This is a genomic window from Actinopolymorpha sp. NPDC004070 (genome assembly GCF_040610475.1).
GTDB lineage: Bacteria > Actinomycetota > Actinomycetes > Propionibacteriales > Actinopolymorphaceae > Actinopolymorpha.
Window position 1 is genome coordinate 113,958 of the sequence record NZ_JBEXMJ010000009.1, and the last position, 57,671, is coordinate 171,628.

The following is a 57,671-nucleotide window of genomic DNA, read 5'->3' on the forward strand; positions in this document are numbered from 1 at the left end:
TGGGCCCAAGTGGTGATGTGCGTGCTCAGCTCCGACGGCTGTATGTGCTCGCCGCGGGGCAGGTGGCGGTCGCGGGAGTCGCGGTCACGTTGCAGCTGATCGACCCGGAGTGGTGGTGGCTGGCGGTGACCACGGTGTCGCTGCTCATAGCCGCATGGACGGTCCATTCGGTGCTGGTGTTGCGTCGGATGGTGCGTCCTGACGAGGGTGACGACACGAGCCGTTAGCGGCGCCGGTCGAAAAGTCACGCCGGGGACGGTCTTGTGAACGTCACGGCGTAACCGTCGATGGTGAGGGCGGCACTGAGCACGACTCACGACACTAGCCGGATGTGCCGGAGCGGTGCGCGACGGCGAGCCGGAGCCCGCCGACGCCCGGAACACGCTCGACCAGATCTTCGCCGAGTACCAGCAGCCGAGCTGACGCTTGCGCCGGGTGCCCCATCCCAAGGAGGCGCGGAGCGTTCCGTGACTCCCTTGGCCCTGCGGCCCCTGGGGCCCCTGCGTCAGCGCGGCCTCGTGGTGAAGAACTGCTCGGGATTGGACGGCGCCGGGTTCGGATAGATGTAGGAGTTCGGCATCGACGCAGGAACGTTGTGGAAGTCGTTCCGTACGATGCCGTAGCCGTCGACGGGAACGCTCACGCCCAGGACGTAGAACTGCTCGGCGGCGATCTGCAGGATCTCGTCCATGAGTTGCTTGCGACGATCGGGTGCGACCGTGAGGGTCAGTTGGTCGTACAACTTCATCTGTCGCCGAACCTGCTCCGGCGGTGTCTCCAGCGGTCCGCTCGGCTCCTCCCCGGGCAGCCGGCGATACCAGGCCGCCCAGGCCGAGGCATACACGGAGTTTCCGTCGAACGGGAAGTAGTAGCGCGGATCCAGGATCACGGCCTCGCTGACGCCGCCGCCGAACCGGTGGATCGTGGCGTCGAAGTCGGCGTTGGTACGTACGCGCTCCTCCCACAGCGACCGGTCCATGGCGGTGACGTGGACCTCGACACCGACGGCCTTCCAGTGCGCCTGGATGAGCTGAGCCATGTCGACGAAGATGGGGCGCCCGTTGTCCAGGTCGATCCCGATCGTGACCCGCTTGCCGTCCGGACCGAGCCGGAAGCCTGCTCGGTCCCGTCGGGTGAGGCCCGCCCGGTCGAGGTGGTCGTTGGCCTTCGCGACGTCGTGGTCGAGGTACTGCGTCGCCAGCTTTTCGTTGTAGTACTCCGAGCCCGGCAGCGGGGCCACCTGATACGGCTTGCCCTGCCGCAGCAGCACGATGTCGATGATCTCCTGACGATTCAGGGCGTACGACAGGCCGATGCGGAAGTCCTTGTTGCCGAAGACCTTCCGCTTGGCCGGGTCCTTGTGGGTCAGGTTGAGCTGGATGGCTCCGACGTTCGGCTCAACCGGGGTCGTGGTGTAGAAGCGGTAGTTGCCCTTCTCCCGTCCTCTGGCGAGGACGGGCTTGTTCTCCGGAACGGCGAAGAACTGGTCCTCCATGTCGATCTCGCCGTTGACCGCGATGAGGGTCAACGTGTCGGTGCTGTCCCCCTCGAGGAAGCGGTACTCCAGCCGGTCGAGGTAGGGAAGTTGCCGGCCGTCGGGGTCGACCTTCCAGTAGTAGGGGTTGCGCTCGGCGATCGCGCGGCCCGAGGCGCCACCTGGAACCTTGGTGAAGATCCACGGGTGCAACAACGGCTGGTTGGCGACGGCGTAGCGCACGCTGTCGTCGTCGATCCCGCCCATGCTCTGGAAGAGATGCACCCAGTCCGGAGCGCCATGTTTCCTGGCGAGCTCGTTGACGTTGTCGTTGTACTTCTTGTGGAACCTGCTCAGGTAGTGCCTGGCGTACCTCACCGGGGCGTCCGCACCGGGCTGGGCGAGCTTCTGCAGGAACAGCCCGTGTGGCTTGGGAAACCGGAACGTCACCGTGTGCTGGTCGACCTTCACCACCTTGCCGATCTGGTTCTCGATCAGCATCCACGACGGTGGGACAGGAGTCAGTTCCTTGTCGAGGATCACGTCCTCGTACCAGAACATCACGTCGTCGGCGGTGAACGGCTTCCCGTCGGACCAGCGCATCCCGGAACGAAGTTTGAAGGTGTACGAGCGGCCACCGTCGCCGACCTCGAAGGACTCGGCCACGTTGGGGACCGGTGTCGCCTTCCAGTCGTGGGTCCAGCGAACCAGACCCTCGTACCCCTGGAAGCGGGTCAGCTGGGAGAAGGAGCCGGAGCCGCCGGTCACGCCCATCCGCCAGGATCCACCGTAGGTGCCGGCCTTCTCGACCGGCTTCACCACCATCGGCGTGCTCGGCAGGCGTTCCGCGACGGGCGGCAGGTCGCCGCTCTTCACCCTGGCGGCAAGCATGGGAGCTTCCTTGCCGCCTCGCGCACCCGGGCCATCGTTGCCACCGCCCTTCTGGTTGGGCTTGGTGGACAGCGCCTCGCAGGCCGTGGTGGACGTCCAGGTGAGCAGGCCCAACGCTCCGGCGCCGACGAAACGGCGCCGACTGACGAGGGAGAGGGGACTGCCACTGTTCGGTTTGTCGCTCACGTCGTGGCTCCTGACTCTCCGACAGCGCGAAAACCCAAGATCGATTCGGAACGTACTGCGCGTACGTTTGTCAGTCAATTTGTCATGTCTGGCAATCTGCGGACATCGTCGACCCGTAGCGGCGATCCTTCTGCGACCATGGATCGGCGCGCACAAGCGGGAGGAACGTATGCGAGAGACGCTGCGAACCGTGTCGATGGTCGACGCTGTGTGCGACGCCCTACGCGAACGCATCCTCGGCGGACAGCTGGATCCTGAGGAAGTCATCTACGAGCAGGCGACCGCCGACCTCTACGGCGTCTCGCGACCGACTGCGAAGGCGGCCATCGACCGACTGGTGAGCAGCGGTCTGCTCCGCCGGTCCGCCAACAAGTCGGCGCGGGTACCCAGGCTCACCGAGGACGACGTCCACGACCTCTACCTGAGCCGCCTGATGATCGAGGGCCAGGCGGTCGCCCACCTGGCCGAACGCCGGCTGGACCCGGCACCGGCGAAGAAGGCGCTGGCGGAGTTCGACCTGGCCGTGAAGGAAGGGTCGGTTCAGGGGATAGTGCGCTCCGACATCGCCTTCCACTACGCCTTCGTCGAACGGCTCGGCAGCCCACGGGTGCTCAGGATGTACGACTCGATCATCGGCGAGGCGCACCTGTGCATGGTGGTGAAGCAGACCCGCCACCTGATCAATCCCAAGGGCATAGCAAAGGAGCACCGCGAGATCTACCGCGCGGTCGTGGAAGGTGAAGCCGGGACAGCGCAGACGAAGCTGGCGCAACACCTGAACCGTTCGGAGAACGTGATCCGCTCCTACTTCCGGGAGACCGACTCCTCGAGGTGATCCATTCGTCAGCGCCGTGGAGGGTCCGGGGGCCGTGTGGAGTCACGGCCCCAGAACTCAGCGGTGCGGAGAGAGGTGAGCGCGTTGCCATCCAGGACACTTCCGCCCTTTCCCTACGGGGCCGTCTACTTCCGCAAGACCAACCCTCCCCGTGAGGACTGGGACCGCGACTACAAGACCGCGGCCGATGACGGGCACAACGCCTTCCGGCACTGGTTCTTGTGGTCCGCGGTCGAGGTGGCGCCGGGGGAGTTCGACTGGTCCGACTACGACCGTCAACTCGATCTTGCCGCCGACAACGGCATTCGGACGATCATCGCCGAGATGATGACGTCCGCGCCGGAGTGGGCGTTCCGGACCCTGGCCCACGCGAGGTACGAGCGCCGCGACGGGACTCCCGTGCGGTCCTCGATCAGCCCGAGCTGTGCCGTCGGTGGGTTCCCCGGACTCTGTCTGGACAACGCCGACGCGCGCGAGCGGGCCGGTGCGTTCCTCACCGCCCTGGTGGCGCGCTACCGCGAACATCCCGGCCTCGGCGGCTACGACATCTGGAACGAGTGCGGGTACGCGGAGGACACCTGCTACTGCCCGGCGACCGCGGCGGCGTTCCGTTCGTGGCTACGGGAGCGCTACAGCGACCTTCGAACGATCGGCCAGGCGTGGGGGCGCTACAGCTACGCCGAGTGGGACGAAATCGAACCGCCGCGGACGGTCGAGCCGTACGCGGACGTGCTGGACTGGCTGACATTCCGGCAGGACAACGCCTACCGGCTGATGCGGTGGCGCGCCGACCTGATCCGCGAACTCGACCGGGACCATCCGATCACTGCCCACGGCATCGCCGGCAGCCTCACCCTCGCCGCGCCGCGCGGAACCGACGACTGGAGAGCCGCCGCGGAGGTCGACTCCTACGGACTCACGTGGGGATCGAGCCGGCACGGAGACGAGCCGTGGAAGCAGTTGCATGCCATGGATCTCGTACGTTCGGCCGGCCGGGGCAAGCCGTTCTGGCACGCGGAGGCGTACGCGGGTCCGCTCTGGATGCAGCCGCAGGTGGTGGGCAAGCCTCGTGACGAGGGCCGGATCGCGTCGGTGGAGGACATCCGCTACTGGAACCTCGCCAGCTTCGCCGCCGGCGCCTCGGGGCTCTTCTACCTGCGCTGGCGGCCCCTGCTCGACGGCCCGTTGTTCGGCGCGTTCGGGGCGTACGGCATGGACGGCTCGCGCACGCCGCGCTCCGACACGGTGTCCGAGCTGGCCCGCTGGGCCACGGCGCCCGAGCAGGAGGAGCTCTGGCGTTCGCGGCCGGTGCCTGCCGACGTGGGCATCGTCTACAGTCCGGAGACGCAGATCTTCACCTACGCCCAGCAGCGCAGTACCGACTTCTACGCTCGCGCCGTCCAGGGTGCCTACCAGGGCTTCTTCGCCAACAACATCCAGGCTTCCTTCGTCCACATCGACGACGTTGCTCCGGCTGCCGGCGACGGCGGCGACCCTGCGGGCGGGCCGCGACTGCTCTACCTGCCCTACCCCGTCCAGCTGAGCCGGCAGGCGAGCGAACGCATGATCGCCTGGGTGGAGGCAGGTGGTGTTCTCGTGGCCGAAGGCTGCCCGGGCTACTTCGCCGACCACGGGCGGGTGGGGACGTCGCAGCCGGGCAACGGGCTGGACAAGCTGTTCGGAGCTCAGGAGAGCTACGTCGAGTTCACTCCCGATCTGCTGGACGACCTGAGCTTCTCCGTCGACGGCTCGACGGTGCACGGCGGAATCTTCCAGCAGGCGTACGAACCCACCACCGGGACGCCCGTCGGATGGTACGCCGACGGTCGTGTCGCGGCGGTGGACCACCGGCTCGGCGCCGGGCGTACTCGCCTGATCGGCACGTTCCCCGGTGTGGGCTACGGGCTTCACCATGACCAGGGAACGCGGAGCTACTTCGCCCGCCTGTTGGAATGGGCAGGCATCCGCCAGACCGTACGGGTCAGTGATCCGCGGGTGATCGCACGGATGCACGACGGCGACGGTGGCCGTCACCTCTGGCTGCTCAATCCCAGCCGCGAGCCGGTCCGGGTCTCCGCGACCCTGGCACCGCAGTCACCCGCGGCGAGCGGGCTCCGGGTGCGCTGGGGTGACCCGGCCCAGGTCCTGCTCGTGGACGGACGATCGGTCGACGCCACGATCGGTGCCCGCGACGCCGTCCTCTGTGAGCTGTAGCCAGCGCGCGACCAGGCCCGCCTCGCGCTGCTCGTGGCGGGCCCGGCAACCGCCACCGGCCCCTGGACCTCTTCCATGCCCTCGCTGCTACCGTCCGGGCATGGCTGATTCGCCGATCAGGGTTGGTTTCGTCGGTGCCGGTGCCAACACCCGCCTCCGTCACATCCCAGGATTTCAGGCGCTGCCGGGAGTCGAACTTGTCGCGGTGGCCAACCGGACCCGCGAGTCCGGTGCCAGGATCGCCGACGACTACGGCATCCAGCGCGTGGAGGACAACTGGCGTCACCTCGTCGAGGCGCCCGACATCGATGCGGTCTGCGTCGGCACCTGGCCGAACATGCACCGTGACGTCACGGTCGCGGCGCTCGAGGCCGGCAAGCACGTGCTGTGCGAGGCACGGATGGCGAGGAACGCCGACGAGGGTCGCGAGATGCTGGCCGCCTCGCGGAAGGCGCCGCACCTCGTCGCCCAGGTGGTGCCGTCGCCGTTCACCTTGGAGTACGACTCCACGCTGGCAGCGATGGTGCGTGGCGGCCGGCTGGGCGACATCCTGGCCGTCGAGGTCCACGTGGGACAGTCCTTCGTCGACAAGACGGCGCCCCTGCACTGGCGCCAGGATGCCGATGTCAGTGGCAACAACATCCTGACCATGGGCATCTGGTACGAGGCGATGATGCGGTGGCTCGGCACCGCCAGGCGCGTCACGGCGATGGCCACGACCGTCGTTCCCCGACGCAGGGACGACGACGGGAACTGGCACGAGGTCAAGGTCCCTGACCACGTCGACATCCTCGCGACGCTGGGCGGCGGCGGGATCGCTCATCTGCGTTTCAGCAGCGTGACCGGACTCGCCCCGCAGACCGAACTGTGGATCTTCGGATCCGAGGGCACCCTGCGCTTCGAGCCGGACGCCGGACGGCTTACGGCGGGCGGGCGGGGCGACCAGGAGTTGAGCGAGGTCGCGGTGCCGGCCGAGGAGCGTGTCGGGTGGCGGGTGGAGGAGGAGTTCGTCAACGCCATCCGCGGCCGCGAGGAGGTCACGCGTACGACCTTCGAGGACGGTGTTCGCTACATGGAGTTCACCGACGCGGTCAGCCGAAGCGCGGTGACGGGCCAGACCGTCGACGTCGCCGAACTCTGACAGCGGCAGACGACCGTGGCAGCCGCCAGGCGGTCGCGACCGTCGAACCGGCCGGTCCTACGGGCCCGATCACGAGGGGCGGGCTCCGTCGAGGGTGACGACGTGCGGCGCGCCGACCACCCTCACCGAGACCCGCGACCCGACCGGCGGCGCCTCGTCACCCAGTACGCGTGCCCACACCTCGGCGGAGTCCCCGCGAGGGTCGTCCAGGCACAGCTCGACGAGGGCGTCGTGGCCGTAGAACACCGTACGAGTCACCACAGCCACGCACGCATCGGTCGCCGTCGGGCCGGCAGGGTCGCCGAGGCGTAGCTGTTCTGGGCGGACGAGCACCTCGCACGCGCCAGAGCCCTGCACGCCGGGCACCGGCAACTCTCCAAGGGCACAGGTCACGATGCCGTTGTCCACATCGCCGGCCAGGAAGCAGGCTTCGCCGAGCGACACCGCCGAGCGGCGGTCGGACGGCGACCGGTAGACGTCGGCGGGCGGACCGACCTGTGTCAGCCGACCGTCGTGCATGATCGCCACCTGGTCGGCGAACGACAGCGCCTCTGCCCGGTCGTGCGTCACGAGCACGACGGTGGCCCGCTCGTGTGCGAGCGCCGAGGCGACCGCCTCACGGGTTGCCACCCGGAGTTCGGGGTCGAGGGCCGAGAACGGCTCGTCGAGTAGGACGATCCGCGGCCGACGCGCGAGGGCCCGGGCGAGTGCGACGCGCTGCTGTTGGCCCCCGGACAGCTGGTCCGGGCGCCGGTGCGCGAGGTCGCCCGACAGGCCGACGAGCTCGAGCAGATCACCCACACCTGCTCTGGTACGGCGCTCCCGGCGCGGCAGGCCGTAGGAGATGTTGGCGGCGACGTCGAGGTGCGGAAAGAGGTTGCCCTCCTGTGCGACGTAGCCGAAGCCGCGCTTCTCCGGCGCCACCCACGCACCGGGGCCGGCCACGACTTCGTTCCCGACCCGCACCTCGCCGGCGTCTGGACGCATGAAGCCGGCTACGACGCGCAGCAGGGTCGTCTTGCCGCACCCGGAGGGCCCGAGCACCGCCGTCGTGGTGCCGGCTTGGACCTCGAGGTCGATGCCGTGGAGTACGGGGGTCCCGGAGTGCGACGCGGTGATTCCGGAGAGCTGGAGAGTCCTCACGTGCGGGATTCCTCGTTCCTACCGTGGAGCAGCAAGTAGGTCAGCGGTGCGGAGAGCACGACGAGCGCTGCGGCGTACGGCGCGGCGGCAGCGTAGTCGAGCGAGGCGCTCGCGTGCCAGAAGGCCGTCGCCAGGGTGCGGGTGCCGGTGGGGGCGAGCAGAAGTGTCGCCGTCAGCTCGGTGGTGACGGCGATGAACACCAGCGCGAACCCCGCCATGGTGCCACGGAACATGAGCGGCAACTGCACGCGCCAGAACGCGCGGACGGGGCTGTCGCCGAGCGTGCGGGCGGCGTCGGCGAGCTCGGGCGGCACCGCCGCGATGGCGGCGCGCGTGGCGACCATGGCGCGGGGGAGGAAGAGAATCGCGTACGCGATCACGAGGACCGTGGTGGTCTGGTAGAGCGGGCGTACGAAACCGATCGTCAGCGTGATGAGCGCGAGCGCCACGACGACACCCGGAAGCGACGCCGCGACGTAGGTGACGCGCTCGACGGCCACCGCGAACCACGACCGGCTCCGGGCGATGAGCCACGCGGCCGGGACCGTCGCCACCGTCGTGACGGCCGCGGCGACGAGGCCCAGGCTCAGGGTCGACCACAGCGTGGGGCCGAGGTTGGCCGGCTCGGTCGCCTGGTCGGCCCGGGAGAGCCACGTGCCGAGGCTCCAGGCCGGGACCCCGAGGGCGAGAGCGGTGAGGACGGTCAGCCCGAGGAGGGCGAACGGCGTGGCCCGGCCGAGCCGTCCCCGCGTGGCCCGGCGGACCGTCCCCGAGCCGACGCGCGCGTGTCGCACCCGGCCCCGGGCGAGCAGTTCCAGCGTGAGGACCGTTCCCGCGATGCCCATCAGGACGACGGCGAGGACGCTGCCCGATCGGCTGTCGAAGGCCACCTCGAACTGGTCGAGGATCGCTGTCGTGAACGTGGGGAACCGAAGCATCTCGAGGGCGCCGTACTCCGCGAGGAGGTGGAGGGCGACGAGCAGCACACCACCGAGCAGGGCAGGGCGGACCTGTGCGAGCCCGACGCGCGCGAAGGTACGCCACGGACCGTGCCCGAGGGCCCGCGCGGCGTCCTCGAGGCCCTGGTCGAGGGTACGCAGGAGCGCTGCGACAGGTAGGAACACGAACGGGAAGTACGACAGGGAGGTCACGATGACTGCACCGGCGAGGCCCTCGAACCCCGGCACGAGCGCGGACCAGGCGAAGCTGTTGACGAAGGAGGGCACGGCGAGTGGCGCCACGAGTGCGATGCGCCAGAAACTCGTGCCCGGCAGCGACGTGCGCTCGATGAGCCACGCGGAACCGACCCCGAGCACGATCGAGATGACACAGGTCAGCACGAGCAGCGACACCGTGTTGACGAGGAGTTCGGCGATCCTTGGGCGCCAGACGAGCGCGAACGCGTCCCCCGGCCCGGACTCGAACGCCTTGAGTACGACGACGACGAGCGGCAGCGCGCACACGAGCGCGACGACGAGCGCGGCCGCGCGGAGCGGCAGCGAGTCGCCGGCGGCCCGACGCCCGGTCCGGGCCGGGGGCGGTCCGCCGGACGGCGGTGCGGAGCGCGTCTGCGTGGTCGTCACCTAGAGGATCCCGGCCTTCGTCATGAGGTCGATGACCCTGGGCCCGTTGAGCTTGAACGGGTCGACCTTCGGCGCCTGGAGCGAGTCGAGCGGCGGGAGCTTCGGGTCGGACGGGGCGCCCTTGCCGACGGCGTACTCCTTGGAGTCCGTCGTTCCGAGCGCCTTCTGGCCTTCCTTGCTGGTGATGAACGCGAGGAACTTCTGCGCGTCGGCCGCGTGCTTGCTGCTCTTGAGGACGGCACCACCGGAGAGGCTGACGAAAGCGCCCGGGTCCTCGTTCCTGAAATAGTGCAGCCTGGTGTTGCCGCTGCTCGCCTTGTCAAGGGCCTGGTCTCGGTACCAGTAGTAGTGGTAGATGACGCCCATCGCTGACTGGCCGGCGTTGACAGCCTTCATCGTCGCGATGTTGTTCTGGTAGATCTTCGCGCCCGACTTCAGACCGCGGAGCCACTCGGAGGTCCTGGCCTCTCCCTCGGTGGCGAGCATGGCGGAGACGATCGCCTGGAAGTCGGCGCCGCCCGCGGCCGCTCCCCACTTACCGGCGTACTCCGGCTTGGCGAGGTCCATCAGGGACTTCGGCAGCTGCGCCTGCGAGATCTTGCTCGGGTTGTAGACGAGAACAGTGGAGCGGGCCGCGATGCCGACCCAGTTCTTCGAGGACGGGTGGTACCGGTCGCCGACCTGGGCCAGGGTGGCGGCGTCGACGGGTGCGAGCAGGCCGGCGTTCTGGAGCGTCGTAATCGCGGGGGAGTTCTCGGTGAGGAAGACGTCGGCCGGCGAGCCGGATCCCTCCTGGACGATCTGTGCGCCCATCGAAGAGTCGTCGCCGTAGCGGATCTGGACCTGGATCCCGGTCTTGTCCTGGAACTCCCGCCCCCACTCCTCGGTGAGGTTCTCGTGCTGGGCGCTGTAGATCGTCAACTTCGACTTGTCGAGCTCTCCGGTGGCTTCGAGGCTCCTGCTGCATGCCGACAGGCCGAGGGTGGTCGCGGCCGCCACGACAGCGGCGAGGATCATGGTGCGTCGGCGCGTCACGAGGAAACTCCTGGTGGCTCGAACGTTGGGCGGCGCGGCCCGGGGCGTGCAGCCGGTCGTGGGTGGGTGGTCACGGGTGGGTGGTCTCGACTGCGATGGCAAGCCCAGGAAAGGCTAACCTGGCTGAAGCGAGGTTAACCGAGACGACCCGAGGTGGCCGCACTCGGCCCCGGGATTTGATTTAGGGTTGCCTACCCTATTTACTACCTCGCGTGACAGCGAGCGCCGTACCTCTGGCCCCGTCACCGACCCTGCCCTGGGTGTCTCGGCTCGGGACCCACGGCTCCCGCCCGGCGCTGCGCACCTCCGTGGGCACGGCGGAGGGCCCCGTCACGTACGCCGACCTCGCCCGCCGGGTCGACGACTTCGCCGCGCGTCTCGCCGGACCGCGCCGCCTCGTCCAGGTCGAGGGACGCTCCACGGTGGACACCGTCGTCGGCTACCTCGCGGCTCAGACCGCGGGCCACGTGGTGCTGCTGGTCGCGCCCGGCGAGCCCGCCGCCCGGCTGCGGGAGACTTACCGCCCCGACATCGTGCTGGATCCTGCCGGAGGGGTCGAGGTCGTCCGCGAGACGTCCGATCACCAGCTGCACCCCGACCTCGCTCTCCTGCTCAGTACGAGTGGCTCGACGGGTTCGGCCAAGCTCGTACGCCTGTCCGCGGCCAACCTGGCCGCCAACGCCGAGCAGATCACCGCTGCCCTCGGAGTCCGCCCCGACGACTGTGCGGCGCTCACTCTGCCGATCACGTACTGTTACGGCCTGTCGGTGCTGCACACCCACCTCGCCGCGGGGGCGAGCCTGCTGCTCACCGACCTCTCCGTCGTCGACGACTGCTTCTGGCGGCTCTTCCACGCGGCCGGGGCCACGACCTTCCCCGGCGTTCCGCACACCTTCGAACTCCTCGAGCGCAGCGGCTTCGCCGAGCGGGACCTGCCGAGTCTGAGGTACGTGACCCAGGCCGGCGGCCGGATGGAGCCCGAGCGCGTCCGGCGGTTCGCCGAACTCGGCCGCACGCGCGGCTGGGATCTCGTCGTCATGTACGGCCAGGCCGAGGCGACGGCCCGAATGACCTGCCTGCCGCCCGATCTTGCCGCCGAGCACCCCGACACCGTCGGTGTCCCCGTACCCGGCGCGACGATCGACGTGGTGGACGGCGAGATCGTGTTCCGCGGGCCCAACGTCATGCTCGGGTACGCGGAGGAGCCGGCCGACCTCGCGCTCGGCCGCACCGTCTTCGAGCTGCGCACCGGCGACCTCGGTGAGCTGACTGACGACGGGCTCGTACGCGTCGTCGGCCGGCGCGCGCGCTTCGTCAAGGTGCTCGGGCACCGCATCGACCTCGACGCCCTCGAAGGCCGCCTCCGCTCGCAGGGACACGACGTACGGACCACCGGACGTGACGGGCTGGTCGTCGTCGCGTGCGATGTCGCGTCCGCGCCCGCTCGGGAGTCGCTGCGGCGCGCGGCCATGCGCGCATGCGGCGTACCACGCGAGGCGCTGCGGGTCGTCTTCGTCCGGGACCAGCCGCTGCTCGTGTCGGGCAAACCCGACTACTCGGCACTCCTCGCGCTGGCCTGCCCGTCCCCGGCGGGGGAGGGGCCCGCACTCACCGGGGAGACGGACGGGCGGGCAGTAGCCACTCTCTACGGCCGGCTGCTCCAGCGTGACGTCGAGGACGAGGCGACCTTCGTCTCCATTGGCGGCGACTCGCTCTCCTACGTCGAGGTGTCGATCCGGCTGGAGGAACTGCTCGGCCGGCTCCCGCCGAACTGGCACGTGACGCAGGTGCGCGATCTGGAGCTGCTGCGGCCGGACGGAAAGGGCCGCCGGCAGCGCGGGCCGGCCACCCTCCTCACGCGTACGACCTGGCGGACGATGGAAACGAGTGTCTGGCTGCGCGCCCTCGCGATCCTCCTCATCGTCGGCACCCACGCCGGTCTCTTCGCGCTCCAGGGCACGGCCAACGCCCTGCTGGTCGTCGCCGGCTACCAGGTCGCGCGCTTCCAGCTGGCCGACCCCGAGCGCCGGCGCCGGGCTCGCAGACTCATCGGTGCGGCGGTGCGGATCGCCGTACCCAGCCTCGTCGTCATCATCGGTGCGCATCTGCTCGGTGGCTACTACGAGACCCGCAACCTCTTCCTGGCGAACTGGGTGTTCGGCGAGCAGCAACTCGGTCCGCCGTGGCGGTTCTGGTTCATCGAGGCGATGGTCGTCGCGCTTGTCGTCGTCGCCGCCGTCAACGTCTCCCGCCGGGTCGTCGACCTGGACCGGCGTCACCCGTTCGGCCTGCCACTCGCACTCACCGTCGCGGCGTTCGTGCTCTTCCGGCTTCCGGTCCTGCCACTGCCGGTGCCCCGCATGCAGGGTTCGGCACTGGTCGTGCTGTACCTCTTCCTCCTCGGCTGGGCTCTGGAACGAGTGTCGACGCCGGCACAGAAGCACCTCATGACCGTGTTCGTGATCGTGACGATCGGCACCTTCTCGTTCAATCCGGCGCGGGACGGCCTCACGATCGCGTTCGTTCTGCTCATGCTGTGGCGGCCGGTGACACGGGTGCCGGGTGTTCTCGTACCGGTCGTCCAGGTGCTCGCGGCAGCGTCGCTGTACATCTACGTCATTCACTGGCAGGCACTCGAACTGCTGTGGGGACATCCGGTCCCGGCGTTCGCCGGATCCCTCGCGTCGGGGCTCGCCTACTGGTGGATCTGGACGCGCCCGGTCGCGACGGCCTGGGGCGGGCTTTCGCAGCGGATCTGGCAGCGGGTCCCCGGGAGCTCGTCGCGGGGACACAGAGCAACCACCTGAGGGTGGCCGGTCACGACTGCCACTCTCGGGTGTACGGAATGTCGACCCTGGCGCCTTCGGCCACGTCGTAGCGGAAGCCCTTTCCGAAGTCGTTCGGGTCGGCGTACCCGCGGACAGTGGTGATGTCGCCGATGTCGAGCACCACCGTGGTGTCGTCGGTGAAGCGGGCACCGTGGATGCGGTAGACGGCGTTGCGCGCGTTGGTGTCGGCGGTGGCCCGTGGGTTGACGGCGAAGTTCGGCGAGTTCGACTCGGGCCGCCAGGCGGGGGAGGAGACGTCCTCGAAGTCGGCGTTGGCGATGGTGGTTCCGGAGATGGCCAGGTCGTCGAACATCGCCGCGACGCCGAAGTTGCTGACCGCCTTCTTGCTGAGCAGGCGCAACGTGAGCAGGGCGCTGGACTTGCCGGCCAGCTGTCCGGTGACGTCGGCGGTGATCTCCCGCCACTGGCCGCCACCGGCAACGTCCTGTTCGGCTACGACAACGCCGTCGATCAGTACCTGCGCGAAGAAGTAGCCGGCGGTGGCTCCGGTGAAGTCGTCGTTCACCTTGACCGACAGCTGGTGTGTGGCGGCCTCGGAGACGACGATCTGCTGGCTCAGCGCGCCGAAGTCTCCCGCCTTGGAGGGAGTCCGGGACGGATACGCGATCCTCGCGTACGCCGACTGCGGCACCGTGACGTAGGCGTAGCTGCCGTCGAGCCTCATCTTGGCCGGGACTCCGGCGTCGAGCTTGACCGTGAGCTGGTTGCTGAACGAGAGGTCGCGGGTGAAGTCCCGTAGCTTGCCCGTCGCGGCGGTCGGCCCCTGCATCTGTGGTAACGGTCCCAGGAAGCTGGCTCCGTGGGTCCACGCGTATTCCGGCGTGCGGCCGCGAGTGGAGTAGATCCCGAACGAGCCGCGGAACCGGAGCTCCTGACGGTTGTCGAGATCGATCTTCAGCATCACGTCGGTCCGCAGCGAGTTGACGATGTGGTCGACGCGTCCGTTGGTCAGCTCCACGCGTACCGCCGTCGCCTCGTGCGGGGCGATCGCGCCGTCGACGGCCTGTACGGGCAGCGAGGAGATGGATCGCACCACCCGGCGGTCGACATAGGGTTCGACGAGCGAGACGAACTGGCTGGAGAGCTGTTGCCCTGCGGGAGCCTGCCGGTGGGCGATGAGATAGCGCAGCTTCGCCGGATTGCCCGGCTTGTTGCGCGGTGGCGTCCCGTCGCAGATCGCCACATCGTTCACGTCGGACAGCATGGTGAGCCGTAGATGGAGATCGGGGTCCGGGTCGTGTACGCCCCAGGTGTCCTTGACCTTCCAGTCGACGCTGAAAGGCCCGGCGGGGTTGGTGTCCCGGGACACGTTGTCCAGCCAGTCGAACCCGCTGGCGTTGGCGCGGGAAGGAGCGTTGTCGGGTGGCATGGCGACGTCCGGACCGGCATAGGTGCCCGTGGCCTGGTCGACGAGCGTGAGTCCTTCGGTCGTCGTGAGGCCCTCCGCAGCATGGAAGGAGAAGTGGTGATCGGTGCCGCCTGCGACGCGGAACACGTCCACGGCGTAGAAGTTGGTGTCGTCGACCTTCACCATCGCCGAGAGCCGGCGATAGGTACTCGTCTGCGTGTACGCCGCCCGCGCGGACGTGTCGCACACCTGCACTCGCTCGCCGGCCGCGAAGCCGTGCGGCGTGCCGACCCACTGCTCGGCCTGCGGCTTCTGGTCGACCACCACCGTGTTGTGCGCGACGGTGTTCTGGTTCCACTCCTGCGTGCGGATGCTGGCGTCGGCGAACTCCGGGTAGCCGAGGTCCGGCAGCAGGTCCACACCGAAACCGTGCATGCCGAGGTTGAGCGCGTCGAGGTGACCGTGCCCGGGCGTACGGCCGTAGTAGACCCAGAGGTCGCGCGCCCTGCTCCCCGTCCCATCCCGCAGCATGGCGATGCCGTAACCGGTGAGATTCTCGCTGGGAGGCTGCCACGTGCCGTGCTTGGCGATGACGTCGCGGATCCGTTGCTGGACCCCGGGAACGTCCGGCCTGAAGAGGTTGCCGTAGAGATCGTCGGTGCTGTTGCCGTTCATCAGGTACGCCATCTGGGCGTACTCGGGCAGGCCGAGCTTCTCGAAGAAATAGAAGAACTCGTTGGGGGAGCCGAACAGGCCGGGCCTGCCCGTCGAGCCGGTGTCGCCGATCTGCGGCACGTAGGCACCCAGCATCACCAGCGGATGCATGCCCTGGAACATCTTCGCGAACTTCGGGTGGTCGTACAGATCGGCTGCGGGGTAGCCGTCGTACCCGTCGAGGACGTCGGCGATACCACGGATGTGGCCGATCCACAGCCGGTTGTATCCAGGCGATGCCTCGTTGCCCATGCCGTCGCGGTCCACGACGTCGACCAGGGTGCGGTACACGTCGCCGCCTGACACGCGGTACTCGGGTGGGGGTCCCACGCCGCCGGTCCTGAAGACGAAGTCGATCCACTCCTTCGTTTCCGACGGTGCGTCGAGTACGACGCCGGCGAGGGTGACCGAGCGCTGGTGCATGCCGAAGTTGCCGCGGATCTTGCCGGCCTGCACGCTCGGATAGACCTGGCGCAGGATGCCGTTCTCGATGTTTGCCCGGATCGCGGCCGGGGAGTCCTTCGGCGCAAGGCCGTACTGCCTGGCCTTCTCCGACAGGAACGGCACCACGTCGGCCTCGTCGGCCGTGGCGATCGCCGGGAAGAGGGCGTCGTAGGCGTCACAGATCATCTGGGAGATCCCGGTCTCCCAGATGCAGCCGACCACCTTGCCCCTGCCACTCAGGCCATCGGAGTGAAGGTATCCGTCGGACCTCTTGTACGGCGAGGTGTCCATCGACGGGTACACGTCAGCGATCCGGTCGAGCAGGATCAGTCCCGCATGGGCGTACCTGACGTCCCCGGTGGTGATGAAGGCGTCGCGCAGTGCGGGAAGTCCGTTGTAGATCGAGGCGGCACCGGCATAGAGCGCGGTCGCGCTGTACCACACGACCCAGTGGTTGTAGTACGGAACGAACGTCCACTTGTCACCGTTGTCGTCGACCCATCCGAACCCGTCATCGACGCCCCAGGTGGGGCCCTTCTCCGGATACAACTCGTTCACCAGCAGGCCGGAGTCGGCGCGCGCCCGGGCGAATTCCCCGTGCTCGTTGAGGCCGCTCGCGTAGAACGCGCCGAAGTCGTTGGTTGGGTAGATCCGTGGCAGACCCGAGTCTTCCGGCACCGACGGGTCGATCAGCTTCCACGGCTTGTCCGGGTCGGTGAGCCACGGATAGTTGCCGAAGCGGTAGATGTCCTTGCCGGTGACGGGCGAGCCGAGATCCTGGTTCACGGCGTAGCTGCGAGGTAGTCCCTGCCCGGTGACCAGTTTCCACAGCCAGTCGTCGCCCTTGGCAAGAAGAGGATCGGCCTGGGCGGCCGCCGCGTCCCGGAGTCCCTTCGCCCAGTCGTACTGGTCGACATTGCGTCGGGCCGCGGCCACCATGTCGGCGGTGTAGATCGTCGCTCTGGTCTTGGTCGGCAGGTCGGTCAGAGTGGGCGACGTCCCAGTCGCGGCCGCGACCGCGGTCTGGGCCGCTGCGGCCGGATCAGGGGCAAGAGGCGGCAGCATCGCCGCCGAACCGAGGAACATGCCGTAGCGCAGGACATCTCGGCGGCTGGGTCGGAAGCCACCGCGCGATGGTGGCACGGGCTCGGCGAAACCGTTCATGGAAGCACCTCGGTTCTGTCTTCTCGACCGATGCGTCGACGGCTGCCGTTCGGCCGTCGGTCGTGGTGCACTCAGTTGGGTCGCATCGACTGGGCAGAGGCGGACGGCGCCTCTGGAGCCCGAAGGTAGACGCGGCGGATGTTTCGGGCAAGACCTAAAGTCAACACGTGACCGCACCGGGCCACGGGAGAGGGAGACACACCTGCGACCGGATGGCGTGCGCGGCCTCCTACCGAGACGCGGATGCGTGGACCAGATGGTCGTAGCGCGAGGTGATCCACCGGATCGCCCGCAGGTTCTGCTGGTAGGCCGCCGGGTCGGGCACCCAGCCGTGGAGGTTCCAGGCCGCGCCCCCGATCAGGGTTGTGAGCAGCAGTGGTACGACAGCGGCCTGCTCGCGTTCGGTCAGCGGGTGGACGGAGTGGTAGCCGGCGACGTAGTGCCGCAGCACCGCTGCCGCGGCGTCGGGATCGCCGTCGGCGATCTGGTCCCGGAGACGGCTGCCGAGGTACAGGCTGAGGTCGCGGACCCGCGGGCCGTACGGCAGGTGGTCGAGGTCGATGTAGCCGGTGACCTCGCCGTCATGGACGAGGACGTTGCCGACGTTGCAGTCGCCGTGGGTGAGCTGGATCGGTAGGTCCACGAGGGCGGCGCAGAGCCGGTCTCGCAGCGGATCGACCAGATCGAGCAGCTCCGTCGGCAGCTTGGCTTGTCGTACGGGTCGGTGCGGAGGTTGTCCGCGTTGTGGGCGATCAGCCCGTCGTCGGTGACCACCGGTGCGGCCACCGGTAGGCCGGCGGCCTGCAGATGACACAGCACGCGATACTCCTCGACCGGGCCGACTCCCGGCGGCCACTCCGGAAGATGCTTGAGGACCCACTTCCGTCCGTCCTCGCCGGTGACCTTCCAGATCGGGTTGCTGACCCTGTCCATCGGCTCCACTCGAGCCGACCCGACGACGGACTTCCAAGCCCGCAGAGCGGTGTGTTCGTCCATTCCGGCACGCTATTCAGCCGTCCTCGGTGGCCGCACGACGTTCACCGCGACCGAATCCGGCCACCTGCGCGTGGCCCGTCAGGCGATGAAGATGATCACCCGGCTTGATCGTACGCCCGGAGGACGAGCGCCATCCCGCCGCTGCCGACGCGCGGCCCCACCCGGTAGTGACCTGCGAACAGCCGACCGGGATCCGGTATCGCCGCAGCCGCGGCGCCGCGCTCGTCCTGGCCTGGATCTCCCCCGACAACTGCCATCGATCAGCCACCTTCTCGCCGGCCGCCGGCGCCTCCCAGTCCGCCGAGGCCGCTCGGCGGACACGTCGTATTCGTTGGCCGAAGCAGTTCGGATTGCCGGCAGGCCGGACCAAACCTCATCGCGGACGGTTCCGAAGTACGTGGCGAGCGGTCGTGACCGCTGCCCGGTGCGAAGGCGGCCGGGCCGAAGTACGACAGACAGTTAGGACCTCACATGCGAACCACTACCAAGGCGCTGGCGACTGTGCCGGCGGCGCTGGGGCTGGCGTTGTTCGGCGCTTCGGCGGCGTCAGCGGCCTCACTGCATGACCACGCGCCCGACCGGACGTTCCACATGAAGCTGGCCGACACGATGGGCAACGACAGTGGTTCCCGGGCCGAGGCGACGATCCAGCTCAACGGCGACGCGCTGACGGTGATGATCAACGGCACCGGGTTCACGCCCAACCAGCCGCACGCCCAGCACTTCCACGGCTCGTTCAGCGACAACAAGAACTTCACCTGCCCGACGAGCAGCGCGGACAAGGACGGTGACGGACAGGTCACCACCGAGGAGGGCCTGCCGATGTACGGCGACGTGATCGTGTCGCTGACCACCAAGGGCGACACCAGCCCCAAGAGCGGCCTGGCGGTGGACCGGATGCCGATGGCCGACGCGCAGGGCAACCTGCACTACAAGCGGACCATCCAGCTGTCCCCGGGCGCGGGTGAGAAGCTGCGGAACCTGCACATCGTCCAGCACGGGCTCGACGCCAACGGCAACGGCACGTACGACATGGAAGCGCTGGGGGAGTCCACGTTCGCCAAGTCCCTCGGGGTGAGCGGGATCCCGGAGGAGGCCACCAACCCGGCCACCTGCGGCACGGTGTCCGGCGCGGCGGCAGGTGCGATGCCCACCGGCGGGGTCGAGACCGGCAACGGCTCCACCCAGGGCCCGGAGGCTCTGGGCGCGATCGGGCTCGGCGTGGCCGCGCTGGCCGGAGCCGGTGGCGCGTTGGCGTACCGCCGCCGCGTGGCAGCCTCCACCCGCTGAGGCGTGGGCCGAACACCGATGGACGAACGGCAACGAGCAGGCGGCGGCCGGAGCAGGGTGGCCCTGGCCGCCGCCGTCGTCCTCGCGATGGTGGGGGTGGCGCTGCTGGGGTACGCATGGTCGAGACAGGAACCGGCGCCACCCGCTCCCGCGCGTGCCGTCGGCACCGACGAGCCGACGCCAAGGCCAACGCACACAGCGGAAACGAGCCCCAAGGCGGCACCGCGGCCGCCTGGTACGCGGGCGCGCCCAGGTGATGCCTACCAGCGTCCCACCGGACCGGTCATGGACGCCTCGGCGCCGGTCCGCATCAGTATCCCCGCCCTGCACGTCAGCACCTCGATCATCCGGCTCGGGCTCAACCGCGACGGCACCATGCAGGTCCCACGCGGGCCGGGCAGGGCCGGGTGGTACGTGCACGGCCCCACGCCAGGTGAGCTCGGGCCCGCCGTGATTGCTGCGCACGTCACCTGGAACCGCAGACCGGACGTCTTCTTCAAGCTGGGCGCGGTGAAGCCCGGCGACCGGGTGAAGGTTTCCCGACGCGACGGCAGCACCGCGGTCTTCGAGATCACCAAGGTCGAGCAGTACGCCAAGCAGGACTTCCCGACCCAGGCCGTCTACGGGACCACCGACCATGCCGCCCTGCGGCTGATCACCTGCGGCGGCGTCTTCGACGGCGAGAACAACCGCTACCTGGACAACGTCGTCGCGTACGCCCGGCTGCTGCCCGGTCGACCCGTCCACCACTGAGTCGCGCCGGGTGTTTGCGCAGTGTCAACGGAAGGTGGACAGGTGCCGGAGGCGGCGGAGCGGTTCAGCGCGGCGGATCCTCCACCGGACTCCCCGGAGGATCTTCTGGTACGGGTGGGCCACGGTGACGAGCGGGCGTTCGAGGAGCTGTACGGCCACCTCGTCTCCCCGGTTTTCGGCCTGGTCGTGCGGATCGTGCGGGATCCGGCGCAGGCGGAGGAGGTCACCCAGGAGGTGTTCGTGGAAGTCTGGCGAACCGCCGGCCGGTTCGATCCGAATCGCGGCTCCGCCATGGCCTACGCGGTGACGCTGGCGCATCGGCGCTCGGTGGACCGGGTGCGCTCCGTGCAGAAGTCCACCGACCGGGAGCGCGCCTCCGCGATCTCGGAGCAGACGCCGGCCTTCGACGTGGTCTCGGACCAGGTGGAGGTACGGCTGGAACGCGAGCAGGTCCGGCGGTGTCTGGGATCCCTGACGCAGCTGCAGCGCGAAGCGGTGGACCTGGCCTACTACGCCGGTTACACCTATCGCGAGGTCGCCGAGATTCTGGGGGCGAACGTGGCCACTGTCAAGACGCGGATGCGCGACGGACTGATCAGGCTTCGGGACTGCCTCGGTGTCACGAACGGAGCACCATGATGAACGCTTTCGACGTGCACACCCTGGCCGGCGCCTACGCCCTGGACGCCGTACCGGCCGACGAATGTGAAGTCTTCGAGGCGCACCTGCGGAAGTGCCGGGGATGCCGGTCCGAGCTCGACGAGTTCGGCGAAACGGCGGTCCGGCTCGCCGCCGCGGTTGCCGTTCCTCCTCCTGCGCGGCTCAGGGAACGCGTGCTGGAGCAGGTGAGCTGGACCCGCCAGCTCGCCCCGGTCGTCTCCCGGCCGGGCACCCACCGCGGCCGGCTGGGCCGCCGGTTGTTCGCTGCCGCGGCGGCCGTGGTGTTGATCGTGGCTGCCGGCGTCACCGGCGTCCAGATCCACCAGCTGCAAGGTCGAACGGCTCAGCAGCAGCTGATCACCTCGATCGTCGCCGCGCCCGACGCGCGGAGCATCCACGGCGGAATCTCACGTGGCGGGCGTCTCACGCTGGTGTTCTCCCGGCGCCAGGCCAGGACTCTGGTGATCGTCGACCATCTTCCGCCACCACCGAAGGGGCATGCGTACCAGATGTGGCTGCTGGACAACGGGACCGCGCGGTCGGCCGGCATGCTCGACGTCTCGGCTCCCGCCCAGCTGACCCGGGTCGTCAAGTCGTCGTTGACAGGTGCGGACGGCTTCGGCCTCACCGTCGAACCCCGAGGCGGCTCTCGTCGGCCCACCACGCCGACCATCGCGCATCTTTCCCTGAGCTGATCCGAGGTGAGCGTCAGTGTCGATTCGCTCGCCCTCTCCGACGAGGATGGGGGAAAGAGAGGTGATCCTCGCGGCACGGCCGCGCCGACCCCGTCGTTCCGATCGAGCAGAGCCGGGGCTATGTCCGGGCCGCGACCGCCGCCGGTGACCACGCGAGTCTGGTCGAGGTCGACGGGGACCACTTCGCCCTCATCGATCCGAACTCACCCGCCTGGCACACGACGATCGGCTGCCTGCCCGGACTCAGCACCTCCACGCGTCACCGATCTCCCGACTGAGCGGGCTGCTTGCTGTCCGGTCGCGCCGGATCACCAGTGTCGTCCTCGGAGTTCGCCCTGGTGGCGCCACGCCGGACCGCGATCTGGCTGGTGAGCGTGGTCACCGCGAGGACGGCGACGATCACGCCGAGGGAGAGCAGGGTCGGGATCTCCGGAACCGACGGCCACTGCAGATGTGCCCAGTGCAAGCCGAGCTTGACGCCGATGAAGGCGAGGATGACCGCCAGCCCGTAGTTGAGGTGCACCAACTTCGTCAGGGCCCCCTGGAGTACGAAATACAACGCGCGCAGGCCCAGGAGGGCGAACGCGTTGGTGACGAACACCAGGTAGGGGTCTCCGGTGATCCCGTACACCGCGGGAACGGAGTCGACGGCGAACACGATGTCGACGGACAGCACCGCCACGACGGCCAGCGCCAACGGCGTGAGGGCGCGGCGGCCGTTCACTCGCCCGAGCATCCGCGGGCCTTCGTACTCCGTGGTGACCGGCACGAAGCGCCGGACCAGTCGCACGCTCCGCAGAGCGTCCACGTCCACGTTGTGACTCGGTCCGGCCATCGCGTCCTTGAGGATCTTCACCGCCGTGACCACGAGGATGAGGCTGAAGACCAGGAACGTCCAGTCGAACCGCTCGAGCGCCGCCGCACCCAGGGCGATGAAGATCCCCCGAAGTACCAGCGCACCGACGATCCCGTACATGAGGACCCGTTGCTGGAGCGCCTGGGGGACGGCGAATGCCGCGAGCAGGAGCATGAACACGAAGAGGTTGTCGACGCTGAGCGACTTCTCCACGAGGTAGCCGGTCAGGTACTCCACGCCGCGATCGGCCCCGTGCTGCCACCACACGTAGACGCCGAAGGTCAGCGGAAGGGCGACGTAGAAGGCCGACCACCGCAGCGCCTCGCGCATCGACACCTTGTGCGGACGCCGCGTGAGTGCCAGGTCGAGCGCGATCAGGCCCAGGATCGTTCCGAGAGTGACCGCCCACAGCGTCGGCGTGCCGATCGTGTCGATCGCCGAGTTCGCGGCGCTCGTGGGCACGGACTGTGCGTAGGTCAGGTGGCCGAATACGGGGGATTCGGGCGAAGTTGCGAGCATGCAAAAACCTCCATCGGTGGACTCCGACGAAGGTCTTCCTCAGCTGGCGCGCTCCACGGGCCGGGCAGAAGCCGTATTGACGACACGTGGCAATGGAGGTACTCCCCTTCGGGAGGCAGACTAACAAACCATCCAGCCGGCCGCCCACCGCGGATCGCCCTGGATTGACACGGGTCGCTCGGTTAAGTACCCCGAAGGTAAGCACCACCTCCCCGGACGAGACAGGGAACGGGTGACCAATGAGCTCCGACGGCGAAACGAACGGTTCGAGCACCGACCCGACACAGCCCGGCGACACTCCGACGGTTCGCCGGTGCGCGACCATGGACGTCCACCGCCGCCTCCTCTCGACCAGCGCGGACTACGTGCGCGCCCGGGACCTGATCGAGAACGAGACCATGCGCCTGGTCCGCGGCGCCACGGGCCGGGACGGAGTGACGCGCATTCCCGTGGTCGTGCACGTCGTCTGGAACACAGCGGACCAGAACGTCCCCGACGCGCAGGTCGCCTCGCAGATCGAGGTGCTGAACCAGGACTTCCGGCGTACGAACGTCGACGTGGACAGCGCGCCGCCGGCGTTTCTTCCGCTGGCCAGTGACGGCCGCGTCGAGTTCTTCCTGGCCGAGACGGCGCCGGACGGGGCGCCGACCACGGGAATCGAACGCCGGCAGACGACGGAGTCCTCGTTCGGCGACGACGACGCCGTGAAGTCGTACGACTCAGGCGGTCTCGACGCCTGGCCGGCAGACACCTACCTCAACCTCTGGGTGTGCCCGCTGGGCGGAGGGTTGCTCGGGTACGCGCAGTTTCCCGGCGGACCGCCGGAGACCGACGGCGTGGTGATCCTGCACTCGGGGTTCGGCACGAGCGGCACCGCTGCCGCGCCGTTCGACCTCGGTCGTACGACGACCCACGAGGTCGGCCACTGGCTCAACCTCAACCACATCTGGGGAGACGACGGCACCGGATGCTTCGGCACCGACAACGTGTCCGACACCCCGAACCAGGGAGGCCCCAACTACGGCAAGCCCACCTTCCCGCACGTCAGCTGCAGCAACGGGCCGAACGGCGACATGTTCATGAACTACATGGACTACGTCGACGACGCCGCCATGGTCATGTTCACGGCCGGGCAGGTGGCGCGTATGCAGGCGTGCCTGGCCGGTCCGCGAAGCTCGATCGGGGCCGAGGAGCCTGTCCCGTCGGGATGACCCCGCCTCTGGGCGATACTGCGGGGGAGCAGGCTGTCTCACCCCCCCGACGAGGGAAGGTCCGCCGACGATGAGCGCGCCCGATGAACCGTCCTCGGTCCGAGGCAGCTGGACGCACTCCTTCGAGGAGGACGACTCGGGACTCGAGGTGTATCGACCGACCGAGACCTTCGCGTTTCCCCCGGCGCGCAGAGGCCGCGAACGGCTCACCTTCGACGGTGAGGAGGTGGTCGTGTCGGTTCCCGGCCCGGACGACCGGTCACGACCGCGTACGACGCTCGGCCGCGTAGGCCCGGATCGGTTCGGCGAACCGGAAACCGGGGCCGAGACCCTCGAGATCGTGGAGGCCACGCCGGAGATCCTCCGGATACGCCGGAGCTGACTCAGGCCGGACGCCCCGGATCTACAGCTCGACCACCTGGCCGGTGGCGATGGACTCGTCCGCGGCCATCACGATGCGCAGGCTCGTCACGGCATCGTCCATCTCGCTGCCGAGGTCGAGATCGTGGTTGATCGCTTGGAGTAGGTGCCGTTGCTCCTTCTCGCAGAGCTCGTCGTGGCCGGGTTCGTCGGCCATGGCGATGCGCTCGTCGCGCAGGTCGTACGTGCCGCCAGGGGACTTCTCGGCGTGGTGCCACAGGATCTGGTTCGTCCTGGTGTGCGTGTTGATGTCGTCGGAGCGGACGGCGACGTCGCCGGCGGCCATCACGATCGACACCGAACCCTTCGGCCCCACGACATCCTTGACGAAGAAGGCGGTCTCGCTCATCATCGGGCCCCAGCCGGCTTCGTACCACCCGACCGAGCCGTCGGCGAAGGTGACCTGCAGCATGCCGTAGTTGTTCAGTGGAACCTCGTCGGTGAGCCGAGCGCCGATGGCGTGCACGCGCACCGGCTTCGCGGAGGTCATCTGGCACATCACGTCGACGTAGTGCACCCCGCAGTCGACGATAGGTGGGAAGCTGCTCATCAGCCGCTTGTGCCAGTCCCAGGTCTCGCCGTTGGACTGCTGGTTGAGGTTCATCCGGAACACCAGGGGAGTGCCGAGCTGACGGGCGATCTCCACGAACCTGGTCCACGACGGGTGGCGGCGCAGGATGTATCCCACGACCAGCTTCCGACCGGTACGCCGCGCGGTGTCGACCACGGCCTGCGCCGACTCGACGGTCTCGGCGAGTGGCTTCTCGACGAAGACGTGAGCGCCGGCCTCCATCGCCTGGATGGCGTAGGCGGCGTGGGTGTCCGGGAGCGTGTTGATCGAGACGACGTCCGGACGGAGCTCGGCCAGTGCCTCGTCGTAGCTGGTGAACCTCTTCGCGTCCCTGAGCGGCTCCGGCAGGTCCAGGTCGTTGACGTGCCGGGTGCACACGCCCACCACGTCGTACTCCGGAATCCGGGCGTAGGCCAGTGCGTGTGACATGCCCATGTTTCCCAGCCCGACCACCAGAACCCGATGCCTCACGGTCCACCTCGATCCGGTACGCCCGCCTGTGCGGCTGTCGATGGGTGCATCGCTCACTTTGCCGCCGCCCTCGCCGCTCGGCAACCTCCTGAGACCGTCCGAAGAAGGCTGCCGCCCCTCCTACCGAGCCGGTTTCCCGAAACACCTGTCGTCCGGCGACCGTGACCCTCAAGCGCGGCCAGACGAACGAACTGGAGTTGTGGGCCTGGCACGAGGCGGCGGTTTCGGGGGACGTGCGGGCCGCCCGCAAGGACTGCACGCGGGTCATGTACGCCGTGGACGGCAAGCCGGTGGCGCGCTGTCACCTCGACCACGCGTGGCCGTCCACGTTGGAGGTCGGCGCGCTCAAGGCCGGCCCGGCCGAGGCGCTGTACGAGACGGTCACGCTCATCTGCGAGCGTCTCCACCGGCTCGCGCCCTGACGCCCCAGGGCTTACCGGATGAGGATCTCAGGTGGTCCGGGCCTGGACGTCCCGCGGCACGGTCACGGTCACGTCGTCGTACTTGCCGTCCAGTACGTCGTCGAAGTTCACCCGCTCGCCAAGCGTGGCCGAGACGTACATCGAACGCACCAGTGCCAGGGACAGCAGCGCCTCCTCGGTCGTGACCAGCGGCTGCCGCCGGTCACGGATCGCGGCTGCGATGTCGTCGTACTGCCGAGTGTGGCCGGCGGCGAAGGTGTCCGCCTGATTGCGGCTGCCCGCGAACTCGTCGCCTCCCGTACGGGGGCCGAGCAGTGTCTCGACCTGGTTGCCGATGGTCTTCGCCTCGCGGAGGTTCTCGGAGACCTCGCCGTCGCCGGCGTGGAAGTAACGCAACTCGTCGTTGTCCTGGATCGCCGAGCCCAACGAGCCGTGCACCTGCAGCCGCGCGGTCAGCCCTGGATAGGCAGCGGTCGTCATGTGGATGACCGCGAGGGCTCCGGACTCGAACCGCACGGTGGCGGTCGCGGTGTCCTCGATCTCGATGCGTTCGTGGTCGAGCTGCCCGATGTGGGCGTAGACCTCGACCGGCCGGCCGCAGAACCAGCGCAGCAGGTCGACGGTGTGGATTCCCTGGTTCATCACCGCGCCGCCACCGTCCAGTGCCCAGGTGCCGCGCCAGTCACCGGAGTCGTAGTAGCCCTGACTGCGGTACCACGCCATGCTGGCCACGGCGGAGGTGATCCGGCCGAACCTTCCGTCCGCGATCGCCGCGCGGATCAGCGCGCTTCCCGGGTCGAAGCGGTGCTGGCTGATCACCGAGACGACCTGGCCGGACCTCTCGGCTCGCGCGACGCGTGCGGCGAACTCGCGGCTCTTGGCCACCGACACGTCGAGTGGCTTCTCGATGACCACGTGCAGTCCGGCGTCGATCACCTCGAGCGCGTTGTCGATGTGGTAGCCGCTGGGGGTGCAGATCACGGCCAGGTCCACGGTGCCGGACTCGACCGCCTCGGTGATCGAGTCGTAGACGACCGGTCCGGTGGCCCCGAGCTCGGCCACCCTCCGCGCGAGCCGCTCCGACGCCGTTCTGTCGACGTCCACGAGCGCGGTCACGGCGAAGCCGGGGTGCTGGGTGAGCACTTCGGCGTGCAGAACGGCGATCACGCCACACCCGATGATCAGTGCGCGGACGGGGGCATCGGTCCGTTCCGGCGCGGACTGGCCCGACCCGGCCCGGTCCGTCGCGGTGGTCGATGGGGGTGTCGTCACGAGACGTCAGTCCTGTCGTCGTTGTGTAGCGAGCGTTCGACTCCGGCATCAAAGGGTATTCATCGTACTTCTCGCAGCCGACCCCGCTGTGCCTGGCTTCGGCCAGGCCGACCGCTCTTGGCCTCTGCGCCGGTCCCTGGGGGCTGCCGACACCACTCGAGATCTTCAGTTCGGCCGTCGGGGGGAGGGAGGAGGGGGAAGTGGTGAGCCGTCGATGATGTGTAGAACGTCCTCGATCACGGGCTCGGTCACCGGAACTCGCGGGATCCTCAGATCGAGGCAGATGCGGGTGACCTGTTCCATGAATTCTCGGAGCGCCCGCACGTTTCGCCAAACCGAGATGACGCGGAGCGCATTCTCCTCGCGGTAGCAGACGTGATAGAGCCGCTCAGGGGGCTCGCCGTGCCCGGCTTCACCGAGCCGCTTCATGATCTCTTCGTACTGGCAGACGTCCATACCAGGCGGGCCGAATTTGATCAGAAGGCATCCGGGCGGCACGATTCCCGTCCACGGCGGCCTGATGATGATGTAGACCGGCCACACGTCGGCCTCCAGTGGCTTTCCTCCGAGATCCTCAAGAATCGGTACGAGTGTCGCGGCGAATTCCTGGAAGTGTCGCGCGGAGTCCCAAACGTCGACAATCTTCAGCTGATCCGGACGTCCGTAGCAGATGTGGTAGAGGCGACCCGTGGGCGAGCCCGCGCCGACACTCTCCAAACGTACGAGGAGTTCGTGGTACGCCTTCTCGCACAAAAGGTCCTGGTCCCACTTGAGCAGGTCGGTCACGTGTCGTGCCTTCTGCGAGCCGTCCGCAGGTCGGCGAAAGTTCGCTTCGAAAGGGTGTGGCGGCTCGTGACAATTACGAGCAGCTCTCCTCAGCTCCCATGATTCCACGGGCAGTGGAAAGCGCGAGTCTGCCGCCGGATGCGCCGAGCTGGCGCGTGCGCCCGGCCACTGCGCGCCGGCTTCCACCGACATCAACGCGCGATGTCGGCGGCTCAGACCGGGATCCAACCTGTCTGGTTGTACCAGTGCCCGCCGCGACGAAGGTGGGTGACAACGGCTCGTTGCAGGGTCGTGGTCCGGGGGAGTTCGTCGAGCAGTTCCGGAGGCACCTCGTCGCTCTCGTAGCGTCGGTGGAAGACGTTTTCCAGGGGTGCCCAGTCGGCTTGCTCGCGATCCACGAAGGTCCGGAAACGTCTTTGGAACCTGACGATGTTCGAAGTCTCCGGGAGATAGTTCGCCAGTTGCTCGTCCATGAGCCAGGAGTGGCAGCCGAACGCGCCGACTCGTTCGGGGAAGCGGTGCGGGAAGAAGCGCACGGCCATGGCGAACGACGTGTCGCAGGCGGCCGGATCGAGCGGGCCGCCGTCGGCCGGAACGTGGGTGTTCAGCCCGCTGTGACCCGCGCGGAGCACCGCATGGTCCGGCGGTTCGGGCCTGGGACGCTGACGGTCGAACGCCAGTCGTCCGAGCCGGTAGGTGACTCCCCGGAAGACCCGCGGCATGCCCCACGTGGCGTCCAGCCCGCCGGCTCCGGTAAGCCTTCTGGCACTCGCCATCTCGGTGCCCAGCGCGGCCAGGCTGGCCCAGGAGATGTCGTCCGGCACATCGTGCCGGGCGTGGTAGCGGCGTACGTCGGGCAGGACCGCGAGGCATGCCCAGACCAACAGGTGGCGGCCGGCGGAACCGGTGTGCTGGGGGAATGCCGGCCAGCCACCACCAGCCGGTGGCGTGCCCATGGTGGACCGCAGGTCGTCACAGAGCCGTCCCATGATCCACCACAACTCCGGGTGCGCCGCCGGGTCCGGACGGGCTCGCAGCGTCGTGGCGCGGTCGATCGACGCGACGCCCAGTCTCGTGAGCAACCTGTCGGCCTCGTCGTCGTCCGGAAGCGCCGTTCGCGGCGAGCCGTCCCGGCCGCCGTGCAAGGTGCGCAACCACCTGAGTGTCGGCTCGGGAAGGTGCAGTCGTTGCTGTACGTCGTCGATGTCGAGCGAACTCCGCGGCGATCGACCCGAGCACATGGCCACGCCCCTCCCTCATCCGTGCCGGCGGCCAAGTCTCCGCGTCCTGGAGGACAAAGAACAAGTCTTGTATCCACCAACCACCGCAGCGAAGATGGACGCGGCGATCTCCCACAGGAGCGTTCGGACTGGCCGGCTGGGCAGACCCTGAACCGGTCCGAAGCCGGCTTCAGGAAGGGCCTCGTTCGATGTGGTCCGGCTCGGGGTCGACGGTGAACCGGACCGCATCGATGGTCGTCATGCCGCTGAGCCATGCCTTGGCGAGGCGATGCCCGCCATCCATCAGGCGCCCGTCAGCCGACAAGATCACCGGGTAGCTCAGATCGGCCTTCTGAATGCGGTCGGCGTGCCGGGCGACCATTCGGCAGGTGACCGGCATACCTCCGAACCAACAGTCCTCGTCGAACTCCTTGATGGAGTCGATCGGTACCGACTCGACCGGAAGGCCGGCGGCGAGTTCCCAGAGACGTTCGGTCAGGTAGAACGCTCGCCCGCCAGGCACGGGCCTCGAGTGTCGTTCAGGCATCGCCCCATGGTCGCAGCCAGGACGTGCAAAGGCCCCATCCGGCGTGATGGGCTGCGCCGCCGACGCCGGTCCGCGACCGACCGGATGCGGCACGGCTCGGGCTGTCAGCTCCGGCCGCGTCCCGGCTTGCGCGTTCGGGCCATGGCCAGGCGGAGGTGGCGACGGGCGAGCGCGGCGGCGGTTCTCGCGTCGCCTGCCTCGATCGCGAGGTAGAGCTCCCGGTGCTCCTCGTACACCGGCTCCAGGTCGTCGTACTGGCCGAGCAGCCAGCGCATCCGGCCGGCAAGGGAGGTGGAGATCTCGGCGAGCAGCGAGTTGCCCCCGGCTTCGATCATCGCCTCGTGGAAGTCGGCGGCGGCACGTCGAGCCGTGGTCGCATCACCGCGAGCGGTCGCACGGCCCTGCAGGTCGAGACTGCGCTTCATGCGGCGCAGGGCGTTCCGATCGCGGAGTTCGGCGGCGCGACGAACGGTGAGTGGTTCGAACGCGAGCCGGACCTCGTTGAGTTCGGCGATGTCGCGGTTGGTGAAGGATCGGACGGTCATCCAGGTGTTTCGCCGGGGGACCGCCAGACCTTCGCCGGCGAGGGTGTGCAGGGCCTCGCGCACCGGCACGCGGCTGATGCCGAGCTCTGCCGCGAGGTCGCGCTCGACGAGGCGGGAACCCGGGGCGCGGACGCCGTCGACGATCTGCTCGCGCAGTACGCGCGCGACCCGCGCCGACTCGCTCTCGTCCTCCGCGCGGTCGCCCATCGCGGCATGGTACCGGTGTAGGCGGCGCCTTCGGCGGTCCGCGGCAGGTCGTCGCCTGTCGTGTCCGCTGGGGTGGCCGGTCGTTCCTTTGGTATACCATTTGCGAGGTCGTCAGTCGGCGCGGAGAGTTCGGTGGCTGTGAAGCAGCGAGGAGGCAGCGGGTGTTCTCGTCGCTGCGGCGTTATCCGTCGTTTCGGCTGCTGTGGTTCTCGAACCTGTTCTTCTTCGGCGGTGCGTGGACGCAGACGCTGATCCTCGGCTGGTTGGTCTACGACCGGACCGGGTCGGAGTTCCTGCTGGCGGTCTTCACCGCGGCACGGCTGGCCCCGATGATGCTGGGTCCGATCAGTGGGGTCGTCTCCGATCGGCACCACCGGCCGAGCCTGCTGCTCGTCGCCGCGGGATGGGCGTTCGTCGCCGTCGCTGCCGTGGCCGCGTTGGCGTCGACGGGCCACCTGCCGTACTGGGGAATGGTCGTCGGCGGTCTGTGTATCGGCCTCGCACAATCACCGTCGCAACCGGCACGGTCGACACTGGTGATGGATCTCGTCGGGCGAGAGAACCTGAGCAACGCCAACGCGCTCAACTCCATCGTCATGAACATGACGCAGATCGTCGGGCCGGCCGCCGGCGGGGTGATGATCAGCACCCTGGGAACCTCCACGGCACTGTGGGTTTCGGCGGCGTGGTTCCTGCTGTCCTGGCTCCTGCTGTGGCCGCTGCGGAAAGTGGGCAGCGCTTCGTCGCCTCTTCCGGCGTCGGTGGCGCACGGCGGACCGGGGGAGTCCCTGTGGAGCTCGGCCGTCGGCGGGTTGCGCGCGGTCACGAGGAACCGGCTCGCCGCGGCGGCGTTGCTCGTCACGCTTGCCGCCAACCTCACCCTCTGGCCGCTCTACCAGTCGTTCATGCCGGTGTTCGCGCGTGATCTGGGCCTTGACGCCACCGGACTCGGCTGGATGCTCACCTGCGGTGGACTCGGCGGACTCGCCGGGTCGCTGGTCATCGCGGCGATGGGTGACTTCCGGTTCAAGGGTGGACTCTTCGTCGTCGGCACGGCGGTCTGGGGAGTGCTGTGGACGGCCTTCGCCCTGTCGCGGTCGGTACCCCTGTCCTTCGTACTGCTCGGCCTCGGCGGGTTGGGGAGTTCGGCGTTCGGTGTCCTGCAGACGACGCTGCTGTTGATGATGACCGAGCCCGCGGTGCGAGGTCGCGTACTCGGCCTGCAGGAGTTGACCATCGGCGCCCTGCCGCTCGCCACGATGGTGCAGGGAGCCACCGCCTCATTGTTCGGCGTACGGGCGACGGCGTTCGTCGGATCGCTTTCCCTGGTGGCATTCCTGCTCGTGCTGGGTACGCGCGTGCCGGACCTGCTCCGTTACAGCGGCGCGGACCGCCCGAACCCACCGCCGCCGACGCATCCCCTCAGGACCGGTTCGGCACGCGTCCCGGTCTGCGACCACGAGTAGGCTCGACCCGATCATGGGACGGCTACCTGGTCTGCAACCTCGGCATCTGAATCGCGACGAAGTGAGCAGTGAGCCCGCTGCTCAGCTCTCGATGGGGTAGGCGACGTAGGCGATCCGGGCGCTGTCGGGAGACCAACTGTTGACGTTCAACGATCCCTGGCCGCCGAAGAGCGAGTAGCTCTGCACGGGCTGGTCCCAGTCGTCCACCGAGACCAGCCGGATCTCGACCGGCAGGTCGGCCGGGTGGCCCGTGGTTCCTGACGGGAACACGATGTAGGACGCCCAGCGGCCGTCGGGTGACAGGTGCGGGAACCAGTCGACGGTGGAACTGGTCGTGAGGCGCTGCAGTGGTCCACCGCCATCGGGCAGGCGGGCGATCTGGGCGTGCCCGGGGGTGGTCGTGAAGGCCTCGGTGTTGAAGTAGATCCAGCTTCCGTCGGGCGACCACTCGGGTCCGTCCAGGTGGCCGGATCCGGTGTCGAGGACGGTCACGGTGTGGTCGGGGTTCAGGATCGCGAGCGCTCCCGGCCGGCTGAAGTCGTCGATCTGTACGTACGCCAGCCGGCGGCCGTCGGGTGACACGCCGTGCAGAAAGTGCCGCTTGCCGTCGTTCGGCGTGAGCTGGGTGACCGGCCCGCCCGTCAGCGCGGCGCGATAGATGTGGGTGTCCGTGGCGGAGAGGTAGAGGTGTTCGCCGTCGGGGCTCAGAACGTGGTCGTTGTTGAGGCTGACCGGTGGGTCGAGCACGATCCGTTCGAGACCCTGCTCGGGGTGGTGGACGTCGAGCGTCCACGCGGCGCCCTCCCCGTTGACCACCAGGTGCCGGCCGTCGCGGGTCCAGTTCGGTGCCTCGATGAGGATCTCGTCGGTCTCGAACAACAGGTGGGGAGAGGAGAGGTCCGGTCCGGCGACCCACACCTGCGACCGCTGACCGGCTCGGTGTGTGCGGTGACGGAACTTCTCCTGCTGGGCGGTGTCCTGCCGATCGGCGCGTGGTGTCATGGCGGTCCTTTGGTCACTGTCCAGGTTGTGTCCCGCGAGTGTAGGTGTTCTCGACCGAGCCGTCGGGGAGCGCACGTGTCGAGGTCAAGGTCAGGTTGCGGCGACCCGCCGACGGTACGGAGAAGGGCACACCCCGCCCGAGGAGCAGCGGGAGAACGACCACACCCAGCGAGTCGACGGCGTCCAGGGCCAGGAACGCGGCCAAGGTGCGCTGCCCGCCGACCAGGTGGACGTCACCGCCCAGATCGCTGTCCTGCATGGTCTTGAGCAGGAGCTCCGGGGTCGACACCGCGACGACGTCGGAGAGGGCACCGTCGGGCAGTGGCTGCGAGGTGAGGACGAAAACACGGTGCCCGGGCCACGGCCATCGAGGCGCGCCCAGCCCGGCCTCGAAGGTGTTCCGGCCGATCAGCACGGCCGTACAGCCCGCGATGAAGTCGGGATGTCCGTGCGAGACTCCGGGGACGAACGTCGGCATCAACGCCTGCGAGGGCCAACCCTCCTCGGAGGCGATGAAGCCGTCGACGCTGATCCCCAGATGTGTCTTGATCTTCATGCTCGAACCTCTCCTGTAGCGCACCAGGTGTCACGCGGGGCCCGGGTCCTCGCCGGCGGCCTTCACCAGCCGGGAGCCGACCTCGACCTGCTTCCACACGGCGCGGCTGACGCGAACCTTCTCCTCGCGGCCGTCGTCGTGCCGAATCGTGACCCGACGGTACAGATTCGACCCGTCCAGCAGCGCGCGAGACTTCTTCACCACCACGGCGGTCCACGCCGCGTCGTTGCCCATGCGGTCCTCCATCACCCTCGGAGCGGATCTCGATGGTTATCGGCGATAACCATATGAGGTGCCGCGACTCCGGGCAACCCCGGCGGGCCCCGGCTGGGACGCAGGCGCACGACCACGCACGGTCGCCCGGACCCCGGGGTGGGGGTACCGTCTCACCATGCCGCACCCCAAGCGCATCGACCGCGCTGCGATCGTGTCGGCGGCGATCGAGATACTCGACGAGCGAGGCCTCGATGCTCTGTCCCTGCGTGCGATCGCGGCGCGGCTCGGCGTACGGCAACCGGCTCTCTACCGCCACGTGGACAGCAAGGTGGACTTGCTCGCGGACGTCGCGGCGGAGGTTCTCGACCGCTGGCACACCGATCGCGTTCCCGGTGACCGGGAGCCGTGGCAGGACTTCCTTGGCAGGAACGCTCGCAGTCTGCGCCGCGCCATGCTCTCCGTCCGCGACGGTGCACGCCTGATGGCGACGGCCGGCCCACGCAGCCCGAGCATCGACAACGCGATCGCCCAGGTCGGCCTGCTCGAACGCAGCGGCTTCGCAGGCCCGGACGCGATCCTGGCCTTCATCGCCGTCTCCCGCTACACCATCGGGGCCGCCCTCGAACAACAGACGGCCCGCGACGGCTCCTCGATCGTCTTCCCGACCGAACGGGCTGACAAGAGCGCCATGCACCTGGCGGAGGTGGTAGCCGACCTCGCCGACCTCGGTCCGGAGCACGAGTTCGAGGTCGGTCTCGCCGCCCTCATCCGCGGTCTCGGCCAGTTACTCGACAACCCGACCGGCTGACATCTTGATGGGCACCACGCGGCGTCCCCGGCCGCAGCGGTTCCCGGTTGGTCGGTTTCGAACAGCAGCCGCGATGCCCGGGAGGTCCGGCCCCGCGACCCACACCTGCGATCGCTTCCCGGCGCGGAGTGTGCGGTGACGGGACTTCTCCTGGCGGGCGGTCAGAATCGCAGATCGTCCTGCAGATCGTCCTGCAGATCGTCCTGGAGGTCGTCGGCACCAGCTTCCGCGGCGCCCAGGAGGCGGCGGGTGAGGGCGTCGCGGTCGGACAGCAGTTCGTCCGCGGCGGCGCGCAGATCCTCAGGTGCGGCCTCGTCGGCGCCGCGTTCGGCGGACAGCAGGGTCGCCCGGCGGACGAGCTCCTTCGCGAATGAGGCGGTGGTCCCGTCGGTGCGGGTCACGAGTTCGGCCAGCGCCTCGGGTGGCAGCTTGAGCTCAGGGCCGTACAACTGGATCAGCCGGGCTCGCCCGGCGGCGTCCGGAAGCGGAATCTCGACCGCGAGGTCGACCCGGCCTGGACGTTGCGCGAGGGCTGGTTCGAGCAGGTCGGCCCGGTTGGTTGTGAGCAGGAACGCCACATCCACGTCGTCCTCGATGCCGTCCATCTCGTTCAGCATCTCAAAGAGCAGCGGATTCTCCATCCCGGGGGCGAAGTCGCGGGCCTCGGCGACCAGATCGCAGTCCTCCAGGATCACCAGCGCGGGTTGCAACATCCGGGCCAGGGCACACGCCGAACCGATGAACCCCAGACTGGTGCCGGTAAGCAGCACCACCGTGAAGTCGGGCAGCCGGGACAGGAGGTACCTGAGCGTGTGGGTCTTGCCGGTGCCGGGCGGACCGTAGAGCAGCACGCCCCGGCGCAGTTGCTGGCCGGCGGCGCGGAGCCGATCTCCGTGCCGAGCCACCCCGAGGACCTGGCGCTCGACCCGCTCCAACAGTCCGTCCGGCAACACGATCGCGTCCCGGCTCATGCTCGGCCGCCGGTGGAACGAGATCGGTCCGGACCCTTCCTCGAATGCCCTGCCCGGGCTGACCGAGACCACCTTGCCGCGGAACACGTTGCGCTCCCGCATCAGTCGCTCGACCCCGGCCAGGAGCCGCTTGGCCGAGTCCCGGGACGGCGCCATCACCTCGACCCGGACCTGCGGTGGGCCGTGCATCTCCCCACTCCGCAACAACACCGCCGTGCGCTCGTCCCCGTCGACGCCGAGGAAGAAGCCGAATCCCACACAGGCCAGCTCCTCGTCCACGGAGACCGGCAGATGGACATAGTCCACCGGCCCCACCCCGTAGGCGCCGTGTCGTTCGGCCATCTCCAACAGCTCCGACAGGGTGTTGCTGGACCGGTGCCCACCACTGACCCCGACCAGCTCCCGACTGCGGCCGCCGGTGGCGAACCATGCCTCCAACCCCACGTGCACGTTGGCGTGGTCGTACGCCGGATACGTCGCGGTGACCACCGGGATCTCGAGCGGATCCTGGCCCAGATGCTCCCGCAGCCGTCCCACCAGCGACGGCCGACCGGCCGCCTCCAGTTCCCCGTGCACGATCTCGTCCAGGAACCGCCGAAACAGCCGACCGAACTCGACGACCTCTCCATGCTCGAACCCGTCGTTTCCCACAACGCACCTCCTTGCACTTGTCCCTGCGCCCGGCCGTGAGGCTGGACACATCATCCTGCGGCCCCCTGGCCCGAACCTGACGACACGCAGTAGCCCCTGAAACGGCGGACTTGCCGGTGAGCGGCGGATCGACAGGCTCTCGGCAAGGACGTGTCAGGAGTCAGGGCCGTCGAGGCGGTCGAGGTGGTCGACGGGGTCGAGGCCGTCAAGGCCGTCGAGGTCGGCGACCAGGCCGCGGATCAGCCGGCGTGAACGCTCGACGCAGGCCTGGTCGTTCTCGTCGACGCCGATCTCCAGCGAACCCAGCGCGATGATCAGTGTGTGCAGATCCAACCGACGCCGGTACGCCTGGTCTGTCGGCGCACCGTAGCCGGCGAACAGCGGCGGCAGGTCCAAGAGCGGACCACGGACTCGGAGCACGGCCAGGTCGTGGACCGGCGGGCCCGGCTTCCAGTCGCCGAAGTCGATGACGCCGCTCACGCGTACGGCCACGGTGTCGCCACCGTCCCTGCCGTCACCGGTGACGAAGATGTGCTTGGGGCCGAGGTCCCCATGGCACAGCACCCACCGCTCACAGGGAAAGTCGCGGACGTATCCCTCCAGCAGGTCGACCATCCGGTCGAACTCAGCCGGCGAGAACCCGCCGGCGAGGATCATGTCCCGCCTCGCGTACCGGTTCGCCAGTTCGCCCGCCATCTCGGTCTGCCAGTCGCGACCGTCGACACCGACGCTGTTGATACGGGCCATCAGCCCGCCGATCTCGGTGAGCAGGTCGTGGCGCTGTCGCCGCGAGAGGCGACCGAACACGTCACCGAGCGGACGGCCGGGCACGGTTCGCTGCACCATGACGGGGAAGTCGGTGCTGTCGATCCGCACGGTGTCGAGCAGCAGGATCTCCGGGACTGGCACGCCGGCGGCGCGGGCGGTCTCGATGGCCCGGGGCTCGCCGGCCGAGGCAGCAGGGGAGGGGTCGTCGTCGAAGCGCAGGATCCGGATCACCACGTCCTGCTCGTCGGTACACCAGACCCGGTAGACCTCGTTGGAGTACCCCTCCACGATTCGTTCCACGCGGCCGACGCCGGATCCCGTGGCCCGGCGTACCAGGCCGGCCAGCACCGACCGCGGCGTACTCACCTGAGCGTGCTGCCACTCCAGGTACGAACCGAGCGGTGACATGCTTGCCATTCCAACAGCCCCGAGTCCACGGGTCCAAGCGTTTTACCGGTAGGTCTTGTTCACCGGGGGAGTCGGTGATCGTGGGGTCAGAGCGGCGGACCCGGAGGGTTCCGCTTCCGGCGTCAGTCGGCGGGTTCGAGCTTGCCGGTCAGCATGAGCGTCCGCGGCGAAACCCGAGGCGTTCCTGACCATGGTCAGCTGGGCGTTGGTGATGCCGTCGAAGTCGTAGCGGCACGGTCCGCTGGTGAGGAGGTCCTTGTCGGGAATCTTCGGCCGGTAGGCCTGGAGGTCCTCGTTGAGTTGCTTGCCCTCCGGGGCTGTCGAGGTTCTCACCAGCGCCGAAAAGCTGCTGGGCACGTCGGGCGAACTCGCCGTACATCGCGTCGGCGAAGATCTGCGCGCGTACGACATAGCGTTCGACGACACTCGACGGGTTGTTCATGGTGAACACCACCGTCTGGTCGTCGGTCGCCTCGACCGATCCTGGACCGTTGATTGACGCCTGTGACGGGGCTTTGGTTGGGTCGGTAAACCTTCCCTCACAAGGAGTTCGGATGACTGGAGCAGGTCGTCTGGCCCGTCTTGGTGTTGCTGCCGGCCTGGCTGTCGGTGTCGTGACGGCCGGTCTTGTCGGTGGTGGTCCGGCCTCGGCGTCGCTCGGCGACTCACTCAGCGACCTACGTAACAACGTCTCGATCACCGACGCAGCCACCCATCAGCGCGGTCAACTCGACAGCGCCGGAAGCTCCTTCCGCGCCTCGGCGATGGCCGCGGCGGGGTACGGGCCCGGCGCGCATGTCAGCGTGGACGGCATCGACTTCACCATGCCCGACGTCGCACCGGGGGAGCCTGACAACTTCACCCCGAGCCCGGCCGAGACGACGGTCCGCGTACCCGGCAGCGGCAACGCGATCGCCTTCCTGGGCACCGCCGGTGGCTTCTCCGGACTCGACCTCACGGTGCACTACGCCGACCGCTCCAGCGAACGGTTGTGGGTCGGGATGCCCGCCTACACCGACACTGCCGCGGACCCACTCGACCTGTCGACGATCGCGACCACCGTCGCCGGCCGCAACACGACTGCCGCACCCGATGTCGACCTCGGAACCGACTACGCGGTCTTCACGGTCGGGGTGAACATCGACCCGTCCAAGAAGGTGCGCAGCCTCACCATGGCCAGCTTCGGTTCGGTCCACCTGTACGACCTGAAGGTCGTCACCGTCGACAAGCCGTTCGCGGTCGACTCCGTGCTGGGCCGGACTCCGCAGCCGGAGGACGACGGCGTGCCGTGCGATCCCCGCGTCGAGGGCAAGGAGGCCTGCGGGCCCTTCAACTACTGGGAGAACGCCGATCCCTCGGCGCACCTGCGCTACTTCCCGGCCTCCGGGGTCGTGCCCGAAGGAGCGACCGCCTTCTACAACGAGATCACCGTGCAGTCGTCGGTTCCGTCGACGTACTTCATGACCAACGGCTACAGCGGCGGCTACTACGGCATCCAGCAACTCGACGACGGCAGCAAGATCGCGATCTTCTCGATCTTCGGTCCCAGCAAGGGCACGGTGCCCGACGACAAGCTGACCTCGAAGGTGCTGTACCGCATCGGCTACGGCGACTTCGTGATCCATGGCGAGTACGCGGGCGGCCCGAGCATCCGGATCCCGTTCGACTGGAAGGTCGGCACGACGTACGCGACCATGGTCACCAACCAGCCGGACACGACGCAGGGCAACCATGCGCAGATCGTCACTGCGTGGCTGAACACCGAACCGATCGGCCACCGTCCGAACTGGCTGAAGCTGATGACGGTCAGGACCGAACGCCCGTCCGCGACGCTGCTTCAGCTGACCGGCTTGTACTCCTTCCTCGAGGACTTCGTCCGGGACGGGTCGTTCACCCAAGGACGGGCCCGTCAGGCCGCGTACGGCAACTCCGCGATCTACCACGCTCGTGGTGGATGGCGGCCGCTGAACCGAATCGGCTTCACCGGTCAGCTCTCCGGCAAGTACACGATCCAGAACGACGCCTACCCGACGCCAGGGAAGACCTGCGCGATCACCGAGAAGATCACCGGCGGCGACATTCCCTTCGCTGACGTTCGCAGCGGGTACGGCACGATCTGGGACACCACCAGGTGCGACGGCCCACGGAAGGTGCCGTCATACTCCCTTGCCCCGTTGGGGATCGGGGCGCCGATCCAGCAGGCCACGACGTTCCTCGACGTCGAAGCCTCCACCATCGGCGAGCAGCTTGCGGTGTCCACCGAGTTGCTGGCCGACGACGAGCCGGTGCAGGTGAGCGTCGACGGCACAACGGTGTCGGGTGCCGATCTGGCCGCCTCATCCACCGGCACACTCGACGTCAAGATCGCCTTGCCCGGCCCGCTGGCGCCTGGTGACCATGTCGTGGCGGTGAGCGGCCGGAGCAGCAACCTGACCGGCAGCACCACTGTGTCGGTCAAGTGACCGGCTCCAGCCGGGGGATAGGTCGGTTGGAAGGGGATCTTCGGTGACCACAGCGCTGATCGTCGGCGACGTCCAGAAAGGCATCACGGGGACCTACCCGTTCGCCCAGCAGGTCGTGCCGCGGCTCGTCGACCTGCTGCCCCGTGCCCGCGCGGTAGGCGTCCTCGTGGCGTTCGTGCATTTTGCCTTCCGGCCCAGTGGGACCGACCTGCCTCCGGACAACGAGCTGTACCGGTCGTTCTTCGATGCCGGAGACGCCTTTCACGAAGGATCACCGGGAAGCGAGATCGACCTGCCGGTCACAGCTGCCGACGTCGTCGTACGCAAGCGCCGGGCCAGCGCGTTCGCCGGAACGGACCTCGACCTGGTGCTCCGTGCTCGCCGCGTCGACACGGTGGCGGTCGCCGGGGTCGCGACCAGCGCGATGGTCGCCGCGACGTGTTACGACGCGGCCGACCGCGATTACCACGTGACCGTGCTGCGCGACGGCTGTGCCGACGCAGATCCGGCCGTGCACGACTTCTTCATGGACAAGATCTTTCCCGGCCGGGGGTTCGAGGTCACATCCTGCGCGGCCTGGCCGGGCGGGCGTGCGTGAGCGGGCAGCCGGCCCGGCTCGGCGCCACGTCAGGCGCCGGCAGCGGCGCCGGCCAGCAGGGCAAGGGCGAGAAGTGCCACCAGGAGAAGAGTCACGTGCTGCAACGTCTCACACGGACGGGGTCCGGCAGGTGAACTGCGACCGTACTCTCCGGGTCGGCACGCTCGGTAGTCGACGGGTCTCAGGGGCTGCCCTCGTCGTCAGGCGGAGTCTCTGAGGATCAGCCGCCACGGCACCTCGTGGGTACCTGTTCGCATACCGGGATCGTCGATGCGCGCGATCAGTCGTTCCAGTGTCGGCCGGAACTCTTCGACCGCGCTGCCAACTGTGGTCAGCGACGGCCGGAGGTCGGCGCCCTCGGGGATGTTGCCGGCTCCGATCACCTTGAGTTCGTGCGGGATGGAGATGCCCAGCTGCATGGCCGCCCACATGGTGGCGATCGCGGCGCGGTCGGAGTTGGCCATGATGGCGTCGGGTCTTCTGCGTGGCGACCGATCGAGCAGCTCGGTCGCCAGGTGCCGGGAGTCGAGAAACCCGGTGAACGCGTTCTCGCGATCCTGGACGACGGCGATGGAGTCGGGCCGGTAGCCGTGCTCGAGAAAGGTGTCGACGAACGCGTCGCGACGAGGGTGGTCGCCGGTGTCCGGCGCGTCGATGAAGGCCGGACGTTTGACGCCGAGGCCGATCAGGTGCTCGGCGGCTGCCCGGACGGCGGTCGCCTCGCGCTGGACCATGACGTCGAAACCTCGCGGACGGTACGAATGGTGGACCGCGAGCAGCGGCACCCGCCGTCCGATCCGGTACAGCCGCCCCGCACCGAACGAGGGTGAACCGACCACCACCGCGGCGTCGGCCAGGCCCTCCAGCAGCTGGGTCTCGATCAGGTCGGCGGCGTTCTCGGTGTGGCCGTACCGCTGGATGACGACGCCGAGTCCGTGATCGGCCGCGACCTCCTCGATCTGCGTGATCAGTCCCAGCGCCCAGGGGTTGAAGGGCGTGTACGCCGCCACCGCGACGAGCCCTGTGCGGCTGCGGGCCAGCACCCGGCCGGACCGGGCCGGGGTGTAGTCGAGATCTCGCATCGCTCGCAGAACCCGGGCGGCGATCTCGGGGGTTGCCGGGTGCTTCCGGTTCGCGCGCCCGCTGGCGACGTAGGAAACCGTCGCCGCCGACACGCCCGCGGCTCGCGCGACGTCGGCCTGCGTTGCTCGGCGCCGGTTCAACTTCACCTCTCAGGAGTTACCACACAGGTACGACGACATGGGTGACAGGGCATTGACAGCATGCCAGAGTAATGGTTGGTTAGGCGCATAACCGATACTTCATTTCCGGTCGGAGAGGTAGGGAATGGGCTTGCCGCCGTACGCCGCGAACAGTCGCCAGTCCGGCAGTCGTACCCGCCGTCAGGACAGACCCAACATCATGGTGATCTGTGTCGACCAGATGCGTGGCGACGCGATGTCCTGCGCGGGTCACCCAGTGGTGAAGACGCCGCACCTGGACGAGATCGCCGGTCAGGGCACCCGCTTCGCGCGGGCCTACTCGGCCACTCCGACGTGCGTGCCCGCCCGGGTCGCGTTGTTCACCGGGCAGTCCCAGGAGCGGCACGGCCGGACCGGCTACCGGGACGGCATCCCGTTCACCGAGGCGCATCCGGTGACCATGCAGGGCATGCTGCGCGAGCATGGCTACCAGACCCAGGCGATCGGCAAGATGCACGTCTTCCCCGAGCGGTCCCGGTGCGGCTTCGACGACGTACGGCTGCATGACGGTTTCCTGCACTTCGGGCGCCGCTACGGCGGTCGCCATCTGGAAGCCAACGACGACTACCTGACCTGGTTGCGCCGGCAGCCCGGGATGGATGCCCACGCCGACTACTTCGACGACGGCGTCGGCTGCAACTCCATGGTGGCGCTGCCGTGCAACCGCGACGAATACCTGCACCCGACCAACTGGGTGGTGCACGAGACCCTGGACTGGCTGCAGCGCCGCGACCCGACGGTGCCCTTCCTGAGCTACGTGTCGTTCCATCGACCGCACGCGCCGTTCAACCCACCGCAGTGGGCCTGGGACCAGTACTACGGCCGGCAGCGGACAGAGCCGCCGCGTGGTGACTGGATCGACGACTTCTCCGAGTTTCGCCGGGACAACTACCACCAGACGGTGATGGGCCGGCTGGATCCGGAGTCACACCACCGGACGACCACCGGCTACTACGGGCTGATCAGTCACATCGACGTCCAGATCAACCGGCTGCTCGAAGGGCTCGCCGACCACGAACTACTGGAGGACACCGCGATCGTCTTCGTGTCCGACCACGGCGACATGATGGGTGACCACGACATGTACCGGAAGTCGGTCGGCTTCGAGGGCAGCGCGCATGTTCCGATGATCGTCCGCCCCGCGCCGAGGTTCGCACCGGACGCGCCCCGAGGTGCCGTGGTCGACGACGTCACCGAGTTGCGGGACATCATGCCGACCGTGCTCGAGATGGCCGGCGTGCCGATCCCGGAGACGGTCGACGGTGCCAGCCTGGTGCCGTACGTCCAGGGGACCCGGCCGCAGAGTTGGCGCAGCGAGATCCACGGCGAACACACCCACTTCGCCCAGTCCCTGCAGTGGGTCACCGACGGCCGCCGCAAGTATCTCTGGGCGTCGGCCGAGGGCAGGGAACAGTTCTTCGACCTCGAGGAGGACCCGCAGGAACTCCACAACCTGGTCGGGGACCCCGGCAGGCAGACGGAGATCGACGACTGGCGGCGACGGCTGATCGGCTACCTGACCGACCGCGAGGAAGGCTACGTGGCCGACCGCGGGCTGGTCACCGGCAGACCGGCGCAGACCGAACGCTCCGACATCACCGCGCTGCTGGGCAAGGGAGCCGGATGACCGCTCTCGAGGCCGGCTCGGCGGTACAGCGCCGGGTCGGCGGGTGGTACCAGCGGGCGACGAGCCGCTGGTGTTACGTGTTCCTGCTGCCCGCTCTCGTGCTCACCGCGATGTTCACCTTCTACCCGATGGTGATGTCGTGGGTGTACTCCACGATGGACTGGGCCGGTTTCAGCAACGACATGACCTTCGTCGGCCTCGGCAACTATCGCGAACTGCTCGGTGACCACATGTTCTGGTCCGCGCTCGGCCGGTCGATGATCTTCGTGCTGGTCGGCACGCCGCTGCGGGTCGGGCTGGCGCTGGTGGTGGCGGTGATCCTGAACCGTCAGGTGATGCGCCTGTCGGTCGCCTTCCGCACGTTGTTCTTTCTTCCGGTGATGGCGTCCGCGTCGATCATCGGCGTGGTGATGACGTTCGTGCTGAGCCCGAACAACGGCCCGATCAACACCGCGCTCGCAGGAACGGGACTGGCGGGTTCGCCGGTGGAGTTCCTGTCCGACCCGAAGCTCGCGATCTGGACCGCGTTGCTCGTGCACACGTGGAAGAACTTCGGCATCACCATGATCTACTGGCTCGCAGCGCTGCAGACGGTTCCGGCGGAATACTACGAGGCCGCGCGCATCGACGGAGCCGGCTGGGCGGGCCTGGTGCGTCACGTCACCATGCCGATCCTGCTCCCGTTCGCGTTGATCATCATCGTGCTGACGGCGAAGGAGAACCTGCAGGCATTCGCGATCATCCAGGCCATGACGCAGGGTGGCCCGTACTTCAGCACCCAGGTGATGGAGATCTTCATCTACCGCACTGCCTTCGCCGCCGACGAGGCGGGTGGCGTGCCACGGCTCGGCTACGCGTCCGCGGCCGGTTGCTTCTTCGGGACCGTGACCCTGCTGCTCGCCCTCGTCCAACTGTGGGTGGCCCGGCGGGTCGCCGAGACCCGTCGTGAGCTCGGCAGGGCCCGAGGTGATGCCACATGACCGGCGACGCATCGTCGACGGCGGCCCCACCCAGGCCGGCAGAAGGGGCGCGACCCGGCGGAGGGCGGCGCGTCCAGCAGGGGCGGTTCTCGCGCCGGGACCGGCGCTGGGCAGTCATCATGTCGGCGATCCTGGTGCCGATCGTGATCGTGTGGGTGTATCCGTTCATCTGGACGGTCTCCTCCTCCCTGAAGAGCAGCAGTGAGATCTTCGGATCCCTGAGCCCGTTCAGCCCGGTTCTGCGGATCGGCAACTACGCACAGGCCTGGCGCGACGCGCAGATGGGGCGGTACTTCTTCAACACCGTCTTCGTCACCGGCTTCTCGATCCTGATCGCGGTGCTCACCGCCGCACTGATGGGGTACGTGCTCGGTCGCTATCGCTTCGCGGGCAAGAAGGTGGTCATCGCCGTGCTGGCGCTGGCGGTGTTCCTCCCGGAGGGTTACACCATCATCCCGGTGTACGACCTGATCGACCGGCTCCATCTGACCAACTCGTTGTGGGGCGTCACCCTGGCCGAGGCGGGCGGCGTGAACATCGTTGCCGTACTGCTCTTCGCGGGCTACTTCGCCCAGCTTCCGGCAGAACTCGAGGAAGCCGCCCGGATCGACGGCGCCGGCTTCCTGCGTACCTTCACCTCGGTGTATCTGCCCCTTGCTCGTCCGGTGACGGCGACAGCCGTGATCATGCAGTTCCTGCACAGCTGGAACGACTTCCTGCTCCCGTTGGTGCTGACCCTGACCCGGCCGGAGCTGCGGACCCTCTCGGTCGGCATCTACGCCCTTCGCGGCCAGTACCTCAGCGACTGGGGCGTGATGACCGCGGGGGCGACCATCGCGCTGGCACCGATCGTCGTCGTCTTCCTACTGCTGCAGCGCCACTTCGTGGAGAGCATCGCCGGGGCTGTGAAGGGGTGACCACATAACCCGGTCGCAGTGATCACCGAACCACCGAAGGAGTTTCTCATGCCTTATCGACACAGCAACGGGACGCAGTTCAGCAGGCGCCGTGTGCTGGGGCTCATCGGCGCGGCCGGCGCCGCACTCGCCACCGGCTGTCAGGTGGACACCGGCAGCGGTGGCGGCAACGGCAGTGGCACTGGCGCCGGGAAGGCGGCGAAGGGAAGCGATCCGAAGGCGATCAAGTTCCCCGATCTCCCGGGCAAGCTGCCGAGTGGTGACGCCACCTTCCGGTGGGTCGACAGTGGCGACCTGAAGTCGGTGTGGGAGCGGAGCGTGCTGGACGCGTTCACCGCCAAGCACTCCCACATCAAGACGCAGTACGACGGCAACGGCTGGGACAACGTCAACCAGGTCGTACCGCTCGGGATCAGGAACAAGAGTGCTCCGGACGTCTTCGCGCTGCCCCAGGACGTGCCCCCGCAGGTCGCGATCAACGAGGGGTGGGTTCGTCCGATCGACGACCTGATTCCCGACTTCGAGACCTGGCGTTCGCGATTCGGACCCGACGTGCTGGTCCCGGGCGTCAGCATCTTCAACGACCGGGTGTACAGCTGGCCGATCTCGTCGAACCGGCGCCTGGAACGGATGTCCATCTTCGACACCGAGGTGATGAAGGCCGCCGGCTACGACGACCCCGGCGCCCAGATCACCACCTGGGACGAACTCACCACCGCGCTGACCAAGGTCCGTAAGACCGGCAAGGCCGGCCTGATGGCCGGTGGCGACGGACTTGGCGGCATCGTCAGCTACCTTGCGGTGACCGCCGGCTGGCGCGGCCTCCCGGTCAACGGCATGGACATGCGGACCGGGCAGTACGCCTACACCGCCGACGGGTTCATGGCTGCCTACGAGCTGTTCGACAAGCTCGTCACCGACAAGCTCGTCGTGTCGGGGTTCGTCACGTTGCTGGAGAAGGACGCCCGGGCACAGATGACCGCGGGGAAGTCCGGAATGATCTTCAACGGGCCGTGGGACATCCCGGCCTGGAAGAAGGCGGCTCCCGACTGGAAGTACGACATCGCGTCACTCCCGTCACCGAATGGCAAGCCGTTCCTGGTTCCGTTCCTGGAGGGCAGCAACTCCAGTTGGGTGTACGCGCACACGAAGCTCCCGACCGTGGTCGGTCAGATCCTTTCGTACATGGGGTCTCCCGAGGGGCAGAAGATGATGGTCGTCCTCAGCGAGGGAAATCTGCAGTCACTGCAGCCCGAGGCGAACAAGGCAGCGGACCAGCCGGGTCTGCTGGACCCGCAGGCCAAGGCCGCCGTGTCGCTCGCCAGGCGAAGCATGCACGTGGCACCGCGTCCGGAGCTCCGCAACACCGACGTGGCGAAGGTGAACATCGCCCTGAAGGTGGTCACCCCGAACCTGAAGGACGTCATGCAGGGCCTGGTCACCGGCCAGCTGAGCAATCCGGCCAAGCAGTTCGCGACGCTGCAGTCCAAGCTGGACGCCGCACTGGACGCCGCCATCGCGGCCGCGAAGAAGAAGGGATCGACGGCAACCCGGGACGACTACGCGTTCGGCAACTGGGATCCGGCGAAGGACTACACCAGCGAGGACTACAAGGCGCTCAAGTGACGGCGCCGCCGTTCAGATGCGGTCGGCAACTCGACCCAGCGGCGTCAGATGGTCACGGCCCGGAAACTCTCGGCGAACTCGGCGCCGATCATCTCCCCAGCAGTCCGCATCGTCTTCTGCATCGAGGACCAGCTCGAACTGTCGAACGTCCATGCCGGCCGCCCCGGACGCTCGCCGTACTGGCTGACATGGCACTGGAAAGCGCGGACCTTCTGCTCGACCACGCCGGTGGTGTCGATGTACCGGTTGGCGTCCTGGGCGGTCGCGATCCAGATGTCGTCGACACGGTGCGGCGCCAGCCCCTCGTCGGCCAACTCCGGATACATCCGCGGCGTGCCGGCCTCCGGGAAGGCGGCCACCAAGGTGGCCTCGCCGACATTCATGTGCTCCCGGTGCGAGATCTCGACGGGGGAGTCGAGGGCGCGCCGTGGATCCAGGGTGAGGATCAGTTGCGGCCGGTGACAGCGGATCTGCCGGACGATGTCTCGCCGGAGCTCCGGCGTAACTTCCAGGCTGCCGTTCGGGTAGCCGAGGAACGTCACGTCCTTGACGCCGAGTACCTTCGCGGCGGCCCGCTGCTCCTCCGCTCGCATCTCGGCGACGTCGTCCTCGGTCATGTCGGGGTCGGGCCCGCTCTTGCGGCCGTCGGTGCAGCACACGTAGGTGACCTCGGCGCCACGGCCGGTGAGCAAGGCGACCGTGCCGCCGAACAGGTACTCCGCATCGTCAGGGTGGGCGTAGACGGCCAGGACCCGTTCGAAGTCCTTGAAGTACATCGATCTCCTCCTTGTCGGGGGCCCGTCGTGCTGTGTCCCGAGGCGCAGTCTGTCATCGTGGCAAGTGCCCCACTCGGTACACACTCACATCCGAGGAGAAGAAGTGACCTTCGAGCTGTCGCCCAACCTGACGTGGTTGTTCACCGAGGCCGGACCTTCGCCGGCGGACCGAGTCCGGGCCGCCGCCAAGGCTGGATTCCGGTTGGTCGACACGTGGTCACTGCCCCCGGCAGACCAGGCAGCGGACTACGTCGTCGCCCTGCGTGAGTCCGGCGTGACGATCATGGTCGTGACGGCGCCGATCGCAGAGGCTGGCGACGCTGCTCAACTCCAGGCGAACCTCGCCGCGCTCGCCGACGCGTTGCCCCTCGCGCAACAGATCGGCGCACGGTACTTCGTGGTGACCGGTGGAAACATCCTGGCAGGGGTCGAGCCCCGGGAGCAGCGGGCCGCGCTCGTCGAGTTCCTGACGCAGGCCGCGGAGACCGTGGCGGGCTCCGGTGTCGGCATCCTGCTGGAGAACCTCAACTCCCGCGTCGACCACCGCGGCTGTTTCCTCGACTCGACGCCGGAGACCGTCGCGATCGTTCGCGAGGTCGGACGGCCGGAGGTCGCGGTGCTCTACGACGCCTACCACTCCCTCGTCATGGGCGAGGACGTCCAGACGGTCCTTTCCGGCGTGGTGGACCAGGTGAAGCACGTACAGGTCGCTGACGTTCCGGGGCGTCACGAGCCCGGAACAGGAACGCTCGACTGGCCGAAGCTGCTTGCCGACCTCGAAGCGTCCGGCTACACCGGTCCGCTCGGCCTGGAGTACCAGCCGACCGTCGAGTCCGTCGCGTCGACCGAACTGCTCCGCCGGGTGGTCGCGGAGCGTTAGGGGGTAGGGCGTGGAATCCCGCTGATTGACGCGCTGTTCGCCGGTCATCCCGAGCGCTTGGTCGACTCCCCTCGCAGCAGGCGCTTTCTCTTCGGGTCCGAGGGCACGGACCCGCCGGCGTCACCGTTGCCACCGCCACGAGAGTCGTCGTCGATCCGGTCAGGTGGACCTGGCGCGACACGTCCGCCAACGCCAATGTCAACTGCGCTCGAGCCCGGCAGGGGGCGGATCTGGCCAACCTCGCGGGGCTCCCGCCTCCCGCTGGAAGCTGCCGAAGTACTTGTACGCGGCGCGTGCGCACGCATCGGCCAGGGTCATGACATCGAAGGAGTCTGCGCCCAAGTAGTGCCGCGCGACCAGGGTGTGGAGCACCTCTCCGGTGATCCGGGCCTCGGAGTGCGCCGCCTGCCCGTACCTGACAAGGCCGTCGTCGGTGCGCACACGGACGACGCAACCGTGGCCGGCGAACGTCTCGATGGAAATGATCCCGGTCAAGGGATCCCTTCCAGCCCTCAGCTTCTTCGTGCCGGCAGCTTGTAGAAGGCCCGGGCGTTCTCGGTGTAGATGTCCTCCCGCTGCTTGGCGGACAACCGCACCTTGAAGGTGTGCGCGGGGTGGTCGAAGTCCCAGTGTGGATAGTCCGTGGAGAACATCACCTTGTCGGTTCCGCCGAGGTGCTCGAACACCTTGTGCAGGTCGGCCGGCCGATGTGGTTCCTCGATCGGCTGGGTCGTCGTCCAGAAGTGTTCACGCAGATACTCCGATGGCCTACGGCGCACGTGCGGCACCTCGGAGCGGAAGCGCTCCCAATGGGTGTCCATCCGCCAGGCCAGGGACGGCAGCCAGGCGAACCCTCCCTCGATCAGCGCGATGCGCAGGTTCGGCAGCCGGTCGAAGATGCCGCCGAAGATCAGGCTCGTCACGTGAGCCTGGAACGCGGCCGACATCCCGGCGTGATCCTCCAGATAGAAGGACGGCCAGCCCGCCGCACTGATCGGAACGCCCCGGACGCCACCGCCGTAGTGGATGCCAACAGGCAGGTCGTGTCTGGCGGCAGCTTCGTACATCTTCCAGTAGCGCCGGTCGCCGAGAGGCGCGGCGCTGCGTGCCACCAGGAGCACCTGGACGAATCCCGGGTGCCCGGCCAGCCGCTCGATCTCGGCGACCGCCTGTTCACTGTGCTCCGCCGGCACGATCATGCCTGCTCGCAGCCGCGGTTCCGGCTCCAACCACTCCTTGATCTGCCAGTCGTTGGTGGCCGCCGACAGGGCCGCGGAGAACTCAGGATCAAGCTGACTGCCGGACGAACTGAGTGGCCCCAGGATCCCGAACTCGACGTTCAGTCCGTCGAGATGCTGCTTTTGCATGAATCCGAGATCAGCACCAGGATTCAGCCCCGACGGAGGGAAGGCGTCGTAGCGTGCGGGCGAGCCCTTGGGGTACACGTTGCCGGAGTGTTGGCGCGAGCCGAAGGTCCTCAGGTGCCTGAGCCAGCGATTCGAGAGGTAGGGCTCCAGGGAACCGGGCGACATCACGTTGTGGATGTCGCAGTCGATGATCATGTGTTTCGCCGCACTGCCACGAGCGGTACGTGGCTGCGTCTGTGTCTCGGTCATGCTCTCCTCCAGCGGGAGCGAATACAAACTGCAGGACGAACCAACGGACCGGCGACCGGGGTCAGCACGGCTGCCGGACTTGCCTAGCGTCATCTCAGCCGGTAGGTCGCGCGCGCATTGGTCGACATGATCCTGGTCCGGAGCTCCCCGGAAATCCCCTGCGGCAGCGAGTCGGCGGCGTTCGTGAAGTGCGCATGCGGGTAGTCAGTGGAGAACATCAGCATCTCGTCACAGAGAAGCTGATCGATGACCTCGGCGAGGAACCCCGGACTGTCGGGCCGGTCGAGGGGCGCGATGGTCATCCGAAGGTGGTCCCTCATCACCTCCGACGGAGGACGTTCGACCCATGGAACCTCGCGGCGGAGCCCCTTCCAGTCCTTGTCGAACCGCCACATCAGCGGCGGAAGCCAGGTGAAGCCGCCCTCGATCGTCGCGACGGTCAGGTCCGGAAACTGGACGAAGACACCTTCGGCGACGAGGCTCATCACCTGTGCCTGGAACGCCAGCGGAACGTTCACGTAGTCTTCGACGAAGTACGTCGGCCAGCCGATGGGGGTCACCGGATTGCCACTCAGGCCGCCGGCCTGCACCCCGACCACGAGACCGGCACTCTGAGCAGCTTCGTAGATGGGCCAGAACCCGCGCCGACCAAGCGGCTCACGGCTGCGCGACGGAACGGTCACCTGGACGAACTGGCTGTGCTGCGCGGCCCACTCGACTTCCCTGGCCGCAAGCGCCGGGTTCTGCAGAGGAAGTACGGCCGATCCACGTAGCCGGGAATCCTGTTCCAACCACTCGTGCAACTGCCAGCGGTTCAGCGCACGTGCCAGTGCCGCCGCCAGGTCGTCGTTGTGAATGGAGTCGATGGCGTAGGTGCAGTTGAGGATCGCGTACTGCAACTGCCACGGGTCGAGCAGTTGACGCCGCAGGAGCTCGAGGCTGGATCCGGGCGGGCCCTGCTCCGGCCGTGAGCCCTCGAGGAAGAGATTCGGCGCGTTGGACGGATAGAGATCCGAGGCCAGCCCACCCATACCGGATTCGATGATGTAGTCGCACCACCGTGCCTCGAGATAGGGGAACAGACTCGTCAGGCTGTCGAGGTTGATGTGTACGTCGGTGTCGACCAGATCCATGCCGGCCCACTGCTCCGGGCGCGCATAGTGTTCGAGCTGTTGCGTGGCCACTTGTGACCCCACCTTCCAGGTATACGAGGGCCGGTGAACTCGACGCTCAGACACCGACCGAAATCAGCTGTGTGGAACCTCACAGGTCGAGGACCAAACGGGGGGACAGCGCGCGGGAGACGCAGATCATCATCGTGTCGTTCGCAGCGCGCTCGTCGTCGTCGAGGACGGAGTCCCGGTGATCCGGTACACCTGCCAGCACAGTCGTCTGGCACGTGCCGCAGGTCCCTTCTTCGCAGTTGGACAACACATAGGTGCCGGCTTCGTCGACGACCTCGAGGATGGACCTGTCGGGCGGCACGACGAGTACTTCACCGCTGTCGGAGAGTTCGACCTCGAAGGTGGTGTCGACAACCTCTTCGACGACCGGCCTCGGCGCGAAGCGTTCGACCTGAAGCGTCCCGTGCGGCCAATGTGCGCTCTTCGCCTCAACTGCCGCGATGAGCGGTTCAGGGCCACAGCAGTAGATCAACGTCTCCGGTTGTGGTTCGGCCAGGAGGTGATCAAGGTCGATCAGGCCGTGACGGTCCTGTGGCCATTCGAGAACACGCGCGGGGTCGAAGCTGCCGACCTCGTCGCGGTAGGCCATGGATGCCTCGCTGCGACCGCCGTAGACGAGCCGCCAGTCGGCGCCCGCCGCGTGCACGGCGGCGATCATCGGGATGATCGGCGTGATTCCGATCCCACCGGCGATGAAGAGGTAGCGCGCACTCTGGTGCAGCGAGAAGTGGTTGCGCGGTCCGGCGACCGTCACGAGGTCGCCGGCCTGCATGCGCTCGCACAACGCGGCGGAGCCCCCTCGGCTGAGCGGCTCGCGCAACACGGCGATGCGCCACTGACCGCGGTCCAGCGGATCACCACACAGCGAGTACTGCCGAACGAGACCGGCGCGGACCTGCACGTCGACATGACTCCCCGGTGTCCACGGGGGCAGGTCCGAGACGCCGTCCGGGACGAGCACGAGTTCGGTGACCTCGCAGGACACCTGTCTCCGCGACTTCACCCTCATCGGGATGTCCGTCTCGCGCAACGGATCCATCGCCCGCGCGACGTCAGATATTGACAACGACATAGTCGCGGTCGACCTCGACCTCGTATGTCTCACCGGAGTAGGGACCCGGCTGGAATCCGGCTGCGGACAGCTCCGGATTCTTGGCCAGCGCACCGCCGGACTCCACCGCCGCGGGGTAGGCCTTGACCTTGGTCTTCGCGGGATCGAACCACGACTGCCCGGTGGCGATCTCGAACTCCCACCCGTGCCAGGGACAGCGGATGATCTCTCCGCGCATGATGTAGTCGTAGTTCCCGGGCTTGTCCGAGCGGACCAGTCCCGAGGTCACTCCCTCACACATCGGACCGCCACCGTGCGGGCACAGATTGCGAATTGCATAGAAGTTTCCGTTGACGTTGAAGACGCCGACCGACCTCCTGGCAATCTCAACCACCTTCCGGTGGCCGGGAGGTATTTCATCGACCGTCGCCACCACGTACTTCGTCACATTACCTCCTTGTGCGGGCGGCGTCGGCCGCCTTCTGAAGCCTGGTCCTGCCGTTCGATGCAAGCGCGTCGACGTGTCTCAAGCGTCATCGGGTTGCTCCCAACTCGGCGGGTACGGTCATTTGATACCGGTCATGGAGATTCCGCGGGTGAAGTACTTCTGTGCGAACACGAAGACCAGAACGGTCGGAATGATGGCCAGCGTGGCTCCGGCCATGAGCGGGCCGTACTGAGTGCTGTCCTGGGTCTGGAAGAACGCCAACCCGACAGGGACGGTGAACTTGTCGACATCGCTGAGATACACCAGGGGGCCGAAGAAGTCGTTCCAGACATTGACGAAGGTCAGCACCGCGAGGGTGGCCAGTGCCGGCTTCGACAACGGCAGGATGATGCTCACGAAGATTCGGAAGTGGCTCGCCCCGTCGACAAGCGCGGCCTCGTCGTACTCCCTGGGGATGGTCAGGAAGAACTGGCGGAGCAGGAAGGTGCCGAAGGTGTTGGCGACGATCGGCGGGATGATCAAGGGGAAGTGGGTGTTGATCAGACCGGTCTCGACGTAGGCCGAGTACAGCGGCAGCACCATCAGCATGTCCGGGATCATCAGCGATGCGAGCAGCAAACCGAAGGCGGCGTCCCGCCCGCGAAACTGCAACCTCGCGAAGCCGTACGCACCCAGGGCACACACGCACAGCCGGCCGAGGATCACCAGAACCGTGATGTAGGCGCTGTTCCCCAGGAACCGAAGGAACGGCAGGACGCCGTTGTTGATCAGGTAGGCGTAGTTTTCGCCGGTGAACGGATGGGGGAGGAGGCGTGGCGTCAGGCTGATCACGTCGCCCGGCTCCTTGAACGAGCTCGACAGCATCCACAGGAACGGGCCGATGGCGACGATCGCCACAAGGACGCACGCGACGTAGACGGCCGTCGGCGCCAGAATCCCACCCGACCGGTGCCGTCGCCGTCCGCCGCCCGCATCGCCCTCCGGCATCGTCGGCCGTCGTTGCTCGATCTGTTCGCGAGCAAGAGTCTCGTCGATCGTCACTGGTAGAACACCCACCTCTTCGACAACCGGTTCTGGATCCACGTGACCGCGAGAAGGATCGCGAACAGCGCGACGGCCAGCGCCGAGGCGTACCCCATCTTTCGCAGCGTGAAGGCCTGGTACCAGAGGTGGTAGATGTATACGTACGTGCCGTCTCCCGGTCCGCCACCGGTCATCACCAGGATGAGCGCAAAGACCTGAAACGATCCGATCGTCTGCAGGATCGACAACATGAAGATCGTCGGCGTGAGGAACGGCAAAGTCACGTGAACGAATCGTGAGAGCCGGCCGGCTCCGTCGAGGGTTGCCGCTTCGATCAACGACTCGGGCACCCCCTGGAGACCCGCCAGGATGATGATCATGTTGAAGCCCATGTTCGCCCAGATAGCCGTGACGATCACTGCGGCCATCGCGGATGCGGGCTCGCCCAGCCAGTGCGGTCCAGTGATGCCGAACGCGGCCAGGATCGCGTTGATGATGCCGTACTGGTCACTGAACACCCACCGGCTGACGACGCCGACAGCGACCAGAGACGTGACGTACGGCAGGAAGATCAATGCCCGGATGACAGCCATCCCCCGGAGCCGGTTGTTGACCAGCAAGGCCAGGGCGATCCCGATGACTATGCCGACCGGGACGTAGCCGACCGTGTAGATGAGTGTGTTGATCAGGCTCCGGCCGAAGAGTGGATCGCTCCCGGAGAACATCTGCTCGTAGTTGGCCAGGCCGGTGAACTTCGGCGCCGACAGACCGTCCCAGTCCGTGAAGCTTGTCACCAGCGTCGGCGCGACCGGGATGACGTTGAAGGCCAGTGTCCCGAGCACGACCGGTCCGACGAACATCCAGCCACGGAGGTTGCCACGCCCCGATCCGTGGTGCCGCACCTGCCCCCTGGCTGCCTTGTCCGCCGGCACCTGGATGGCCTGTTCGGTGGTCACTTCTTCGTGACCTTCAGGTCGGGATCGGTGAGCGCTCCTCCCTTCTCGAGCAACTCCTTGCCTTTGCTCCCGTTCCAGCTGCGTTTCTTGATCTCGGCGTTGACCGCGGCACGTCCCCGTTCGAGGTACTCGGAGGTGGCGAGCTTGCCGCTCATCAGGTTGTTGGCATTGGTGCCTTCGACGAAGGAGTCGGCAAGGGCCGTGCCGATGGGCCCCCGAGGGAACGGCACGTCGACCGGATGCCCGCCGGCGTCACCCAGTGTCTCGGCCCAGACCTTGGAAGTCTTCGGGCGTGGATGGTCGGTGAACGCCGCGCTCGTGGCCACTTCGGTCAGCGCCGGGACGGCGAACTGCGCCTTGGCCATCACCTCCGACGCTGCCTTGCCACACAGCGCCTTCATGGCCAGGAAGGCGGCCTGTGGATCCTTGGTCGTCTTCGGGATGACCCACGTGCGGGAGTAGTTCTTCGTCATGGCGAAGAGCGGAGTCTTCGGCCAGGGCATGATGTCCCAGTCGATGTCGCGGCTGATCTGAGAGCTTACGTCCATGGCCTGCCACGTCATGGCGAGTTTGCCCGCGTTGAACAGGGGCAGGAATTCCACGTCGGCGGTGGGGGAGTACCCCTCGCGAATATAGGAAACCTGCTTGTCGATCGCGGCCAGGGTCTCCGGCTTGCCGTAACCGCATTCGGTCTGGTTATCGTACAGCGCGGTGTCGCCGGCGCCGTATGCGGTGGGCTGGATCGTGTTGACCGCGTACTGCAGACCGTAGACGTCGGTGCGTCTACCGTTCTTCTTCGTCAGCTTCCTGACTGCCGCGTCGAACTCGTCCCAACTCCACGCATCGGACCATGAGGTCGGCGCCGTGAGCCCGGCGTCGGCAAACAGCTTCTTGTTGTAGTAGAGCGCGTTGGCGCTCATGCCCGGCGTGATGGAGAACTGGTATCCCTCGACGGCAACCTTCGTGGTGAAGGTCGGGCTGTACCGGGCGAGATCGAAGCCCATGCTGTCATCGAGCATCATCTTGTCCAGCTGCAGGATCTTGCCATTTGTCGCCAGGTCGTACACGCGGTCGTCGTCGATACGCTGCAGATCGGCTGTGGTACCGGAAGAGAACTGCAGCATGACACTCGCCCAGTCGTCACCCGGCGCGGGCTTCCACACGATCTTGATCTTGTGTTCGTCGAGGCTTTCCTTCTGCGCTGCCGCGATCATGTCCTTGAACATCTTCTGGGTTGCGGGATTACCCACGGAACTGAAAGTCACCTCTGTCCAGCCTGCCGACGTCCCGGACGACCGCGAGCCGCACGCGGTCACCGAGGTGCCGACGGCGCCGGCGACAGCCAGCCCGAGGCTTCCTTGGAGCAATCGACGACGGGTGAGAAAAGGGCCACAGGTCATGCTGCTCGGTCTCCCTTGACAAGCGCTCCGACGGGGGGAGCACAGCTCGCGAAGGTCTGCGCAGTGCTGCGGGCTGTTGATCTTCGGTGTGGCTGAGTATTGGCTCGCCTACCGAGGGTGTCAAGCATCGTTCGGAATGTGGATTCCGAGATGTGGAACGTGCACGAGAGCGTCAGTCAGTCCCGCGGGCCTTCTTGTGCGCACGATGGCGGTGCAGGATCGGTTCGGTGTAGCCGTTCGGCTGCTCGAGCCCTTCGAACACGAGCGCGCGAGCCGCCTGGAAGGCCTCGCCGTCGAACCCCGGCGCCATCGGTGTGTACGTCGGATCGGCGGCATTCTGCTGGTCGACGACCATGGCCATCCGGCGCAGTGTCTCCTCGACCTGATCTGCCGTGACCACGCCGTGGTGCAGCCAGTTGGTCAGGTGCTGCGCCGAGATCCGGCATGTCGCCCGGTCCTCCATCAGCGGTTCGCCGGTGATGTCCGGGACCTTGGAACAGCCGACACCGGCGTCGACCCACCGGACGACGTACCCGAGAAGCGACTGGCAGTTGTTCTCGATCTCGCGCTGCCGCTCCTCGACGGTCCAGGTCGGTTCGGCCAGCGGAAGCCGCAGCAGCTCGGCTCGGTTCCGGCGGCGACCGCCGGCCGCGATCTTCTCCTGTGTGGCCCTGACGTCCACCTGGTGGTAGTGCAGGGCGTGCAGGGTTGCGGCGGTGGGAGACGGCACCCAGGCGCAGCTCGCGCCGGCCCGTGGCTGAGCGATCTTCGTGTCACACATGGCCGCCAGACTGTCCGGCGCAGGCCACATGCCCTTGCCGATCTGTGCTCTGCCGAGGAGCCCGCACTCGATGCCGATGTCGACGTTGAGGTCCTCGTACGCGGAGATCCACGTCTCCCGCTTCATGTCCTGCTTGCGCACGACCGGCCCGGCGAGCATGGAGGTGTGGATCTCGTCGCCGGTGCGGTCCAGGAATCCGGTGTTGATGAACACCACCCGATCTCGCGCCGCCTCGATGCATGCCTTGAGGTTCAGCGACGTGCGCCGCTCCTCGTCCATGATTCCGACCTTGATGGTCAACCGCGGCAGACCGAGGAGTTCCTCGACGCGATCGAACAGGTCGACGGTGAAGGCCACCTCTTCAGGACCGTGCATCTTGGGCTTCACGACGTACATCGCGCCGGTCAGGGAGTTCGGCCTGTTCGAGCCGACACGGAGGTCGCGCAGACTGCCGAGCGCTGTCATCACCGCGTCCAGGATGCCCTCCGGCACCTCGTGACCACCGCGGTCGAGAACGGCGTTCGTGGTCATCAGGTGGCCGACCTGCCGGACGAACAGGAGTGACCGTCCGCGCAGGATCACCTCCTCGCCGGACAGCGAGGTGCAGCTGCGGTCGGGATTCATCGAGCGCGTGAACGTGCGGCCGCCCTTGGTGACCTCTGCCGAGAGCGTCCCCTCCATCAGCTGCAGCCAGTTGCGATAGCCGACGACCTTGTCGTCGGCGTCGACGGCCGCCACGGAGTCCTCCAGGTCCATGATGGTGGAGACCGCGGACT

At 67.8% G+C, this 57,671-nt stretch carries 51 protein-coding genes (1 of these 51 only partly in view); 21 read left to right on the top strand and 30 right to left on the bottom strand.

Going from position 1 to position 57,671, the window contains the following annotated elements; all coding sequences use genetic code 11:
- Window positions 1-17: 17 nt before the first annotated feature.
- A complete protein-coding gene (locus ABZV93_RS17670; protein ID WP_354936862.1) occupies window positions 18-227 on the top strand; it encodes a hypothetical protein in 210 nt (69 codons plus the stop codon).
- A 278-nt stretch (window positions 228-505) separates the two neighbouring features.
- Here ABZV93_RS17670 and ABZV93_RS17675 read toward each other — a convergent pair whose 3' ends face one another.
- Complete coding sequence (locus ABZV93_RS17675) at window positions 506-2,551, bottom strand: ABC transporter substrate-binding protein (RefSeq protein ID WP_354936865.1); 2,046 nt, start codon at window positions 2,549-2,551, stop codon at window positions 506-508.
- Between the two features lie 169 nt (window positions 2,552-2,720).
- On the opposite strand from ABZV93_RS17675, the gene ABZV93_RS17680 reads away from it, so the two are divergent.
- The 3 genes from ABZV93_RS17680 to ABZV93_RS17690 all read left to right on the top strand — a co-directional run bounded on the left by ABZV93_RS17680 (window position 2,721) and on the right by ABZV93_RS17690 (window position 6,741).
- The gene (locus ABZV93_RS17680; protein WP_354936868.1) at window positions 2,721-3,386 is read left to right on the top strand and encodes a GntR family transcriptional regulator; all 666 of its coding nucleotides are present in this window, start codon (window positions 2,721-2,723) and stop codon (window positions 3,384-3,386) included.
- Between the two features lie 75 nt (window positions 3,387-3,461).
- Window positions 3,462-5,600 carry a beta-galactosidase gene (locus tag ABZV93_RS17685; RefSeq protein ID WP_354936871.1) on the top strand — a complete coding sequence of 713 codons (2,139 nt, stop codon included), beginning with the start codon at window positions 3,462-3,464 and terminating at the stop codon, window positions 5,598-5,600.
- Between the two features lie 100 nt (window positions 5,601-5,700).
- Window positions 5,701-6,741 (top strand): Gfo/Idh/MocA family oxidoreductase, encoded by a 1,041-nt coding sequence (locus tag ABZV93_RS17690; RefSeq protein ID WP_354936874.1) that lies wholly within the window; start codon window positions 5,701-5,703, stop codon window positions 6,739-6,741.
- 69 nt (window positions 6,742-6,810) lie between these two features.
- On the opposite strand, the gene ABZV93_RS17695 is transcribed toward ABZV93_RS17690, so the two are convergent.
- The 3 genes from ABZV93_RS17695 to ABZV93_RS17705 are packed head-to-tail and all read right to left on the bottom strand — an operon-like array spanning window position 6,811 to window position 10,502.
- Window positions 6,811-7,884, bottom strand: a complete 1,074-nt coding sequence (locus tag ABZV93_RS17695) for an ABC transporter ATP-binding protein (RefSeq protein WP_354936877.1) — start codon at window positions 7,882-7,884, stop codon at window positions 6,811-6,813.
- Complete coding sequence (locus ABZV93_RS17700) at window positions 7,881-9,467, bottom strand: iron ABC transporter permease (protein ID WP_354936880.1); 1,587 nt, start codon at window positions 9,465-9,467, stop codon at window positions 7,881-7,883. The genes ABZV93_RS17695 and ABZV93_RS17700 overlap by 4 nt, the downstream gene beginning before the upstream one ends.
- Window positions 9,468-10,502, bottom strand: coding sequence for an iron ABC transporter substrate-binding protein (locus ABZV93_RS17705; RefSeq protein WP_354936883.1), 1,035 nt, complete (start codon window positions 10,500-10,502; stop codon window positions 9,468-9,470). It abuts the gene before it with no gap.
- A gap of 260 nt (window positions 10,503-10,762) precedes the next feature.
- Between ABZV93_RS17705 and ABZV93_RS17710 the strand changes: the two genes are divergently transcribed.
- On the top strand, window positions 10,763-13,309 hold the full coding sequence (locus tag ABZV93_RS17710; RefSeq protein WP_354936886.1) for an AMP-binding protein: 2,547 nt from the start codon (window positions 10,763-10,765) through the stop codon (window positions 13,307-13,309).
- Between the two features lie 10 nt (window positions 13,310-13,319).
- Here ABZV93_RS17710 and ABZV93_RS17715 read toward each other — a convergent pair whose 3' ends face one another.
- Window positions 13,320-17,021 (bottom strand): heparinase II/III family protein, encoded by a 3,702-nt coding sequence (locus ABZV93_RS17715; RefSeq protein WP_354936889.1) that lies wholly within the window; start codon window positions 17,019-17,021, stop codon window positions 13,320-13,322.
- A gap of 229 nt (window positions 17,022-17,250) precedes the next feature.
- Entirely contained in the window at window positions 17,251-17,901 is a 651-nt protein-coding gene (locus tag ABZV93_RS17720) for a phosphotransferase (protein ID WP_354936892.1), read from the bottom strand.
- Window positions 17,902-18,488: 587 nt separating this feature from the next.
- Between ABZV93_RS17720 and ABZV93_RS17725 the strand changes: the two genes are divergently transcribed.
- The 4 genes from ABZV93_RS17725 (at window position 18,489) to ABZV93_RS17740 (ending at window position 21,415) form a co-directional block, all read left to right on the top strand.
- Complete coding sequence (locus tag ABZV93_RS17725) at window positions 18,489-19,307, top strand: hypothetical protein (RefSeq protein WP_354936895.1); 819 nt, start codon at window positions 18,489-18,491, stop codon at window positions 19,305-19,307.
- A 285-nt stretch (window positions 19,308-19,592) separates the two neighbouring features.
- A complete protein-coding gene (locus tag ABZV93_RS17730) occupies window positions 19,593-20,060 on the top strand; it encodes a class F sortase (protein WP_354936898.1) in 468 nt (155 codons plus the stop codon).
- A 42-nt stretch (window positions 20,061-20,102) separates the two neighbouring features.
- Entirely contained in the window at window positions 20,103-20,699 is a 597-nt protein-coding gene (locus ABZV93_RS17735; protein WP_354936901.1) for a sigma-70 family RNA polymerase sigma factor, read from the top strand.
- Window positions 20,699-21,415, top strand: coding sequence for an anti-sigma factor (locus ABZV93_RS17740; protein WP_354936904.1), 717 nt, complete (start codon window positions 20,699-20,701; stop codon window positions 21,413-21,415). Before ABZV93_RS17735 ends, ABZV93_RS17740 begins: the two co-directional genes overlap by 1 nt.
- A 259-nt stretch (window positions 21,416-21,674) precedes the next feature.
- On the opposite strand, the gene ABZV93_RS17745 is transcribed toward ABZV93_RS17740, so the two are convergent.
- Complete coding sequence (locus tag ABZV93_RS17745; RefSeq protein WP_354936907.1) at window positions 21,675-22,790, bottom strand: TerC family protein; 1,116 nt, start codon at window positions 22,788-22,790, stop codon at window positions 21,675-21,677.
- A gap of 323 nt (window positions 22,791-23,113) precedes the next feature.
- Here ABZV93_RS17745 and ABZV93_RS17750 point away from each other — a divergent pair, with 323 nt between their 5' ends.
- Window positions 23,114-24,001, top strand: coding sequence for a zinc metalloprotease (locus ABZV93_RS17750; RefSeq protein WP_354936910.1), 888 nt, complete (start codon window positions 23,114-23,116; stop codon window positions 23,999-24,001).
- A 70-nt stretch (window positions 24,002-24,071) separates the two neighbouring features.
- A complete protein-coding gene (locus ABZV93_RS17755) occupies window positions 24,072-24,383 on the top strand; it encodes a hypothetical protein (protein WP_354936913.1) in 312 nt (103 codons plus the stop codon).
- A 21-nt stretch (window positions 24,384-24,404) separates the two neighbouring features.
- Here ABZV93_RS17755 and ABZV93_RS17760 read toward each other — a convergent pair whose 3' ends face one another.
- Entirely contained in the window at window positions 24,405-25,463 is a 1,059-nt protein-coding gene (locus ABZV93_RS17760; RefSeq protein ID WP_354936916.1) for a Gfo/Idh/MocA family oxidoreductase, read from the bottom strand.
- 161 nt (window positions 25,464-25,624) lie between these two features.
- Between ABZV93_RS17760 and ABZV93_RS17765 the strand changes: the two genes are divergently transcribed.
- On the top strand, window positions 25,625-25,885 hold the full coding sequence (locus tag ABZV93_RS17765) for a phage tail protein (RefSeq protein ID WP_354936919.1): 261 nt from the start codon (window positions 25,625-25,627) through the stop codon (window positions 25,883-25,885).
- A 27-nt stretch (window positions 25,886-25,912) separates the two neighbouring features.
- Here ABZV93_RS17765 and ABZV93_RS17770 read toward each other — a convergent pair whose 3' ends face one another.
- The 5 genes from ABZV93_RS17770 to ABZV93_RS17790 form a co-directional block, all read right to left on the bottom strand.
- Window positions 25,913-27,157: a Gfo/Idh/MocA family oxidoreductase gene (locus ABZV93_RS17770; RefSeq protein WP_354936922.1), complete on the bottom strand. Its 1,245-nt coding sequence runs from the start codon at window positions 27,155-27,157 to the stop codon at window positions 25,913-25,915.
- A 165-nt stretch (window positions 27,158-27,322) separates the two neighbouring features.
- Window positions 27,323-27,943 (bottom strand): hypothetical protein, encoded by a 621-nt coding sequence (locus tag ABZV93_RS17775; protein ID WP_354936925.1) that lies wholly within the window; start codon window positions 27,941-27,943, stop codon window positions 27,323-27,325.
- Window positions 27,944-28,155: 212 nt separating this feature from the next.
- Window positions 28,156-29,184, bottom strand: coding sequence for an acyltransferase domain-containing protein (locus ABZV93_RS17780; RefSeq protein WP_354936928.1), 1,029 nt, complete (start codon window positions 29,182-29,184; stop codon window positions 28,156-28,158).
- A 169-nt stretch (window positions 29,185-29,353) separates the two neighbouring features.
- Window positions 29,354-29,803: a hypothetical protein gene (locus tag ABZV93_RS17785; RefSeq protein WP_354936931.1), complete on the bottom strand. Its 450-nt coding sequence runs from the start codon at window positions 29,801-29,803 to the stop codon at window positions 29,354-29,356.
- A gap of 11 nt (window positions 29,804-29,814) precedes the next feature.
- Window positions 29,815-30,462, bottom strand: coding sequence for a GntR family transcriptional regulator (locus ABZV93_RS17790; protein ID WP_354936934.1), 648 nt, complete (start codon window positions 30,460-30,462; stop codon window positions 29,815-29,817).
- A gap of 161 nt (window positions 30,463-30,623) precedes the next feature.
- On the opposite strand from ABZV93_RS17790, the gene ABZV93_RS17795 reads away from it, so the two are divergent.
- Window positions 30,624-31,928, top strand: coding sequence for an MFS transporter (locus tag ABZV93_RS17795; protein ID WP_354936937.1), 1,305 nt, complete (start codon window positions 30,624-30,626; stop codon window positions 31,926-31,928).
- Window positions 31,929-32,009: 81 nt separating this feature from the next.
- Here the strand turns inward: ABZV93_RS17795 and ABZV93_RS17800 are convergent, their stop codons facing one another.
- The 3 genes from ABZV93_RS17800 to ABZV93_RS17810 are packed head-to-tail and all read right to left on the bottom strand — an operon-like array spanning window position 32,010 to window position 33,720.
- A complete protein-coding gene (locus ABZV93_RS17800; protein ID WP_354936940.1) occupies window positions 32,010-32,930 on the bottom strand; it encodes a biopolymer transporter Tol in 921 nt (306 codons plus the stop codon).
- A 13-nt stretch (window positions 32,931-32,943) separates the two neighbouring features.
- Window positions 32,944-33,486, bottom strand: coding sequence for a dihydrofolate reductase family protein (locus ABZV93_RS17805; protein WP_354936943.1), 543 nt, complete (start codon window positions 33,484-33,486; stop codon window positions 32,944-32,946).
- A gap of 30 nt (window positions 33,487-33,516) precedes the next feature.
- Window positions 33,517-33,720, bottom strand: a complete 204-nt coding sequence (locus ABZV93_RS17810) for a hypothetical protein (protein ID WP_354936946.1) — start codon at window positions 33,718-33,720, stop codon at window positions 33,517-33,519.
- 157 nt (window positions 33,721-33,877) lie between these two features.
- On the opposite strand from ABZV93_RS17810, the gene ABZV93_RS17815 reads away from it, so the two are divergent.
- Window positions 33,878-34,510 carry a TetR/AcrR family transcriptional regulator C-terminal domain-containing protein gene (locus ABZV93_RS17815; protein ID WP_354936948.1) on the top strand — a complete coding sequence of 211 codons (633 nt, stop codon included), beginning with the start codon at window positions 33,878-33,880 and terminating at the stop codon, window positions 34,508-34,510.
- A 161-nt stretch (window positions 34,511-34,671) separates the two neighbouring features.
- On the opposite strand, the gene ABZV93_RS17820 is transcribed toward ABZV93_RS17815, so the two are convergent.
- From ABZV93_RS17820 to ABZV93_RS17830, 3 genes are all read right to left on the bottom strand, one after another.
- Window positions 34,672-36,132: an AAA family ATPase gene (locus tag ABZV93_RS17820; RefSeq protein ID WP_354936950.1), complete on the bottom strand. Its 1,461-nt coding sequence runs from the start codon at window positions 36,130-36,132 to the stop codon at window positions 34,672-34,674.
- Between the two features lie 153 nt (window positions 36,133-36,285).
- Window positions 36,286-37,308, bottom strand: a complete 1,023-nt coding sequence (locus ABZV93_RS17825) for an aminoglycoside phosphotransferase family protein (protein ID WP_354936953.1) — start codon at window positions 37,306-37,308, stop codon at window positions 36,286-36,288.
- Between the two features lie 42 nt (window positions 37,309-37,350).
- A complete protein-coding gene (locus ABZV93_RS17830; protein WP_354936956.1) occupies window positions 37,351-37,641 on the bottom strand; it encodes a hypothetical protein in 291 nt (96 codons plus the stop codon).
- A gap of 221 nt (window positions 37,642-37,862) precedes the next feature.
- Here ABZV93_RS17830 and ABZV93_RS17835 point away from each other — a divergent pair, with 221 nt between their 5' ends.
- Together ABZV93_RS17835 and ABZV93_RS17840 are read left to right on the top strand one after the other, a co-directional pair.
- Window positions 37,863-39,770, top strand: coding sequence for a DUF3472 domain-containing protein (locus tag ABZV93_RS17835; RefSeq protein ID WP_354936959.1), 1,908 nt, complete (start codon window positions 37,863-37,865; stop codon window positions 39,768-39,770).
- 43 nt (window positions 39,771-39,813) lie between these two features.
- On the top strand, window positions 39,814-40,368 hold the full coding sequence (locus ABZV93_RS17840) for an isochorismatase family cysteine hydrolase (RefSeq protein WP_354936962.1): 555 nt from the start codon (window positions 39,814-39,816) through the stop codon (window positions 40,366-40,368).
- Window positions 40,369-40,568: 200 nt separating this feature from the next.
- On the opposite strand, the gene ABZV93_RS17845 is transcribed toward ABZV93_RS17840, so the two are convergent.
- A complete protein-coding gene (locus ABZV93_RS17845) occupies window positions 40,569-41,597 on the bottom strand; it encodes a LacI family DNA-binding transcriptional regulator (protein ID WP_354936965.1) in 1,029 nt (342 codons plus the stop codon).
- 118 nt (window positions 41,598-41,715) lie between these two features.
- Between ABZV93_RS17845 and ABZV93_RS17850 the strand changes: the two genes are divergently transcribed.
- From ABZV93_RS17850 to ABZV93_RS17865, 4 genes are read left to right on the top strand one after another with little or no spacing between them, the layout of a single operon-like run.
- Window positions 41,716-43,257 (top strand): arylsulfatase, encoded by a 1,542-nt coding sequence (locus ABZV93_RS17850; RefSeq protein WP_354936968.1) that lies wholly within the window; start codon window positions 41,716-41,718, stop codon window positions 43,255-43,257.
- Window positions 43,254-44,237, top strand: coding sequence for a sugar ABC transporter permease (locus ABZV93_RS17855; RefSeq protein WP_354936970.1), 984 nt, complete (start codon window positions 43,254-43,256; stop codon window positions 44,235-44,237). The genes ABZV93_RS17850 and ABZV93_RS17855 overlap by 4 nt, the downstream gene beginning before the upstream one ends.
- Complete coding sequence (locus tag ABZV93_RS17860) at window positions 44,234-45,154, top strand: carbohydrate ABC transporter permease (protein ID WP_354936973.1); 921 nt, start codon at window positions 44,234-44,236, stop codon at window positions 45,152-45,154. The genes ABZV93_RS17855 and ABZV93_RS17860 overlap by 4 nt, the downstream gene beginning before the upstream one ends.
- Before the next feature lie 48 nt (window positions 45,155-45,202).
- Entirely contained in the window at window positions 45,203-46,780 is a 1,578-nt protein-coding gene (locus tag ABZV93_RS17865; RefSeq protein WP_354936976.1) for an ABC transporter substrate-binding protein, read from the top strand.
- A gap of 44 nt (window positions 46,781-46,824) precedes the next feature.
- On the opposite strand, the gene ABZV93_RS17870 is transcribed toward ABZV93_RS17865, so the two are convergent.
- On the bottom strand, window positions 46,825-47,556 hold the full coding sequence (locus ABZV93_RS17870; RefSeq protein WP_354936979.1) for a PIG-L deacetylase family protein: 732 nt from the start codon (window positions 47,554-47,556) through the stop codon (window positions 46,825-46,827).
- Between the two features lie 103 nt (window positions 47,557-47,659).
- On the opposite strand from ABZV93_RS17870, the gene ABZV93_RS17875 reads away from it, so the two are divergent.
- On the top strand, window positions 47,660-48,436 hold the full coding sequence (locus tag ABZV93_RS17875) for a TIM barrel protein (protein WP_354936982.1): 777 nt from the start codon (window positions 47,660-47,662) through the stop codon (window positions 48,434-48,436).
- Window positions 48,437-48,634: 198 nt separating this feature from the next.
- On the opposite strand, the gene ABZV93_RS17880 is transcribed toward ABZV93_RS17875, so the two are convergent.
- The 9 genes from ABZV93_RS17880 to ABZV93_RS17920 all read right to left on the bottom strand — a co-directional run.
- The gene (locus ABZV93_RS17880) at window positions 48,635-48,931 is read right to left on the bottom strand and encodes a hypothetical protein (RefSeq protein ID WP_354936985.1); all 297 of its coding nucleotides are present in this window, start codon (window positions 48,929-48,931) and stop codon (window positions 48,635-48,637) included.
- A gap of 17 nt (window positions 48,932-48,948) precedes the next feature.
- Window positions 48,949-50,052, bottom strand: coding sequence for an amidohydrolase family protein (locus ABZV93_RS17885; RefSeq protein ID WP_354936988.1), 1,104 nt, complete (start codon window positions 50,050-50,052; stop codon window positions 48,949-48,951).
- An 89-nt stretch (window positions 50,053-50,141) separates the two neighbouring features.
- Window positions 50,142-51,236 carry an amidohydrolase family protein gene (locus ABZV93_RS17890; protein WP_354936991.1) on the bottom strand — a complete coding sequence of 365 codons (1,095 nt, stop codon included), beginning with the start codon at window positions 51,234-51,236 and terminating at the stop codon, window positions 50,142-50,144.
- A gap of 79 nt (window positions 51,237-51,315) precedes the next feature.
- Window positions 51,316-52,197, bottom strand: a complete 882-nt coding sequence (locus ABZV93_RS17895; RefSeq protein ID WP_354936994.1) for a PDR/VanB family oxidoreductase — start codon at window positions 52,195-52,197, stop codon at window positions 51,316-51,318.
- Between the two features lie 91 nt (window positions 52,198-52,288).
- The gene (locus ABZV93_RS17900) at window positions 52,289-52,735 is read right to left on the bottom strand and encodes a Rieske (2Fe-2S) protein (RefSeq protein WP_354936998.1); all 447 of its coding nucleotides are present in this window, start codon (window positions 52,733-52,735) and stop codon (window positions 52,289-52,291) included.
- 117 nt (window positions 52,736-52,852) lie between these two features.
- A complete protein-coding gene (locus tag ABZV93_RS17905) occupies window positions 52,853-53,776 on the bottom strand; it encodes a carbohydrate ABC transporter permease (RefSeq protein WP_354937001.1) in 924 nt (307 codons plus the stop codon).
- Window positions 53,773-54,714, bottom strand: coding sequence for a sugar ABC transporter permease (locus ABZV93_RS17910; RefSeq protein ID WP_354937004.1), 942 nt, complete (start codon window positions 54,712-54,714; stop codon window positions 53,773-53,775). The genes ABZV93_RS17905 and ABZV93_RS17910 overlap by 4 nt, the downstream gene beginning before the upstream one ends.
- The gene (locus tag ABZV93_RS17915) at window positions 54,711-56,114 is read right to left on the bottom strand and encodes an extracellular solute-binding protein (RefSeq protein WP_354937007.1); all 1,404 of its coding nucleotides are present in this window, start codon (window positions 56,112-56,114) and stop codon (window positions 54,711-54,713) included. Before ABZV93_RS17915 ends, ABZV93_RS17910 begins: the two co-directional genes overlap by 4 nt.
- A gap of 172 nt (window positions 56,115-56,286) precedes the next feature.
- A protein-coding gene (locus ABZV93_RS17920; RefSeq protein ID WP_354937010.1) for a malate synthase G crosses the window boundary here: on the bottom strand, window positions 56,287-57,671 show its 3' portion. Its footprint extends 784 nt past the window's final position; only the last 1,385 of its 2,169 coding nucleotides appear in the window; the start codon falls outside the window, past its right edge; the stop codon is at window positions 56,287-56,289.

Bases quoted from the DNA above. Each gene is read 5' to 3' on its own strand.
- ABZV93_RS17680 (WP_354936868.1), top strand. From the start codon at position 2,721: ATGCGAGAGACGCTGCGAACCGTGTCGATGGTCGACGCTGTGTGCGAC.
- ABZV93_RS17690 (WP_354936874.1), top strand. From the start codon at position 5,701: ATGGCTGATTCGCCGATCAGGGTTGGTTTCGTCGGTGCCGGTGCCAAC.
- ABZV93_RS17715 (WP_354936889.1), bottom strand. From the start codon at position 17,021: ATGAACGGTTTCGCCGAGCCCGTGCCACCATCGCGCGGTGGCTTCCGA.
- ABZV93_RS17725 (WP_354936895.1), top strand. From the start codon at position 18,489: ATGCGAACCACTACCAAGGCGCTGGCGACTGTGCCGGCGGCGCTGGGG.
- ABZV93_RS17730 (WP_354936898.1), top strand. From the start codon at position 19,593: ATGGACGCCTCGGCGCCGGTCCGCATCAGTATCCCCGCCCTGCACGTC.
- ABZV93_RS17740 (WP_354936904.1), top strand. From the start codon at position 20,699: ATGAACGCTTTCGACGTGCACACCCTGGCCGGCGCCTACGCCCTGGAC.
- ABZV93_RS17745 (WP_354936907.1), bottom strand. From the start codon at position 22,790: ATGCTCGCAACTTCGCCCGAATCCCCCGTATTCGGCCACCTGACCTAC.
- ABZV93_RS17750 (WP_354936910.1), top strand. From the start codon at position 23,114: ATGGACGTCCACCGCCGCCTCCTCTCGACCAGCGCGGACTACGTGCGC.
- ABZV93_RS17755 (WP_354936913.1), top strand. From the start codon at position 24,072: ATGAGCGCGCCCGATGAACCGTCCTCGGTCCGAGGCAGCTGGACGCAC.
- ABZV93_RS17780 (WP_354936928.1), bottom strand. From the start codon at position 29,184: ATGTGCTCGGGTCGATCGCCGCGGAGTTCGCTCGACATCGACGACGTA.
- ABZV93_RS17790 (WP_354936934.1), bottom strand. From the start codon at position 30,462: ATGGGCGACCGCGCGGAGGACGAGAGCGAGTCGGCGCGGGTCGCGCGC.
- ABZV93_RS17800 (WP_354936940.1), bottom strand. From the start codon at position 32,930: ATGACACCACGCGCCGATCGGCAGGACACCGCCCAGCAGGAGAAGTTC.
- ABZV93_RS17805 (WP_354936943.1), bottom strand. From the start codon at position 33,486: ATGAAGATCAAGACACATCTGGGGATCAGCGTCGACGGCTTCATCGCC.
- ABZV93_RS17810 (WP_354936946.1), bottom strand. From the start codon at position 33,720: ATGGGCAACGACGCGGCGTGGACCGCCGTGGTGGTGAAGAAGTCTCGC.
- ABZV93_RS17815 (WP_354936948.1), top strand. From the start codon at position 33,878: ATGCCGCACCCCAAGCGCATCGACCGCGCTGCGATCGTGTCGGCGGCG.
- ABZV93_RS17825 (WP_354936953.1), bottom strand. From the start codon at position 37,308: ATGTCACCGCTCGGTTCGTACCTGGAGTGGCAGCACGCTCAGGTGAGT.
- ABZV93_RS17835 (WP_354936959.1), top strand. From the start codon at position 37,863: ATGACTGGAGCAGGTCGTCTGGCCCGTCTTGGTGTTGCTGCCGGCCTG.
- ABZV93_RS17850 (WP_354936968.1), top strand. From the start codon at position 41,716: ATGGGCTTGCCGCCGTACGCCGCGAACAGTCGCCAGTCCGGCAGTCGT.
- ABZV93_RS17855 (WP_354936970.1), top strand. From the start codon at position 43,254: ATGACCGCTCTCGAGGCCGGCTCGGCGGTACAGCGCCGGGTCGGCGGG.
- ABZV93_RS17860 (WP_354936973.1), top strand. From the start codon at position 44,234: ATGACCGGCGACGCATCGTCGACGGCGGCCCCACCCAGGCCGGCAGAA.
- ABZV93_RS17865 (WP_354936976.1), top strand. From the start codon at position 45,203: ATGCCTTATCGACACAGCAACGGGACGCAGTTCAGCAGGCGCCGTGTG.
- ABZV93_RS17870 (WP_354936979.1), bottom strand. From the start codon at position 47,556: ATGTACTTCAAGGACTTCGAACGGGTCCTGGCCGTCTACGCCCACCCT.
- ABZV93_RS17885 (WP_354936988.1), bottom strand. From the start codon at position 50,052: ATGACCGAGACACAGACGCAGCCACGTACCGCTCGTGGCAGTGCGGCG.
- ABZV93_RS17915 (WP_354937007.1), bottom strand. From the start codon at position 56,114: ATGACCTGTGGCCCTTTTCTCACCCGTCGTCGATTGCTCCAAGGAAGC.